Source organism: Photobacterium sp. TY1-4 (assembly GCF_025398175.1).
Lineage (GTDB): Bacteria > Pseudomonadota > Gammaproteobacteria > Enterobacterales > Vibrionaceae > Photobacterium.
On the sequence record NZ_CP099734.1, the window covers coordinates 2,415,487 to 2,472,183 of the forward strand.

The following is a 56,697-nucleotide window of genomic DNA, read 5'->3' on the forward strand; positions in this document are numbered from 1 at the left end:
TCACGGCAAAACTCGATTTACCGATCCAACTGGCCCTCTACATCGGCTGGTTTGTCATTATGGCACTCGGCATCAAGCTGGGACATGACTACAAATCTCTGGAGCAGGCTGCGACCAAAGGGATCTCAAACGGCTTGGGGGCCGTCCTGATCCTGCTGGCTGTCGGTGCCCTGGTCGGTACCTGGATTGCCGGCGGTATTGTCCCAACCATCATTTACTATGGCCTCAAAGCCATTCACCCTTCAATCTTCCTGCTGGCAACCATGATCATCTGTTCGCTGACGGCACTGGCAACCGGGACTTCCTGGGGCGCCGCGGGTACCGCCGGGATCGCGATGATGGGCATTGGCCAGGGATTAGGGATCCCGGCGCCGATGACGGCCGGTGCCGTGCTGTCGGGCTGTTACTTCGGGGATAAGATGTCACCACTCTCTGATTCGGTGATCCTGGCTTCTTCCATGTCAAACGTCGAAATCATGGAGCACATCAAAGGCATGCTGCCGATTGCGCTGATCAGTTATGTGATCACCGGGATCATGTTCACCGGTGTGGGCTTCCACTATGCCGGCAATGTTGATATGTCCCAGGTTGAAAGCGTGATTGCCGCCATGGATCAGCAATTTGTCATTTCGCCGTTCTCTTTTGCCCCTGTGGTCATTGTGCTGGCACTGCTGGCCATGCGCCTGCCATCGTTCCCGGTGATTTCCCTCGGTTCGCTGCTGGGGATCGTCTGGGCGGTCATGATCCAGGATATGGACCCGCTGATGGCATTCAACACCGCCTGGGCGCCGTTCTCCATCAGCTCCGGAGTCGACTTCATTGACGCGATCCTCAACCGTGGCGGCATGTCATCAATGCTGGGCTCCGTGGCTGTGATCGTGTTTGGTTTGGGCTTTGGTGGCTTACTCGATAAAGTGGGTGTGCTGCAAACTATCGCCAAGCTATTCGAAAAACGCGTCAACTCGGCAGGTAGCCTGTCGGTCTCGACCATTGCCACCGCTTTCCTCGGCAACGTGTTCGGCTCGGCGATGTACGTCTCCCTGATCCTGACACCAAAAATCTGTGCCAAGAACTATGACCGTCTGGGGTTCCAACGCAAGAACCTGTCGCGTAACGCCGAGTTCGGCGGCACCCTGACATCCGGCATGGTGCCGTGGAGTGATAACGGGATCTACATGGCCAGTATTCTGGGTGTGGCGACGTTCTCTTACGCCCCGTTCATGTGGTTGAGCTTCGTCTGTATTCTGGTCACGATCATCTCATCTTACATGGGCTGGTTCGTCGACCGCTGCCCGCCGTCCGTGGTGGAAGCATCTGAAGAGTCCGACCCAACGCAGCCAGGTACAGCGCAACAGACCGCGTAAGCGACTTGGCCTCGGTCTTCTATCGGATCAAGTCGACTGACAGCAGTCACTCTGACAAAAAAAGCGCCTTCGGGCGCTTTTTTATGCTTTAGTCTTCATGGTTAGGTTCGACAGGCAGACAAACCCAGAACACCCCCCGAACACAATCTGATCGCTATTCACGCTTATCGGTATTCGTTGTCCACAAGACCGATCACCTGGGCGGTCATCGCCTGTTGGGCTGGCTTGGGCTGCTCTCTTTGATACTGCTTGATAAATTTCGCCCGCACCGTATCCAGATGCCGTTGTGTTTCGTGATTCACGACTTTTCTGTACTGCCTTTCTGTTTTACACACGCTCATAGCCAACCTTGATCGATGTCCTTATAAGTGCAGCTCACGCTTATCACGCGCCGCTCTATCACTTTACCCACAATTGCATAATCAAACTGTATGATCGCCTCTGCCGACGGTTAAGCGGCAGCGCCAAAACGAGAGAAGCATATCTTTGCTTTTAAGGTGACTCAACTCCTTTGACAGGATTCTGACAATCCAAAAAGCATATCTTATAAAGGTCGGAGCTGTGGTCAGCGATGTGTTCTGCAAACAGAACTGTCGGAAGCAGTATCCTTTGACGCCCTAACGGCTCGTTTTCAATGGATTATTCCCTGACCGGACCATCGACGACAAAGGGTGAAGCCGGTAGCGCAGGGCCCGAAAGGGATGGCGCCAGAAAAAACGCGGCATGGACCAGCGCAGCACATGGCTGAACTGCAAACGTCTGGCCGAAGAGAAACACTGCCGCTGGCAGTGCAGACAATGTGGCTTGCCGGACGCTGACGGGCAACGGGACATACGCGCCGTCACATAAACAGCAAGTTCCTGACACGCCGGACAGGTTACTGCACCACGATGCAGGATCTGGCAATACCAGCGGATCAGGACTTTCACGGTGTTCAGTTCACGCTGCTTTTGAACTGCGCCGGGATTTGAAACGTTCATAGGGGCGGTATTATCCTGATCCGCCCCGGCAAACATTTGATAAAGATCAAACCGGGCTCATCAAATGCCGCAGCTTGCCCTGACCAATCCGTCAATCACATCAATCATTATCGGTCGATAACCGGCGCTGCAGCTGATCTTTCAGGTTTGGCGGCGTGCCTTTAATGGTCAGCGTATCAGTGTCTGCATCATAGAAAATCCGCTCTCCCAGCAACATACTGTCGAAGTTAATCGTCAAACCGCCACCTGAACCAACGAACTTGGTCAGTTTACGCATGGTAGTTCGATCCGCCGGAAAGCTCTCTTCCAGTGCATATCCCTGGTTCGAAGCAAACTGATAGAAGTCTGTGCCATCCTCGGCCGCAGGCAGCTCACCGGACAGCTCTTTGACCGTCACTTCATCCCCGGCCTGAAGCTGGCTGTTGCAGTAGTCGTATACTTGCTTGCGGTACTGTTGCTTTTCTTCTTTGTCGAGCCGCGAGTCGGCGCAGAAATCTTCCACCGCTTGCATGAGTACCTGGTTCTGGACTTTGGCATCCATGCCCACTTCGGCCTGTAGGAAATCGAGGAAGAAATCCGCAATTTTTCGACCAACCCGGCCTTTGATGAACGTCAGATAACGGTTCGATTCGGCATCCGTCTCCCAGGACGACAGGTCAATCCGCGCCACAATATCCATCTTGCTGACATCGAGATAATCCGTGGCACTGATATCCAGCTGCTCAGTCACTTTCATGCTGTGACAAGTCGGTAGCAAGCCAATCAACAGGTAGTCTGTCGCCAGTGACTGATACTCCGCCAGCACCAGCGTTCCGGCTTCGGCAAACGGGTATTTACTCAACTCTGCCTGCAGTTTGTTGGCCGACTGGTTCGAAAACGTCAGGAAATCCAGCTCGCCGCTGCGCACCTGTTTCAGCCAGTGGCAGAATTCACTGTCTTCGGCGAAATGGGCAAAGCCCTTCGCCCCTTTACTGCTGTATACCCGATGCAGCTCGGCAACCAACTCTTCTGTAGAAGTGTCGTTATTAAGCGGTTGTTTTCTGAGATGAACGTCAAGCTCATCCTGCTCATTTTTTGTCAACTGGTGAAGAATGACATTGGAAAGCGTTAGGCTCATAATGGAAATATTTCAGTAAATCTAAAGTGTAGGTTATTATAAGTCGCTTTCTTTATAACTTTAAACAAGACTTCCTATGCCAATTACTTCAAAATACTCGAATAAAAAAGTTGAACAAATCATTGATGACGTGTTCGATGTACTAGAGAAGCATGAAGCTTCTGCCGAGCTGGCACTGATGATCATGGGCAACATTTCGACCAACATCATCAATGCCGACGTGCCGGCTGCCCAACGGAAAGCCATTGCTGAGAAATTCTCGCAAGCGCTGCTTTCCTCCATCAAGGAAGATTAAGCTTGTTGTTCGGCATCGCACATCAGACTGGGAATTTCTGACATCTATGGTCACCAGCGGTAACAATTATAAAGACAAAGTGTCCCAGCTGATTGGCTGGGGTCATTGGTTCAGCTTTTTCAATATCATCGCCGCCATGCTGCTCGGCACCCGGTATATTGAACACTCTGAATGGCCGGAAACCCTTCTCGGACAACTGTATCTCGGACTGAGCTGGGTTGGCCATTTCGGGTTCCTGGTCTTTGGCTTTTACATTCTGATCCTGTTTCCGGCCAGTTTTCTGATCCCGTCTCAGCGCCTGATGCGGCTGTTTGCCGTGTTGGTCGGTACCGTTGGCCTCACCGCCCTGCTGCTGGATACCCATGCCTACGAGACGCTTGAGCTGCACTTAAGCCCGCTCGTCTGGGATCTGCTGCTCAGTGGTGAAAAAACGGAACTGAATGCCCGTTGGCAATACCTGTTTATTGCGGTGCCAGCCATTTTCCTGATGCAACTGGTGCTGGCAGAGTGGATTTGGCGCAAACTCAGAAAGCTGACCCGAAAGCATGTCGGGGTACCGATTGCCATGGTTTTCGGTCTGTGCTTCCTGAGCAGCCACCTGATTTATATCTGGGCCGATGCTAACCTCTATCGCCCGGTGACGGCACAGCGCTCCAATTTCCCACTCTCCTATCCGATGACAGCCAAAAGCTTCATGGAGAAACATGGCTGGCTGGATCGCCAGGAATACACCCGCCGTCAGGCAGCACAGGGCATCGAGGAAAGCGCGCATATTCGCTATCCGATGAGTGTGCTGAAGTTTGATGATCTGGGGACCCGGCAAAATGTCCTGCTGATCATGGTCGACAGCCTGCGTAGCGATATGGTTGCGCCGGAAACCATGCCGTATTTATCGGCATTTGCCCGGCAAAACCTGAATTTCAGCAATCACTATAGTGCCGACAACACCAATGACGGCGGCGTATTCGGCCTGTTCTACGGGCTGCCGGGCAGTTACATCAACAGCATCCGTTCGGAGCAAACCTCACCGGTCCTGCTCGATACCCTGCAAAAGCGGGGCTATCAGTTCGGCCTGTTCAGCGGCAGCGGCTTTGAAGAAACCATCTATCCGGATGCCGTATTCAGTAACCGGCTCATGCCTGATGGCGCAACGGCGGTTCATAGCGACGAACAGGCGATTACAGCGTGGAAAGGCTGGCTTGCACAGCAGCAGCGCAGAACCCCTTGGTTCAGCTACCTTGAGCTGACTTCGGTGGAAAGTTTTGAAGAGGGGGGGGACTATATTCCGAAGTTTACCCCGTCACTCGGCAATATGCAGATGAACCCGGCGGATGCCGATACCAATGTGCTGCTGAAGAACAGCTATCGCAATGCGGCCTACCATATTGACGAGCTGCTGATGGATATTTTCAGCCAGTTGGTTGAGCAGAATGTGCTGGGCGACACCATCGTGATCGTAACCGCCAACCATGGCAGTGAGTTCAACGAAACCGGTAGCAACACTTGGGGGGCCGGCAGCAACTACAGCCAGTTCCAGCTGAAAGTGCCGATGATTATTCACTGGCCGGGGATAGTCCCGGAGAGCGTGACCCGAGCGACCAGCCATCTGGATCTGGTGCCAACCCTGATGGAATCGTTGCTGAATACGACCACGCCTTCCGCCCAATACAGCAGCGGCATCAGCCTGTTTGATCAGGATGCCAGCCGACGCTGGGTACTGGCCGGAGATGACCGCAGCATTGTGGTCCTGCAAAAAAACACCACCACCGTGGTCGATAAATACGGGAATTACCGGGTTTATAACCAGGACTACCAACTGCAAAGTGAAGGCAAGCCGAAGCTGTCGACCCTGATGCAGGTCATGCATGAGCTCAAACGCTTCTATCAGCCGGAGCCCTAATCAATCCGCTCAAGGCAACCCTCGGGTTGCCTTTATTTTGTCGACGCTTAATTGCTGCTCAAAAATACGACGAATTGTCAGCGTAGCACTGCTCAAAACCATCCTGCCAGCCATGAGCATACTTGGGATCGCCAGCCAGGCGTTCCGGATCCTGCCGGAAACCGTCAAGATAGGTTTTTGCCTCCAGTTTCCGGCTGCTGCACCCATCCTGATACCCATCCAAGTAGTTCCGGGTAAACCCGAGCTCCACTAAACGTTCATGTCGCGTTTCGGCACAACCAGCCAGGAGAACCACCAGGATCAACCGTAAAACCACCGGGAACCTCCCCCGGCACTGACGCACATCCCCCTCCATTTCAGCCTCCGGCAATCACAAAATCCCACCACATAAAATTAGCCTTCCCTATCCGGCAGCCCTGTCTTACTTATGAAACTTTTGCGTCAATCATCCCGCATCTCCTCAGCCAGGATCCCGGCCCGGCGACTTGCTATACTGAGAGCCGCGACAAAACAGACAAGCAATCGCTATTCATTAACGATACCTTTATGGCAAACGACAGATTTATGCCAAACGACAGATTTATGGCAAAACATGTCCTCATTACCGGTGCCAACCGCGGCGTCGGGCTGGCGCTGGTCGATGTCTACCTGGCCGATGGCTGGCAGGTCTATGCCTGCTGTCGACTGCCGGGGCAGGCAGCTGCGCTGCAACAACGCCGACAAGCCCATCCGGCCCTGACCCTGTTGGCGCTGGATGTCACCGATCACGCAGCAATCACGGCGCTGAGCCGCCAACTGGCCGATGTTTCGCTGGATTTGCTGATTAACAATGCCGGTTACTACGGGCCGAAGGGATACGGGTTCGGCAATACGGATGCGGATGAATGGCGTCAGGTCCTGGAGGTCAACACAATCGCGCCGCTCAAGTTGGCCGAGGCTTTCTATCCTCAGCTCAGCCGCTCGCAACCCGGGAACATTGCCTGCATCTCATCGAAAGTCGGCAGTATGACGGAAAACACCAGCGGTGGCGGTTATATTTATCGCTCGTCAAAAGCGGCGCTGAACTCGGTGGTCAAGAGCCTGTCCAACGACTTGCTGCCGCAGGGGATCAAGACGGTTGCGCTGCACCCCGGCTGGGTGCAAACAGAAATGGGCGGGCCGAATGCGATAATATCTGCACCTGAATCGGCGCTGGGGCTGAAAAATGTCATTGATCACCTAAGCCCGGAGCAAAGCGGCGGTTTTTATAATTACGATGGCTCGGTGATCCCGTGGTAATTGCCGGCATCGAACAGAAGGCGTGATGTACCGGCTCAATTGAGGCTTTGCAGGTCTCTGGCGCACATCAAAAACGTAGTGAAATTGACGCGAATTTAAGCACAATAAACGAACCTCGGAAATTGTATTCAATTTACCGACATCACCAGCCCTGTCAGATATAACCCCACGCCAAATGAAGCATGTGCCATCAGGCTGCGCACTCTGGCAGTATTGGGCTGGGGTGTTTTTGAGGCCGCAATTCCCGCCCCCATGCAAGGCTGCATCAGGAAAAACGGTGCGACGACCGTTGCGACACCAATCATCAATGCCGGAAGCAAGGTGGGAGATGCTAACCAGATCTCCCCCCAACCCAGCAACAAAATCCCCGCGAAGGCGATACCAATCAGATAGTGAGCTGTCCAACCGATGATCGCTTCACCTTTAACCACAGGTGCCTGCACAATACTGTCGTGGGCGAATTGCCCCGTCTGAAAATGCCCAATCCAGCGGCCAACCATGGCGTAATTCAGAGATGGGATCTGGAAACAGACTTTCAGAAACAAGGCCCATAAATCCATGACCAGGGTTGCACCAATGCCCAGTGCGACGACGCGTAATATAAAATCGGGTTCCATGTTGGGTTCTCTCCTTACTGTTGGTGTGTCGCCCATGATGTGATTCACTCAATAAATGCAGTGAATGCGGCAGCGAGGGTATCAATAAATCGATGATACTCTATAATTCAATAAATTAATTGAATGATGAGGCAGTTAAACTTCTATGTCAACAATAAACAAACAGTATCATATGCATTCCGAATTGGCTGAGCTTGCACGGCCGTTGGGTAATGCTCATCGACTCATCTTGTTGGAGCACATCGCTCAAGGGGAAAAGCCCGTTGAGAAACTGGCTGAGCTTGCAGATCTGACTGTAGCCAATACTTCTCAACATCTGCAGCAGTTAAAAAGGAATGGCTATGTTCAGACACGCCGTGAAGGGAAACATGTGTTTTATCGTCTTAGTGATGGACCTGTCGTGGAACTCCTGATAGCACTGCGTCAATTTGCGGAGTTTCATCATTCAGAGATCAGGATGCTGGTTCAAGGCACCTTACATCATCAGCAGGGTGTGGAAGCGATTTCGCGGGAAGAGCTGTTAGTGCGTATACAGGAAAACAGTGTGACCTTGCTGGATGTTCGCCCCGAAGAAGAATTTGAGCAGGGCCATCTACCCGGGGCAATCAACATACCGTTTGGTGAGCTTGAGGCGCGTCTCTCTGAGCTGCCGAAAGAGCAAGAAATTGTCGCTTATTGTCGCGGCCCCTATTGTTCTTTATCCATTACAGCCGTCACTACGCTTCAGGAAAAAGGTTTATCGGCCCGCCGTTTAAACATTGGTGTCCCAGAATGGAAAGCTGCAGGTTACCCGGTTCGATGAGTGTATCAGTCTTTCGATTGGCGTGACTTTGCATAAAGCCATCGCCCCGCTCAGGGCGATGGGCTGCCACGGTTCTGAATTGTCCGAGCTTTCCTGTTAAGGCCTGTGACTCCATCATTTGATCCATTTTCATGTTGACAGTTATGAAATCACACCCATACACTATACATCATTCAATAAATCAATTGAATGATGTATTGATATATACACATGTTGATGGAGCAATGCCAACAGACTTTTGTTGGCGCTGATCATGGCCGTTATTAAGGAATAGAAAGTGCAGACAAGAACGAACGATACAAAGCCAAATTTTAAGCTTGCATTCACCTTGCTTGCAGTGGTGCAGGCAACACTGATTTTCACCATTGTGATGATAGGTATTCCTTTACCGACAATTGGTGTGGCGTTTGGGATCAACGAAGCTGATTTACTTCTGGTCAGTACCGCATACGGTTTATCTTTCAGCGGACTCCTGCTATTTGGCGGGCGCTTAACAGACAAGTTTGGCGGCAGAGTTCTCTTGATTATCGGATTATGTGTATTCGGTTTAGCGTCTGTCGGTGCAGCCTTGTCTTTCCATTTTTCAGGGATGGTCATGATGCGATTTCTGCAAGGTGCAGGGGCCGCGATGACAGCACCGGCAGCAATCGCTGTCCTCCGGAGTTTGTTTCCTCAGCCTGATGATTTCTCACGTGCCATGGCAACTTGGGGAGGCGTCTCCGTTTTAGGGGGCGGGGTTGGTTTTCTCGCATCCGGTGTGGTGACGACATGGGTTTCATGGCGTTGGATGTTTATCGTCCCAGTGCTGGTTTCATTGATTGGTTTGGCTGCAGTCGCATGGTTATTACCGAAAGGGGATAAGCCAATGATGTCGAACCAACCTGGACTTGATCCGCTCGGTGCCTTGCTTGCAACATTGGGGATTGCCCTTTGCAGTTATGGACTGATTGCCAGCGGTGATTTTGCTTGGTCATCTCCAAGGGTGTATGGGCCTTTGTGCGTTGGTATTAGCCTGCTCAGCATTTTTTTATTGGTGGAAAGACATGCCAAAGCGCCTTTATTGCCACCTGGTTTTGTTCGAGAGCCAAACCGCATCGTCGGCTTGATCGGCATCCTATTGGCCTCGGCCAGTATGGGATTGGTCACTTTCTTGCTGTCTTTGTTCCTTCAAGTCCAGCAAAACTGGACGCCACTTGAAACTGCGGGGGCATTCATTCCCTACACCTTGACGCTGCTACTCATGAATCGTGCTGCCGGCGGTATTGTCAGCCGTTTGGGGCCGTTGAAAGTGACCATTTTGGGTTTATTGATCGGTTCTATTGGGCTGGCCTTGTTATCAGGCATTCACCTTCAGGTCACATACATTTCAGGATTGCTGCCTGGGATCGTTGCACTGACAATCGGCACATCAATGATGTTTGCGGGCTCAGCGGTCTTGTCGACAATGAATGTGCCTCAGCAACAAGCTGGCTTAGCTGGTGGAGTGATGAATACAGCCATGGAGTTGGGCCCGACATTTGGTTTGGCGTCACTCATGGCTGTTGCCGGTTTTGCACCGAGTGTTGTCAGTGGCTATAGCCTGGCTTTCGGGACAGCAGCAGGGGTTTATCTGTTTGCTGCGGGGCTGGCATGGTTTCTGACATGCCACAAACCTCACCAAATGGAAACAGTCGGGGCCGGTAACACGGAGTCATAGACACGGCACATCCATTTTTAAGTTTCCCCACGAGCAATTTTGCAGCGCTGATTCAACAAGGTGATTAAAGGCATCTGTATCCACCAGTTGCCTTTTCATCGCATTCCTCGACTGTATTTATCTCCTGTTAGCATACCACCGCTTTCCCGTCCCCTGGTGATGCCCCACCGCCCACCCAGCAGGCATTTTTCGTGTCTGTATTTGACGCAACTGATTGAAAATTCGGTTATCTGTTGTGTATTGAGTCGCAAATCGGTGAACACGGCCAGCCAGATCCCCAGATTCACCGGCGAACATCTGGCTTTCTGTCATCAAATGACAACAATAGAGTCTGAATGTTTTTTAACCGGACGATCAGCCTTGACCACCCGCACGCAGCTCGACAGCTTTTACCAACGGATCCTGATCCAGTGGGGCAAAGCCCACGGGTTACGTCCGCGATGCGAGCTGACCTGCCGCAATCTCCATGACAGCTTTGGGGCGATCCGAGTCCGGCTGATGATTTGGGCCCCCTCCGGTTGGCAACTGCTGCTGGAAATGATTGAAGGCGATATTCAGTACCATTTCCCCCCCATCCCCCTCAGTGATGATCAACCAAAGCCTGGAGGACAGCCCCTCTATCACGCGCACGGCACATCCGGGCCCTCTTTGATCACACCAGATGAACACGGGCAATCCTTTCACCTAACAATTCCGCTGGAGCGGCAAGGACGCCAGATCGGAACCTTGACCATTGATTTTCCTGAACGGCCCCAAACGGAGGACCAGGTCTTTTTGGGGCTTGCCACACTGCTGGCCGCAGAAGTTGATTCCGGATTACTCAGTGAAGATGTTCAGCATGAACACGATAGTCGAAAAACGGCGGAGAAAGAGCTGGAAATCAGCCAGCAAGAAACCTTACAGCTGCAAGCACAGCTACAGGCACTGCATGATATTTCCTTTAAACTCTGGCGGGCAACATCCAGCGACGACTTGCTGTTTACCGCGGTTGATGAAGCAAAAAAACACCTGCATGTGGATCGCATGGCGATTTTTCTGTTCCGGGAGCACAACCGCATGCAAGGCACCTACGGCACCGACCTTCACGGCCGCACCGTGAATGAGAGCTACTTTGAGTGCGAAATTCCGGATCTGTGGTTTACCAACATGACCCAGGATCGCACCAAAAGCGAATACCTGGCCTTTGAAAACAACACACCGCTCTACCATGACTTAAAGCAGGTCGGATACGGCTGGAGCGGGTTTATATCCCTATGGGACGGTGATACGCCCATCGGCTGGATTGCCTGTGATAACCTGCTCACCGGGATGCCGCTACGCAGCTACCACCAGCAAATCCTAAAACAGTTCGGTTTTATTGTGTCCCAGCACCTGGTCCGACGGCAGGCCGAAGAAAAACTCACCCTACTGAACAAAGAACTCGAACGCCGGGTCTCAGAACGGACGGCCGAGCTGGAGCGGGTCAACCGAAAGCTCAAAACCATGTCCCGGCTGGATCCGCTCACCTCAGTTTACAACCGGCGGGTCTTTGACGAAAGGTTCCATGAAGAATGGCGCCGGGCCGAACGCCATCAGCTGCCACTGTCCCTGTTGATCGTCGATGTGGATCACTTTAAAGCCTACAACGACAGCTACGGCCATGCCGCCGGAGATCAATGCCTGAAAATGATTGCCAATACCCTGGCCGGACTGGAAAAACGCGCCGGGGCGCTGTTCGCCCGCTACGGCGGTGAAGAGTTTGTTCTCCTGTTACCCGGCCAGGACTGTGCGGCAGCCCGGTTCGCGGCAAAACGGGCGATTAAGGCCATTCAGAAACTACAATTGCCCCGCACTGACCTGAACCCCGAGCAGTTTGGAATTGTGACCGTCAGCATCGGCGGCAGCACGCTGGTGCCCACCCTGGACAGCTCGCCGGAAACCCTGTTTAAGCAGGCCGATGTCGCACTCTATGAAGCGAAATCCTGCGGCCGGAACCAATATATGGCGTACGCATCAAGCTGAACCGCTTTGCTGCCAACCCGTGCTATGACGATTTCGGCTTGCGCGCACGTCCCCGCGCAGCAGAGGGCGCCCCGGCTTTGCGACGGCCGCCACTTTTACCGAATCCTTTTCTCTTTCCGCCTTTGGCCGGTTCCGGCGATTTCAACGCACGCAGGCTCGGAGGGACATCACTGTCACGCACTTGTGCCATCATGTGCAGCAACCGCTCCTGCAGCGCGGTCATAAAGGGCTGATAAGCACATTTCTTGTCAGCCATATCCTGCAGCTGGTGCTCCCAATGAGCGGTCATATCCGGATATGTCGCCTCATCCGGCAAAGCATAGATCAGCCCCCGCCCTGCTTCGGTGGCATGAATACTCTTGCCCTGACGAACCAGGAGCTGGCGCTTAAACAGAATATCCAAGATCCCGGCCCGGGTTGCTTCCGTTCCCAGCCCGTCTGTGTCGCGCAAGATTTTCTTCAGTGACGGGTCTGACACAAACCGCGCGATCCCGGTCATCGCCTGCAGCAGCGTCGCCTCGGTAAACGGCTTCGGTGGCTCAGTCATCTTGTCTTTGATCTCCCCTTCCCGGCAGGTCAGGACCGTCCCTTGCTCTAACGGCGGTACTTTATCGGCCAGCGCCTGCTCATCCTCGGCGTCCTCACGGCCCAGCAACGCCCGCCAGCCGGCACTTTTCAGCTGCCGCCCTTTGGCAATGAATACCCCGCCGGCAATCGCAAACACCAGCTTGGCTTCACTGTAAATCGCCGCCGGATAGAACTGCATCAGGTACTGGCGGGCGATCAATTGATAGATGTCTTGCTCACGTCCACTGAGCGCCGCGCTGTTGACTGATTTCGGCGTTGGGATAATCGCGTGGTGCGCATCGACTTTTTTATCATTCCACGCCTTGGATTTCAGGGACAGATCCGCACCGGTGACCGCTTCCGCCAGCTTGGGCGCACTGTTGCTGATCGCCTGGCAGACCTCCCCGGCCTGGGCAAAATGCTCCTTGGGCAAATAACGACAGTCGGAGCGGGGATACGTGATCGCTTTGTGCTTTTCATACAACGACTGGCAAGTGGCGAGCACATCCGCGGCGCTCATCCCGAATCGCTTGGCCGCGTCAATTTGCAGCGCCGACAACGAATACGGCAGGGGTGCTGACTGGCGGGACTCTTTGCGCTCCGCCTCCGTCACTTGGGCGGGTTGGCCCTGGATCCGATTCGCGACGTTCTCACATAACTTGCGGTTCAGGACCCGTCCGTCTTCATCCTGCCAGGGTTTGCAGGCTTCGCTGGGCTGCCAGCGCGCCCGAATATCACTGCCCTGATATGGGATCAGGGCAGTCACTTCGTAATAGGGTTTGGGGACAAAATTGGCAATGTCATCATCACGCCGGGTCACTAAGCCAAGCACCGGGGTCTGCACGCGACCAACCGACAGCACACCGCGATACCCCCCTTGCTGCCCCAGCAGGGTATACGCCCGGGTCATGTTCATCCCATATAGCCAATCGGCACGAGAGCGTGCCAGGGCCGAAACCGACAGCGGAATAAAGTCCCGGTTCTCGCGCATTTTTCCCAGCGCCCGCTTGACTGCGGCCGGGTTCAGGTCGGAGATCAACAGCCGCTTCATCCCGGCCTTTTTCGCCGCCGACAGTTTGACATGATCGATCACTTCATCCACCAGCAACTGACCTTCCCGATCCGGGTCGCCGGCGTGCACGACTTCACTGGCTTGCTTGACCAACTTCCGCACCACACTGAGCTGCTGCCGGGCAGATTTCCGCGGGGTCAGCTGCCATTGCTGCGGAATAATCGGCAAATCGGCCAGATTCCACTTCTTGTATTTTTCATCGTAGGCATCCGGTTCGACCTGCTCCAGAAGATGGCCGATACACCAAGTCACGATGTCACCATTGCCGACTTCAATATAGCCGTTATTGTTTTTATGAGGGCGAGGTAAGACAGCCGCGATAGCGCGGCCCAGGCTTGGTTTTTCAGCAATATAAAGACGAGTCATAGCAATCGTAAGTTCATTGGCTCTGACCCGCACTATAGAGAAAACCGGTTTTTATCACAAGAAAACACTGGATATAAATACAGATATCGGGATCGACAATCAGAGGCAAACGGCATTACCCGGGAAATTCACCCATCAGTGCCCCAATAAAAAAGGAAGCCGCATAATGCAGCTTCCCTGAGTATTTTCTTACGGCTGATCCGTTGAATCGGCTCGCCACTGTCGTTTACAGATACTCAACGAAATCGTTCAGCTCACGCTCGACCATTTTGGCTTCACGGCAACCCGGGGTACCGAGATACAGGAAACCGACAATCAAGTCATCACCCGTCACCCCCAGCGCTTCGCGAACCACTGCATGATAAGCCCATTTCCCGGTACGCCAGAATCCGGAGAAACCTTGCGCCACCGCGGCCATCTGCATCGCCTGGACCGCACATCCGGCTGACAAATGCTGCTCCACCACCGGCACTTTTTCATGTTCGGTCACTTTTGCAACCACAGTGATCACCATCGGCGCCCGGAACGGGGCTTTACCGGCTTTTTCAATCACCGCGTCATCGGCGCCGTCTGCTTTCGCCGCCTCAACCAGAATATCTGCCAGCTTTTGCAAGCCTTCGCCTTCAGAGACAATAAAACGCCAGGGCGTGAGTGCCGCATGATCCGGCGCGCGCAAACCGGAACGGAAAATATTCTCCAGCGCTTCGCCCTGCGGTGCCGGCTCCATCAGCTTTGGCAGTGAACGACGGTTTAACAGTAACGAGAGAGCATCCATAACAATACCTTGTGAAAAATATCTTGATGAAAATAGTTATTGTTCTAACAGTACCATAAAACCGTGCCGAGAAAACCACAGGGGCGCCAAGATCGGCGCCCCTGTGTTTCCCAACGATTGCTGTGTTCGTTACAACTGAGCGACCAGCTCAACGCCCTGACGGATCACCCGCTTGGCGTCCACTTCACCAGCCACATCCGCACCGCCGATCACATGGACCGGGATCGCCATCGCTTTGAGTTGTGTTGACAATTCCTCAACCGAGTGCTGACCGGCACAAATCACAATATGATCGACATCCAGCACCCGTTGCTGGCCCTCGACCGTGATGTGCAGACCCTGATCATCAATCTTGTCATAACTGACCCCGGCCAGCAGCTCTACGCCCCGTTTCTCCAACACCCGGCGGTGGATCCACCCTGTGGTTCTGCCCGGCCCTTTGCCGACTTTCCCCGGACGACGCTGCATCAGCCACACCTGGCGCTGACTGACGTACGCATCATGAGGATATAACCCACCCGCGTGATCAATCGACTTGTCGACCCCCCAGTCTTTCAGCCAGCTATCGAGATCCTGATGCTCCGGCTCGGTCAGCATCGTCGATACATCGACGCCGATCCCCCCGGCCCCAATCACGGCCACTTTCTGCCCCAGCGGCACCTGCTCGCGGATCAGGGTCTGGTAGTCAATCACTTTTTCATGCTCGATGCCCGGAATATCCGGCAGCCGCGGTGCTACCCCGGTAGCGACAATCACTTCGTCATAGCCTTTCAGTTCTTCCGCCGTAATGCGGTGACCCAGCTTCACATTGACCCCGGTTTGCTCCAGGCGCCGGGAGAAATAGCGAATTGTTTCCTTAAACTCTTCTTTCCCCGGGATTTGCATCGCCAGATTAAACTGTCCGCCGACATGATCGTTTTTCTCGAACAAATCCACCTGGAACCCCCGCTCTGCCGCCGCGACGGCACTGGCCATGCCGGCCGGACCGGCGCCGACAATCGCCAATCGGCGGGATGTCGCAGCCGGCGTCAGGACCAGTTCGGTCTCATAACACGCCTGAGGATTCACCAGACAACTGGCCCGTTTATTGATAAATACATGATCCAGGCACGCCTGGTTACAGCCGATACAGGTATTGATATCCGCGGCCCGGTTCTGCTGCGCTTTGACGACAAATTCCGGGTCAGCCAGAAACGGCCGCGCCATCGATACCATGTCAGCCTGGTTGGACGCCAGGATCCCTTCCGCCACATCCGGGGTGTTGATCCGGTTACAGGTCACCAGCGGAATGTTCACTTCATTTTTCAGCTTTTCAGTCACCCAGGCAAACGCGGCGCGTGGCACTTGGGTGGCAATGGTCGGGATCCGGGCTTCATGCCAGCCAATCCCGGTATTGAGAATGGTCACCCCGGCCGCTTCTAAAGCTTTGGCCAACTGCACCACTTCTTCGTGGGTGCTGCCCTGTTCGACCAGATCCAGCATCGACAGGCGGAAAATAATGATGAAATCCCGCCCGACCCGTTGGCGTACGGCTTTGGTCAGTTCAATCGGAAACCGGATCCGGTTCTCATAGCTGCCGCCCCACTCATCATAGCGGTGGTTGCTACGCTTACAGATGAACTGGTTGATCAGATAGCCTTCTGAGCCCATCAATTCCACACCGTCATAGCCGGCTTCGCGTGCCAGCTCGGCACTGCGGGCAAATGCGTCGATTGTCTTGTGGATCTGACGGGGGCTCATTTTACTGGGCGTGAATTTGGAAATCGGCGCGCGGATCGCCGAGGCGCTCACGGCAAAAGGGTGCATGGCATAGCGACCGGCGTGCAGCAGTTGCAGGGCAATTTTACCGCCTTCATCATGCACGGCATCAGTAATAACCCGGTGCGCCCGAGCGGCACGGCCCGAGCTGAATTCAGCACTGAATGGATGCAAACGACCCCGGAAGTTGGGTGAGAAGCCACCGGTGACAATCAGCCCGACACCGCCCTTGGCCCGTGCGGCATAGAATGCAGAAAGTTTCTTGAAGCCGTCACGTGACTCTTCAAGGCCAGTGTGCATTGACCCCATCAATACACGGTTACGCAGCTGGGTAAATCCCAGATCCAGCGGCGCCAACAAATGCGGGTAAGATTTATCGTCCATGGCTTCCATTCTTTTGTTGTTATGGTCTGACCAGTATATTCAGCGATTGAACGATTTTCAAACACTTGTTTTACAAATTCTCAACATGTCACACTTTCGATGCTGCATCGACTGCACCACTGATTGCCCGTCGCTTTTTCTTCCGCCCGGATTGCTCAATCCTTATACACTTATGAGAGGCACCTATCTCAGGGATAAATACTGTAATTCCTTGTTTACTAAGTTAGGATAGACAGATCACCGTTTGCATCATCAGGAATCTTCATGAAAGTGATATTCAAAGGAATCGGAAAACTGTTCCGCGCCCTGTGGCGGCTGATCAGTTTCACCCGCCAACTGATCCTCAATCTGCTGTTTTTGGCCTTTGCCGGCCTGCTGATCTTCGCGTTCTACCCAAGCGAAGAAAAACCGACGCTGCCTGAAAAAGCAGCCCTGGTGCTGGATCTCTCCGGGCCGATCGTCGAACACCGGGCTCACACCAGTCCAATTGACGAATTTGCCGGCAGCGCCCTGGGTCAGCCGCCGGTTCAGGAAAACGTACTGTTTGATATTGTCGACAGCATCCGGGCGGCCTCGACCGACAACCACATTACCGGCCTGGTCCTCAATCTTCAGGACATGTCAGAGACCAACCTGACGAAACTGCGTTACATTGCCAAAGCGATCCAGGAGTTCAAACAGGCCGGGAAACCGGTGTATGCCGTGGGTGACAGCTATAAACAGAGCCAGTATTACCTGTCGAGCTATGCTGACAAGGTGTTTATGTCTCCCGATGGCGCCGTGTTGCTGACCGGTTACGGCAGTTACTCGCTGTACTACAAAAGCCTGCTGGAAAAGCTGGACGTGAATACCCATGTGTTCCGGGTCGGCACTTACAAATCTTTTGTTGAACCCTATACCCGCGACAGCATGTCTGATGAAGCCCGGGAAGCCAATACCGCCTGGCTCAACCAACTCTGGGATGCTTACACCCGCGATGTGGCCAACAACCGCAATATCGACCCATCGATGCTCACCCCTGAGCTGGACGATCTGATCACCCGTCTGGAAGCCGTCGGCGGCGACTTTGCCAAACTGAGCCTGGAGATGGGCTTGATTGATGAGCTGGTCAACCGGCCGGTGCTGAACCAGAAACTGATTGATCAGTTCGGCAAGGATGACGATGATCACTTTAACCAGATCAGCTATTACGACTATCTGGGCACCGTCGATAACCGCGATCTGCCGAGCAAAAACAAAGTGGCCGTGGTCGTCGCCAGTGGCGCCATTGTTGACGGCCAGCAGCATCAAGGCACCATCGGTGGTGATTCAACGGCTGCTCTGCTGCGGGAAGCGCGCCTGGATGACAACATTAAAGCGGTGATCCTGCGGGTGGACAGCCCGGGCGGCAGCGCCTTTGCCTCGGAAGTGATCCGCAGCGAAGTCGATGCACTCAAACTGGCCGGCAAGCCGGTCGTGGCTTCCATGTCCAGCCTGGCAGCTTCCGGCGGATACTGGATCTCGTCCAGCGCCAGCAAGATCCTGGCCCAGCCGACCACGATCACCGGCTCAATCGGTATTTTTGCAATTCTGACCACCTTTGAAGACGGCCTCAAGAATATGGGGATCCACAGCGACGGTGTCGGCACCACCCCATTCTCCGGGGTCGGTATCACCCGCGAGCTGCCGGAAGGCGTGGCCAAAATATTCCAACTGGGCATTGAGCACGGTTATCAGCGCTTTATTGGTCTGGTCAGCAAGTACCGTGATATGTCGCTGGCCGAAGCCGATCACATTGCCCAAGGCCGGGTCTGGACCGGACAAGACGCCCTGCGCCTGGGTCTGGTCGATCAGCTCGGGGATTTTGATGACGCTGTACTCACGGCAGCAGAGCTGGCCAAACTCGACAGCTATGAGCTGCGTTGGATGGAAGAGCCGCTGAGCCCGGCCGAGCAACTGCTGAAGGAGTTCACCTCGGAAGCACAGTCGCACATGGCTCAGGCCGTGTTCGGTCAGTTACCAGCCGCACTACAGCCGGTCACCCGGCAGGTGGTGTCGGATTTCACCGCGCTGAACAACTTTAACGACCCGAAAGGCCATTACGCCTTCTGTCTGAACTGTACCAATATTCAATAGTACACACAGCCCGGCACCCGCCGGGCTTTTTTCTTTATGTTCAAGGCCTATAACCGTATATAATGCGGCCACCAATACGCTATGTCTGTACCTGAATTATGGAAAGAAAACACATTTACATTGCTTACACCGGCGGCACTATCGGTATGCAGAAGTCTGATCACGGTTACATCCCGGTCGCAGGCTTTATGCAAAAGCAACTGGAAAGCATGCCAGAGTTCCATCGTCCGGAAATGCCGAAGTTCACGATCCACGAGTACGCGCCTCTGATTGACTCGTCGGACATGACGCCATCGGACTGGCAGCGCATCGCAGACGATATCAAAGCAAACTACGACGACTACGACGGTTTCGTCATTCTTCATGGTACGGACACCATGGCGTATACCGCATCAGCGCTGTCGTTTATGTTTGAGAACCTGGACAAGCCCGTCATCGTGACCGGTTCACAGATCCCACTGGCTGAGCTACGCTCGGACGGTCAGAGCAACCTGCTCAATGCCCTGCACATCGCGGCCAACTACCCGATCAATGAAGTGACGGTCTTTTTCAATAACCAGCTGATCCGCGGTAACCGCAGCACCAAAGCACATGCTGACGGTTTCGGCGCGTTCATCTCCCCAAACCTGCCGCCGCTGCTGGAAGCCGGGATCAATATTCAGCTCAACAATGTAGAACTGAATAAACAGCCGGAAGGACCGTTCAAAGTCCACAACATCACGCCGCAACCGATCGGGGTGATCACCATGTATCCGGGGATCTCTCCGGAAGTGATCCGCAATACCCTACGCCAGCCGGTCAATGCGATGATCCTGCTGACCTTCGGCGTCGGTAACGCACCGCAGAATGCGGATCTGCTGGCCCAGTTGAAAGAAGCCAGCGATCGTGGCGTGGTTGTGGTCAACCTGACCCAGTGCCTGTCCGGCAAGGTCAACATGGGCGGGTATGCCACTGGTTGTGCATTGGCGGATGCCGGTGTACTCAGCGGCTACGATATGACCCCGGAAGCGGCACTGGCCAAACTACACTTCCTGCTAAGCCAGGATCTGCCGAATGAAACTGTTCGCAACCTGATGCAAGAGGATCTGCGTGGCGAGCTGAGCCACTAAGCAGCTTAACCACTTAGCTAACGCATCTGGCAAGCGCCAGTCGACAGATACAAAAAAGCAGCGAGAGCCAATCCCGCTGCTTTTTTTCAATCTCGATTCCAGCACTGAAACCCGGGATCAGTCCCGAATTTGTCGCACCCGGAATGTCCGGCCTTTCATCTTCCCTTTTTCCAGTTTTTTCAGGGCCCGCCGGGCAACATCCCGCTGCACAGCAACATAAGCACACTGATCAAAGACATTGATTTTTCCGACCTCGCTGCCCTGGATCCCCTGCTCGCCGGTCAACGCCCCCAGAATATCGCCCGGTCGAACTTTCTGCTTCTTCCCGCCCGCGATTTGCAAAGTGATCATCGCTGGCTGCACACTCGGCTCCGTCAACAAGTGGGATGATGGCAACGCCTCGCCTTCAATCGGCTGCTCCAGGTAGTCTTCCAGCAAAGCAACTTTGTAGTGCTCTTTATCACTGAACAGTGAACAGGCAATGCCCTTGCTGCCCGCACGGCCGGTCCGGCCAATGCGGTGGACATGAACCTCAACATCCCGCGCCAGATGATAGTTGATCACCGCATCCAAGGCATCAATATCTAACCCACGGGCTGCAACGTCGGTCGCCACCAGCACCGAGGCGCTCTTGTTGGCAAAACGCACCAGGGTCTGATCACGCTCACGCTGCTCCAGATCCCCGTGCAGCGCCAGTGCGCTGAAACCATAAGCATTCAGCTCATCGGCCACATCCTGTACTTCGCGCTTGGTATTACAGAATATCACCGCCGATTCGGGGCGATGGCACGCCAGCAACAGCCGCACGGCCATCATCCGGTCATCATTGCTGTCGACCTTGAAGAAGTGCTGCCGGATGCTGTGCTGATCATGGGTCGAAGCCACTTTGACCGTCACCGGATTCTCAAGAATCCGGCTGGCAATGGCCTGGATCTGAGCCGGGTAAGTCGCGCTAAACAGCAAGCCCTGACGACGCGCAGGAGCAGCATCGATAATCACATCCAAGCTGTCCTGGAACCCCATTTCCAGCATCCGGTCCGCCTCATCCAGCACCAGCAGATTCAGATGATCCAGATTGAGATAGCCTTTGCGGACATGCTCTTCCACCCGGCCCGGTGTTCCGACAATAATATGCGCGCCATGCTCCAAAGAGCCAATCTGCGGACCAAATGGCATCCCGCCGCACAGCGTCAGCACTTTGATATTATGAATCGCCCGCGCTAACCGGCGGATTTCCTTGGCCACCTGATCGGCCAGCTCACGGGTCGGACACAGCACCAGCGATTGTACCCGAAAGCGTTTAACATCCAGATGCTCCAACACCCCAAGCCCAAACGCCGCGGTTTTACCGGAGCCGGTTTTCCCCTGAGCAATCACATCTTTGCCCGCCAGAATATGCGGCAGGCTTTGCGCCTGAATCGGGGTCATGGTGTCATACCCCAACGAAGCGAGGTTGCTCAGCAGATCCGGTTTCAGATCCAAGGTGGAAAAATCAGTCTGGCTCACAGGCAGTATCCTTTATGGCGCCGCGCTCGATGGCGGAAAACAAGCTTTGCGCTTTTACGCAAATTGAAGGGCAGCGACACTACCAGCCTTTGGTGAAAAAAGATACATCTTCGAGGGTGACCCACCCTCTTTTTGTCCATTCACATGGTGAAAACACCAAGACAGCGACAACTGCGTCACGACTGTCCAATAGCATCCGCAAATCTCTTTCCCCGGCATCCTCCCTCAATACATCCGTCCCGATGGCGGCACTTACATCGCGAAGCGGCACCCATTGTTGCCAGAGCCAACTACACTTTCACTATTCATGGTCACAACAGGCACGCAAGCTTTATGATTCTTCACGGCTCTTCCATCTCTCCCTTTGTCCGAAAAATTATGCTCGCGCTCGCCTATAAAGGGCTCCCTTATGAGCTCCAACCCCTGAATCCGTACCTGGAGAAAGAACTGGCGCTCAAACGCCACCCCCTCGGGAAGGTCCCGGTACTGGAGCACGACGGGGTTTCCGTCATCGACTCCACCGTGATTGCCCACTATCTGGATGATCTCTGCCCGGTGCCGCCCCTCTATCCCGGCTCCGCTCAGGCCCGGGCGAAAATACGCTGGCTCGAAGAATATGCCGATACCCGGCTGACCTCACTGATCGGCGGTGTACTGTTTTACCAAAAAATCATGCGGGGCAAGATGCTGAATAAGGAAGTCGATGAGGACGCCATCGAACAGTGTCTGACCCACCACCTGCCGCAGGCACTGCGCTATCTGGAAGAGCAATTGCCCGAATCCGGCTATGTGACGCCGCAGCTTTCCATGGCGGAAATCAGTTTATGGAGTGTTTGTCGCAGTGGTTGGATGGCGGGGCTGAGGCTGAGCCAGTACCCGCGGTTGCAGGTATATCTGGCAGCCATTGAACAAGAGCCATGGGTGGCAAATTTGATGGGCGAGGAAGACCATGAGCTCCGCAGCTTTTATTGCGAGCCCATGATTTATCACAATCACCTCAGCTGATCAGAGCTGATCGTGCTCAAAGCGGGCAATGTCATTCGGCGCCGGGGTCTCATCAATCCCGAAATCGCGCTTCAGCTCCGCCTTCGACTTAAACATAATATCGCCACCGGCAGCGACTGACATATGCTCCGCCTCAGTGTTATGACGGGACTGGTAAATCATCATCGCCTGCATCGCCGCATCCCGCTGCTCCGGGGTCAGCGGTGTGCCGTCAGGCCATTTACCAATTTCAACTGCGGTCGAAATCCGTTGAAAGACTTCCGGGGTCATTGCTTGTAGTAATTGTTCGAGTTCCATTTGCAGGCTTCCTGTCCAATGGCTAAAATGCCACCAGACTCTTGCTGATTCGATAAGACAGGCAGGCAGTAATACCAATTTCGCCCCTTGGCGCCAACTAACAATCGCGAATTTGTTTCTTCGATCACAATGTAGACGCTCCGACGACGGGCATGACGTGCTAAGGCACGTATGCAATCGGGTAAGATTAATCGCAGCCCGGATCCGGTCGCCTTTTCATTGAACATGGTGCATCTGGTGATACGCGTCGGATGCCGAGAGAAACCAATATTGTATGCTCTTCACCGAGCAACATGGAACCCTGACGCAATCAATTTCTTATGATGAAGAACCGAGTCTTGACGACAACGCAACGACTATACCTTTCAGTCGCCTGCCTGACCCTGCTGGGCGGGTGTTTTGATCGACATCGCTCAACCGACAGTTTGTGTCAGGATCATCCTGAAATTTGCGCCAATACCAATCTCAACGATGGCCAGTGCCGGCTACAACGGACCCAGTTGATCTGGCAGCGCTATGATGTGCTGCAAAATCCAACCGATGAAGAGCAGTTTAAAGAGCTGAAATTTACTTACGCTTATCAGAAATGCCTGGAATACGCCGCCCGAATTGAACCGACCGAGCTGAAAGAGCGCAAGACAATGCGAACCCGGGCGCTGATCCACAGCTATGAGGATATTCGTCGGCTGTCCGAAGCCCTGGCTGACTCGACCGATCCGCAAATCATTTATTACCGCTGGAGCCAGGGTGACAAGCGTGCCCTGCGTCAATTCCTACAACTGGAAGGAACCCCAGCACTTGAAACGCCGGAGTTACAACTGGCGCTGGCCACCTTCTATACCGAAGTCGATAAAGAAAAAACCATTCAGCTACTGAAGCACGCCCTGGAGCTCCATACCGGTGAGCAGCCGATTCAACCGGAGATCATCCAATCGCTCGCGACATTATCCCACCAGACCGAGTCCGCCACGGAAGCTTATTTATGGGCCAAAATCGGCACTGATCTCGGCGCATCCGTCGCCAGCCAGGAAAAGCTGAACAACTTCTATCCGATGACTGACGAAGAGCGCCAACGTTTGGACGAGAAAGCGCTGCAAGTCGCCAAATCAATTCGTCGCGGCAAGTTCCGCGCCGAACTGGTCCAGTAAATAAGCCAAACGGGTCCAATTAACAGGCTCTGCCTGATCCGAAGTCCCAATCAGGGGCTTATTCCCCCTCAGATGATTCACCGTTAAAAATGAGGGACACGGAGTTCACACAGTAACGCTCACCTGTCGTCGGCGGCCCGTCGGGAAACACATGCCCGAGGTGGCTGTCGCATTCGGCACAACGAATTTCAATCCGGTGCATGCCATGGCTGTGATCTTCCAGATAACGGATCGCCTCAGGGCGGATCGGCGCATCAAAACTCGGCCAGCCGCAACCCGAATCAAATTTGTGCTCAGAACTGAACAAGGCCGCTTCACAGCAGGTGCAGTGGTATCGCCCGGTTTCACGGTTATGGAGCAACGTTCCGGAGAACGGTGGTTCGGTCCCACGCTCCCGACAAATATGGTACTGCTCAGCAGTTAGCTTATCACGCCAATAAGTGTCTGATTTATCTGACATCTAACGTCTTACCTTTTTTATTTCTGTCTGTCATCCCAGCAAATGAAGTTGCCAATGTCCGAAACTGTGGCACATACTTTTTGCTCGAAAGGTTTTTACATTTATTCACCTCATTTAAGCATATTTTCGTGCGTGGAGGGGGTGATATTAAAAGTTAGCAACAGCAATGGTGGATATTTATACATACCTTGTATGAATATTCATCGTTGTAGAAGGAATGTAAAAAAAATCCGAACTTTTTTTTGACCTCACGCAATTTAAGTTCGTTTTTGGCTTGCAGGGTCTCTCAAGATTCTGTAATTTTACTACCAGTTATCTTTCATTAGAAATTAAGTTGTGGAGCAACTGTAATGACTATCAAAGTAGGTATTAACGGTTTTGGCCGTATTGGACGTTTCGTATTCCGCGCTGCTCAAGAGCGTAACGACATCGAAGTTGTGGGCATCAACGACCTGATCGACGTTGAATACATGGCTTATATGCTGAAATACGATTCAACGCACGGTCGCTTCAACGGCACTGTTGAAGTTGAAGGTGGTAACCTGATCGTCAACGGTAAAACTGTACGTGTAACCGCTGAGCGTAACCCGACTGAACTGAAGTGGGACGAAATCGGTGTTGACGTTGTCGCTGAAGCAACTGGTATCTTCCTGACTGACGAAACTGCACGTCAGCACATCACTGCTGGTGCGAAGAAAGTTGTTCTGACTGGCCCATCTAAAGACGCAACACCAATGTTCGTGATGGGTGTAAACCATCAGTCTTACGCTGGCCAAGACATCGTTTCTAACGCGTCTTGTACCACTAACTGTCTGGCACCAATCGCTAAAGTCCTGAACGACAAGTTCGGCATTGAGTCTGGTCTGATGACAACTGTTCACGCAACGACTGCAACTCAGAAAACTGTTGACGGTCCTTCTGCGAAAGACTGGCGTGGTGGCCGTGGTGCTTCTCAGAACATCATCCCATCTTCAACTGGTGCAGCGAAAGCTGTCGGCGTTGTGCTTCCAGAACTGAACGGCAAGCTGACTGGTATGGCTTTCCGCGTCCCAACTGCGAACGTTTCTGTGGTTGACCTGACTGTAAACCTGAAAGAAGGCGCATCTTACGAAGCTATCTGTGCAGCGATGAAAGAAGCTTCTGAAGGCGAGCTGAAAGGCGTTCTGGGTTACACTGAAGATGCAGTTGTTTCTCAAGACTTCATCGGTGAAGTTCAAACTTCTGTATTCGATGCTAAAGCGGGTATCGCCCTGACCGACAAATTCGTGAAAGTTGTATCTTGGTACGACAACGAAATCGGTTACTCAAACAAGGTCCTGGACCTGATTGCACACATCTCTAAGTAATTCTGATTGAGATAGTGAATAAAAGGCAGCGTAAAGCTGCCTTTTTTGTATCTGATTCGCCCATTCGGTGACCAATCCAAACTAAAATTTGCGTCCAAGATGTCAAACACAGCAATAAAATTAACAAATATTTTTGAAATATTACTGATATTTTTTAATTAAAATTAAGTTTGTCATTTATTGGTGCTAACTTTCAAAACGTTCAATAACCCGTCAATAAGCTGCGACTTTGCTTCTGATCACGAGTAAGGAAGAATTCGATGGATTTACGTAACCTTTCAACAATTTCAGTATTATCCGATGCAATCACCGTGTGCGACTACCAAGGCATAAAGCTCCTGCGAATCCAACATCCGCAGGCTGAAGCCGGCATTTCCCTGCACGGTGGTCATTTGGTTTGGTACAAACCGGCTGGGGAATCCGCTGTGATCTGGCTGAGCGAGAAAGCGGAATTTGATCCTCAAAAAGCCATTCGCGGGGGGATCCCTGTGTGCTGGCCCTGGTTCGGTAAAGCGGCCACACCATCCCACGGCTTTGCCCGGCTCAGCGACTGGGCTCTCAAAGAACATCGCGAAAACGACCATGGGGTGATCATCAGTCTGACCCTCAAAGCCGACGAAACCACCCAGGCGCTCTGGCCACACCAATTCTGCACTGAACTGACATTTGAAATCGGCCGTGAATTGCACGTTAGCCTGACCTCGACCAATACCGATACCCATGCCTGGTCGTTCAGCGGCGCCCTGCATACCTATTTCACGGTGGGTGATATCCGGGAAACAAGCATCACCGGCATGGGTCAGACCTACCTCGACAGCACCCAAGACGACATTACTTGTGACGGTGAAGCCGTTTTGCAATTCAGCGGAGAGACCGATCGCGTCTATACCTCACCGGAAAGCCCGGTGGTGATCCACGACGCCCGTAACCAGCGCCAGATCCAGGTCAGAAATCAGGGACATGATTGCGCCGTTATTTGGAACCCATGGCAGGCGCTCTCCACCAGCATGGCTGACATGGCGGATAACAGCTTCGAAACTATGGTCTGCGTCGAATCCACAATCCATGAATCCCCGATTGAACTGGTACCAGGTGCCTGCCATACCCTCAGTACGCACATCAAAGTTCATCGCGATTAACCCCGATACCACTGACATTGTCATCCATGGCCTGCTGTTTGCACGTCCGTCTGCGATGTAACCAAGCGGCTGGCTGGGGCCGTCATCCGGGCAACCAGCAGCTCAAGCCTGCATCTGCACGTTGGCTTCAATCAGGACCCAACCATTCCCATCGGGATCATTAAAGGTTGCAAACCGCCCTCCGACGAGGGTGACAATATCAGACAGCGTCACCCCCCGACGGCTTAGCTCTTGGTGTGTTTTCTGGATGTCATCAGTCTGAACCACTAAGCCCTGGACCGAGCCTGCCGCCATCCCGCCAAAGGGTTTGACCAGGCTGATCGTCGTTTCTGCCCCTTTCGGCGCCAGTTGGATCCAGCGCTGATGGTTTTCGCCGTGGTGATCTCGGATCAGCTCAAATCCCAAGGCATCCCGATAAAACCACAGGGCCTGTCGCTGATCCGAAACCGGAATCGATACCGTATCCACCCGTGAAATCGCCATTGAATTGCTCCCCCAGCACTGCTTACAGATCTAGCTTAATCCAGCACAGCTGACTTGTGCCCGAAATCCTCCCGGGATCGCATTTTTTTGACATCCTAACCCCACGGCACCACGCACAATTTATTCGACACGCTTGGCAAAATACCCGGCAATTTGAAGAGATATCGCCCTATTCGCCACAGGTTCCGGCAAAAAGCGATCTCCAACCAAAGAAAATCCAAGTAATGAGATTTTCACACGATGCAACCCATTACACTCAGCGAATCAGCCTGTCACCTCAAGTTTAAAACTGATCTTGCGCTAATAATTCCACCCCCACCAAACAGTTACATTTAAGCAACAATACCACCCCCTTTTTTTCAAGAATTCCCCTTGCGCATCCCGATTTATAGGAGGATAGTAGAAGTGTGTTCAATAATTGACCGCCGCGTCAGCTCAACATGAAAGGGAAATTTAGTTTATAAACCAACAACTCAGTGAAGCAATTTGATCAGTTAGGACTAGTCTTAACATTGAGGGATGTGAAAGTTATTTGTTTTCGTCCTTTCTAATTGATTGAAGAACGATTCAGGGGGCATACCATGAGTATTTTTGACCACTATCGTCAACGCTATGAAGAAAGCAAGGATGAAGAGCTTTCATTGCAGGAATTCCTTGAGATCTGTCGGAACGACCGCAGTGCCTATGTCAATGCTGCTGAACGTTTGCTGATGGCTATCGGCGAACCCGAAATGATTGACACCGCTCAGGACCCGCGCTTGAGCCGAATTTTCTCTAACCGCGTAATTTCTCGCTATAAAACCTTCGAAGATTTCTATGGCATGGAAGATGCAATTGAACAAATCGTCTCCTACCTGAAACACGCCGCGCAAGGTCTGGAAGAGCGGAAACAAATCCTCTACCTGCTGGGTCCAGTCGGTGGTGGTAAATCCTCTCTGGCCGAGAAACTAAAAAGCCTGATGCAAAAAGTACCGGTCTATGTCCTCACGGCGAATGGCGAGCGCAGCCCGGTGAACGATCACCCGTTCTGTCTGTTTGACAAACACGAAGACGGGGATCTGCTGAGCAAAGAATACGGTATTCCACAGCGCTATCTGAACAACATTATGTCGCCTTGGGCTGCCAAACGCCTGCATGAATTCGGCGGCGATATTACCAAGTTCAAAGTGGTCAAAGTCCGCCCATCAATTCTTGACCAGGTCGGGATTGCCAAAACCGAACCGGGCGATGAAAACAACCAGGACATCTCTTCGCTGGTTGGTAAAGTCGACATCCGCCAACTGGAGCATTTTGCCCAGGATGACCCGGATGCCTACAGCTACTCCGGTGCCTTGTGTAAAGCCAACCAGGGCCTGATGGAGTTCGTCGAGATGTTCAAGGCACCGCTGAAAGTACTGCACCCCTTACTGACGGCGACCCAGGAAGGCAACTATAACGGGACCGAAGGCCTGTCTGCTCTGCCTTTCGACGGCATTATTCTGGCCCACTCCAATGAATCGGAATGGCAGACCTTCCGCAACAACAAGAACAACGAGGCCTTCCTCGACCGGGTTTATATCGTCAAAGTGCCTTACTGTCTGCGGGTGTCCGAAGAGATTAAAATCTACGAGAAGCTGCTGCAAAACAGTGAACTGTCTGCGGCACCATGCTCCCCGAGCACCTTGGGTATCCTGGCTCGGTTCACGGTGCTGTCACGTCTGAAAGAGCCTGAAAACTCAAGCATTTATTCGAAAATGCGGGTGTATGACGGTGAAACGCTGAAAGATACCGATCCGAAAGCCAAATCGTACCAGGAATACCGCGATTATGCCGGTGTGGACGAAGGGATGGCCGGTCTGTCAACCCGATTCGCCTTCAAGATCCTGTCCCGGGTCTTCAACTTCGATCACTCCGAAGTGGCGGCTAACCCGGTGCACCTGTTCTATGTGCTGGAGCAGCAAATTGAACGTGAGCAGTTCCCGCAGGATTTGGCCGAGAAGTACCTGGAGCACCTGAAAGGCTATCTGATCCCGAAATACGTCGAGTTTATCGGCAAAGAGATCCAAACCGCATATCTCGAGTCGTACTCTGAGTACGGTCAGAATATCTTTGACCGCTACGTCAGCTATGCGGACTTCTGGATCCAGGATCAGGAATACCGTGATCCGGAAACCGGGCAACTGTTTGACCGGTCCGCCCTGAACAACGAGCTGGAAAAAATCGAGAAACCAGCCGGGATCAGCAACCCGAAAGACTTCCGAAACGAGATTGTCAACTTCGTACTGCGTGCCCGTGCCAGCAATGCGGGTAAAAATCCGAACTGGACCAGCTACGAGAAGCTGCGCACTGTGATCGAGAAGAAAATGTTCTCCAACACAGAAGAGCTGCTGCCAGTGATCTCCTTTAATGCCAAAACGTCCACCGAAGAGCAGAAGAAACATGACGACTTCGTGGCTCGGATGATGGAAAAAGGCTATACCCGCAAGCAGGTTCGCCTGCTGTCCGAATGGTATCTGCGTGTCCGTAAATCATCATAACGGCCACAGCAGAATGGGATGAAGAAGGGGGGAGCTTATGGGGCACTTTATCGACCGAAGGCTCAACGGTAAGAACAAAAGCACAGTGAACCGCCAACGTTTCCTGCGCCGCCATAAACAGCAAATCAAAGAGTCGATTGCTGATGCGGTCAACAAGCGCTCGATCACTGATGTGGAAAGCGGGGAAGATATTACCATTCCTTCCCGGGATATCCGCGAGCCCAGCTTTCACCAAGGACGGGGTGGACAACGGGAAGTTGTCCACCCGGGGAATGACCAGTTCAGTCCCGGCGATCGTATTGAGCGCCCCCAAGGCGGGGCGGGTCAAGGCGGGGCCGGTGAAGGACAGGCCAGTCCCGACGGTGAAGGACAGGATGAGTTTGTGTTTCAAATCTCCAAAGACGAATACCTGGATCTGCTGTTTGAAGATCTGGAGTTGCCGAATTTGGAGAAAAACCAGCTCAATAAAATTGTGGAGTGGAAAACTTTCCGCTCCGGGTTCAAATCGACCGGTGTTCCGGCCAATATTGCCATTATCAAATCACTTCAGAACTCGTTGGCCCGGCGTACGGCGATGACCGCCGCCAAGCGACGCCAGTTACGGGAGCTGGAGCAAGCGCTTGACCACCTGATGACCACCGAGCCGGCGCAGCCGCTTGAAGAAGATCGGGTGAAAAAAGAAATCCTGGTATTGCGCGAGAAAATCAGTCGTGTGCCGTTCATCGATACCTTCGATTTACGGTACAAAAACTACGAGCGCCGGCCGCAACCAACCAGCCAGGCAGTAATGTTTTGTCTGATGGACGTCTCCGGCTCAATGGATCAGGCCACCAAAGATATGGCCAAACGCTTTTATATTTTGTTGTACCTGTTCCTCAACCGGACCTATAAAAACGTGGACGTGGTGTTTATTCGTCACCACACCCAGGCCAAAGAGGTTGATGAGCATGAGTTCTTCTACTCGCAGGAAACCGGGGGCACCATTGTTTCCAGCGCCTTGCGACTGATGGACGAGATCATCAAGAAACGCTATTCACCGGCTGAGTGGAACATCTATGCCGCGCAGGCCTCAGACGGCGATAACTGGGCTGATGATTCTCCGGGTTGCCGTGAGCTGCTGGACAAGCATATTCTGCCGCTCAGCCGCTACTACGCCTACATCGAGATCACCCGCCGGGCGCATCAGACCCTGTGGCGGGAGTACGAAGCCCTGCAGGCCGGCCATGGCAACTTTGCGATGCAGAACATAAGGAGTGTGGAAGACATCTTCCCGGTATTCCGGGAGCTATTTAAAAAGCAAGTTAGTTAGATGTCAGCAAGCGCTATAGGGGAGTGTGTTATGGTTACAACCACTAAGTCAAAAACACTCAGTGACGGTCCGGATTGGACGTTTGACCTGCTTGAGCAGTATCACACGGAAATTAAACGCGTCGCCGATTTTTATCGTCTCGACGCTTATCCAAACCAAATCGAGATCATCACTGCCGAGCAAATGATGGATGCCTATTCCAGTATCGGGATGCCCATCAACTACCATCACTGGTCTTTCGGTAAACGCTTTATTGAAACCGAGCGCGGATACAAGCACGGCCAAATGGGTCTGGCCTATGAGATTGTGATCAACTCCGACCCCTGTATCGCTTACCTGATGGAAGAAAATACCATCACCATGCAGGCATTGGTCATGGCCCATGCCTGCTATGGCCATAACTCGTTTTTCAAAGGCAACTACCTGTTTAAAGCCTGGACCGATGCCAGCTCCATCATTGATTACCTGCTGTTTGCCCGCAAATACATCACCGAGTGCGAGGAAAAGTACGGGGTGGATGATGTCGAGAAGCTGCTGGACTCCTGCCACGCCCTGATGAACTACGGGGTCGACCGCTACAAACGACCGCAAAAAATCTCACTGGTTGAGGAGAAAGCCCGCCAGAAAGCCCGTGAAGATTATTTGCAGACCCAGGTAAATGCGCTGTGGCGCACGATTCCGGTTCATGAAGAGAAAGAAAACAAAACGGAAGAGTACCGCTTCCCGGAAGAGCCGCAGGAAAATATCCTGTACTTTATTGAAAAGCACGCTCCGTTACTGGAGCCCTGGCAGCGGGAGCTGGTCCGGATCGTGCGGAAGATCAGCCAGTACTTCTATCCGCAGAAACAAACCCAGGTGATGAACGAAGGCTGGGCTACCTTCTGGCACTACACCATTCTCAACCACCTGTACGATGAGGGCCTGGTCACCGATCGCTTCATCATTGAGTTTTTACACAGCCACACCAATGTGGTGGCGCAACCGGACTATAACAGCCCCTACTACAGCGGCATCAACCCGTATGCGCTGGGCTTTGCCATGTTCCAGGATATTCGCCGGATCTGCGAAAACCCAACGGAGGAAGATAAATACTGGTTCCCGGATATTGCCGGCTCCGGCTGGCTGGAGACCGTGCACTTTGCGATGGAGAACTTCAAGGACGAGAGCTTTATCAGCCAGTACCTGTCGCCGAAAGTGATGCGGGACTTTAAGTTTTTCGCGGTCGAAGATGATGATCGACACAACTATGTCGAAGTCAGCGCGATCCATAATGAGGAAGGCTACCGGGCTATTCGGGAAAAATTGTCATCTCAGTACAACCTGAGCAACAACGAACCCAATATCCAGGTGTGGAATGTGGCACTGAAGGGGGATCGCTCCCTGACGTTGCGCTATGTGCCGCACAATCGGATCCCGCTGGCCGACAGCCATGCAGAAGTGCTCAAGCATTTATACCGCTTGTGGGGATTTGATGTGGTCCTGGAGGAAGAATTGCCGGACGGCAGAACCCAGATCCTCAGTACCTGCCCGAACCGCAGCAGCCAGTACAGCGCCGATATCTGATCCCGGACCATCTGGTGCCGGATAAACTAAAGGAGATGCCTCGGCATCTCCTTTCTTCTACACGTCCTATCAGGTTATCTGCGGCAATTATTGCTCTTCTTCAACCAGATAGCGAGCAATTTCAAGGCGGTTGCTGTACCAAATCGCCCCACTCTCACGACCGTACTTCTTGATTCGCTCGCCCACCAGCTCAGGCTGGTTGTTATCGCACAGCGCCTTCATATCCCGGTAGAAAGCCAAAGCCAATTCGCAGGCTTCTTTCGACATGAAGTAGTAACCACCAACACGGGTATAGATTTTTCGCAAGCCGTTAATCGTCAACACGTACAACGTGTTGCCAGACTTCGCCGCCATCCCCTGGAACATCCGGTAATCATAGTAGTTAAACGCCCGGGCACGGCAAATTGCTTCGCACAGCTCCGGCTGCTCTTTGCCATACTTGTCGGTGATTTTCTTCACTTCCTGCATCAGCTGCTCTTGCTCTTCGCTTGCTTCAGCGTACGCAGCAAAGCTGTCGACCGCCAGCAAAGATTCACAAGCGTTAATCACTTTGTCCAACAGCTGACTGGCTTCTTCCCGGTTCCCTTTCACCGCATAGCGCATATAAACGCTGCTGATGTCGGTTCGGGCTGACAGCAGATCTTCCAAAACGCCCTGCACATCCTGACCATCCAACGTGATCAGGGTATCCAGAATGCTCAGGCCCGAAGTATCCATATAGTTATTCACACGGGTTGGTTTCCCGTGCTGAATAGTCAGCCAACCATCACGGGCGAGGCGTTGCAGCACCTCACGCAGCGTGGTCCGCGTGACACCGATCAACTCCGACAATTCACGCTCTGCCGGTAAAATGGAACCTTGCGGGAAGTGATTATTCCAGATACTTTCAATGATATATTTCTCAGCAAACGTTGCTGGGCTATCCGCCTTTATAACCATCTGATTATTTATCCAATTGCTTCTTGCTTAATATTTATTAACTCATCATACCACTAGTTAAGCCAATGAAGAAACTTTGAGGCACTTGTAAACGCGATGTTTGACGTTGCTCTGATAAATTTGACTATGCTCAATGTTTCCTTTGAATTGTAAGAAAATATTTCAGTTCATGGTAATCTAGCCACGTTTTGCTGTCGTTTAGTGACGAGTTTTCAATTAATACAAGATGCCCACTTTTCGCCCCTTGACTGATCTAGATCAAAAGGTAGAGTGAGCACGATTTTAACGGGAGCTGAACGGATGCTGCTGCCTGCTTTAAGTGAAACACTCTGATCGTCAAGGCTTTTCACTTAAAGGGTCTCTAAAGAACAATCGCCGATGATATGGCCGACTTTCAGACAGCAAGGGCAAGATAGCGTCCGGTTCAATCTAATGTCGCACATATTTATGCATTTATAATAAGAGACCGACCACCATGGCTATTTCGTTAGGGAACGCCTTTATCAAGAATTTTTTGGGTAAGGCCCCCGACTGGTACAAACTGGCAATCGTTGCCTTTCTGATCATCAACCCGATCGTCTTTTTCCTCATCGATCCCTTTGTCGCCGGCTGGCTGTTGGTAGTCGAGTTTATCTTTACCCTGGCCATGGCTCTCAAGTGCTATCCCCTGCAACCTGGTGGATTGCTGGCCATTGAAGCCGTTGCCATCGGGATGACCAGCCCGGAGCAGGTCAAACACGAATTGGTCGCGAACATTGAGGTGCTGTTGCTGCTGATCTTCATGGTCGCCGGCATCTACTTCATGAAGCAGCTGCTGCTGTTCATGTTCACCAAAATCCTGATCAGCATTCGCTCGAAGACCTTGCTTTCGCTGTCCTTTGTTGTCATGGCCGCGTTTCTGTCCGCTTTCCTGGATGCCTTGACCGTCATCGCGGTGGTGATCAGCGTCACCATTGGTTTCTACAGCATTTACCACAAGGTTGCTTCCGGCCGTGAACCCCATGCCAGCCACGACCACACGACCGACCAGCATATCCGCGAAGTCAGTCGGAACGACCTGGAAAACTACCGGGCCTTCCTGCGCAGCCTGCTGATGCATGCCGGGATCGGGACCGCGCTGGGTGGCGTCATGACCATGGTCGGCGAACCACAGAACCTGATCATTGCCGATCAGGCCGGCTGGCTGTTCGGCGAATTTATCCTTCGCATGGCTCCTATCACCGTACCAGTCTTTATCTGTGGTGTGATCACCACAGTACTGGTCGAGAAATTCCAAATCTGCGGCTATGGCGCCAAACTGCCGGAAAACGTTCGTAAAATCCTGGTTGATTTCGATAACGAAGAGCGTAAAAACCGGACCAATCTGGATTATGCCAAGCTGGCGATTCAGGTCGTGATTGCGGTCTGGCTGATTGTCGGACTGGCCATGCACCTGGCCGCGGTTGGTTTGATCGGCCTGACGGTCATCATCCTGGCAACCTCATTTACCGGGATCACCGAAGAGCATGCCCTGGGTAAGGCATTCGAAGAAGCCCTACCGTTTACAGCCCTGTTGGCGGTGTTCTTCTCCATCGTCGCAGTAATCATTGACCAGAAGCTGTTTGCGCCCATCATTCATATGGTGCTGAGCCTGGAAGGCAACGCACAGATGACCATGTTCTACATTGCCAACGGCCTGCTGTCGATGGTGTCTGACAACGTGTTTGTCGGTACGGTTTACATCAACGAAGTAAAATCAGCCCTGCTCGAAGGTGCCATCACCCGCGACCAGTTCGATATGCTGGCGGTTGCCATCAACACCGGTACCAACCTGCCTTCGGTTGCGACCCCGAATGGTCAGGCTGCTTTCCTGTTCGCCTTGACCTCGGCGCTGGCGCCGTTGATCCGTCTCTCTTACGGCCGGATGGTCTACATGGCGCTGCCGTATACGCTGGTCCTGTCCATGGTCGGCCTGGCCGGAATTGAGTTTATGCTGGTGCCAATGACCGACTGGTTCTATGACATGGGTTGGCTGACACAACACGCCGCGGAAGCTGTATCACATATTGCTCCGGTCTCTGGACATTAAGGGAATCTTTCGTAAAGATAAGTGTCGGATTAAACGATTCAAGGCCCTGATTCATCAGGGCCTTCTTTTAATACCTTCGCGTGAATCAGGCCACCCGCCAATCGGTGTGCAACACGCGGGTATAACCTTGAGCGAGAATATTCGATGCAATTTCTGAATTCATTTTCCAAAAGTCGCCTCTCCTGGGGACTACTGCTGCTGTTTGTCATCTTCTTTGAAGCCTGCGCACTGTTCTTTCAGCATGTCATGAAGCTTGATCCGTGCGTCATGTGCATTTATGAACGGGTTGCCATGCTAGGTGTCGGACTCGCTGCCCTGATCGGTTTGATCGCCCCGCAGAACCTCGTCTTCCGTTGGCTCGGACTGGCTGGCTGGGGCGCCAGTGCCTACTGGGGTTTATCGCTGGCCAATGAACATGTCGGTTACCAGTTCAACCCGTCCCCATTTGCCACCTGCGATCTGTTCGTCCGTTTTCCGGAATGGGCGCCGCTGAACCAATGGGTGCCGTGGATGTTTGAAGCCACCGGGGATTGCAGCAAAGTTGTCTGGACGTTTCTGGGCCAGTCGATGCCGCAGTGGCTGGTGATTATTTTCGCCGCCAATCTGATCGCCCTGGCGGTGATTGTGCTTGCCCAGTTTTTCAACAAGAAAACCGCTTAATCATCCCAACAAATCCGGTCGACGAGATTTTGTCGCGACCCAAGATCAAAACGGCGCCCCTGAGTTCAGGGGCGCCGTTTTTCATCCTCGCGGGATCCATCACAACAAACATCAACGCTTAGCGATGCAGCAGCGCTTCAACAATCGGTAAATCAGCCGGACACAAGGCGTATTCGGCCATCTCACCGGCCTGAACCCAAACCGCATCCTGATGGCTGTGCAGCTTGAGCTCTCCGGCCTGCCAGTGGCTTAAATAGCCTTTCAGGTGGATCACCTTGTCGCCATAATCAAACACGCTGTCAGCCAGCCAACACCCCGTTCGGGTGGTAATGGCCAGCTCTTCAAACAACTCCCGTTCCAAGGCCTGCTCCGGCGTCTCACCCTGTTCGACTTTCCCACCCGGAAACTCCCACAGATTCGCCTGGCTTGCATCAACCGGGCGCTGAGCCAGTAGGTACTGCCCGGCTTTTTCAATCACCCCGGCCACAACCAGGATCTCGGTTTTTCCGTCCGCTCGGCTCATGACTGGCCGCAGCACTGTTTGAATTTTTTACCGCTCCCGCACGGGCAGGCATCATTCCGGCCGACGCTTTTATACGGGTTGACGGCCTGCGCACCACCGCCTTGTTGCAACTCATCGGCGGCCATCACGACCTCATTGAGCATCAAGCCGAGTTGCGGGTACAGGGCCTGCGGCGCCGGCATTCCTTCGACGCCCGCTTCCTGCATTTGTGCCAGGGTCGCTTCTTCGTCGACCAGCAGCATGCAAGTGGTCAGCAGTGCCGACAACATCCGCATCGTCCCGTCAGAAACCGGCTGCTCGGCCCAGTTTGGTTCAATAGAGGGCCATACCGACAGAAAACCCTCGGCAAAATAGCGCAGTTCGTCCGTCACCCCGGTATCCGCCTGCCAACATACGGCTTGCGGCAATTGATACTCACCCGCTTTCATTCGGCAATACTGTAACTCGAAATGGGCCAGCAGCGCTTTCTTCTGTGCTTCCGGCAACAACACCGGTGCTTCTTCGACCACGCCTCCGGTGATCAGCACCGGCAGCCAGACATCCGGCTCCGTCGGCTTTGGGTTCGCGTTCGCGGCAAGTAGTGCGCCTTCAATAAAGGAAGCCGGCATGCCTTCCCAGTCCGCAGGTAATGTTACTAATTCTGTCATCATCATCCGATTCATTCGGCTATCTTGAGTAAGCACAAATTATACACGGAAGCGCCAGTAGCAACAGCCTTGCTCCCCTTCGCCGCGGCACTGGCAGCAAGAGGCAAAAACGTGAGGCAGCGCGACATATTCCCTGTTGAATTTTCATGCAGTTATCGGCAAAAATGAAGCAGTTATCCGCATCAGGACGCTGCTATGCCGTACGAAACCATACCACATGGAGCAAAGCCACATAGAGCAATGCCACATGGAGCAACACCACACGGAGTGATTCCTTACGGACAAGCCAACGCGATGATTGCCGGTGCCAGCGGACTCGTTGGCGATGAGCTGTTGCATCAACTGCTGGCCAATGACCAGTTCAGGAAAATCTACGCCCTTTCCCGGCGTCAGTTGCCATTTCACAGTAAAAAACTGACCCAGATAATCCACCCCGAACTTCGGGTCACCGAATGGGACGCTGCCGATCCGGTGCCAACTGTCGGGTTTATCTGCCTCGGGACCACCAAAAAACAAGCCGGCAGTCGCCAGGCACTGGAGGCTGTCGATGTTGACTTAGTGAAGGCCGTCGCGACCACAATGCAAATGCTCGGCGTCAAGCACCTGGTGGTGATCTCCAGCTTATTTGCCTGCCCATGGTCGCCGTCACACTATTTACGCTGCAAAGGAAAGATGGAAAAAGCTCTGCGGCGTATGGGGTTCCAGCACTGTGTATTTGTCCGTCCCGGCCCGCTGCAAGGGGAGCGGCCTGTGCCGCGTCAAGACGAGCAACTGGTACAATGGCTGTTCAACGCAATTCAACCGCTCGCTATCGGACCGCTCGCCCATCTGCGCCCGATCCCCGCTGAGCAGGTCGCTGCAGCCATGATGAATTTATCCCTGCTGGTGCTGGACAACCGGACCTTGCCCCCCGTCACGATCACAGGCGGTAAACACCTGGTCACTGCGGCCCAGCCTCTCCGTGCGGACTAGGTGACAAGCCCGGGTTTACGCACTACAATCTCGCCCCTTATCCCAGACGATACGGTGCGACAAGCAATGCGAGTAATTTTAGGCCCGATGGAAGGTGTACTGGATCACCTGATGCGGGAGATGCTGACGGAAATCAATGACTACGACCTCTGCGTCACCGAATTCGTCCGGGTGATCGATCAACTGTTACCGGATCGGGTCTTTTACCGTTTATGTCCCGAGCTGAAGCAAGGCGGTAAAACGGCGTCCGGGACCCCGGTGCGCGTCCAGTTACTCGGCCAGGATCCGCACTGGATGGCTGAAAACGCCCGCCGCGCGATTGAACTGGGCTCCCCCGGGATTGATATTAACTTCGGCTGCCCGGCAAAATCCGTCAACAAGAGCCGGGGCGGCGCTGTATTGCTGCAAGACCCGGCGCTGATGCATCAGATCGTCAAGGCCGTTCGCGAGGCCGTCGATCCCCGCTTCCCGGTGACCGCCAAAGTGCGTCTCGGCTGGGACTGTCCAAGCCATTGCTTTGAAATTGCCGATGCCGTGATCCAGGCCCGTGCTGATGAACTCACCGTTCATGCCCGCACCAAAACCGACGGCTACAAGGCCGATGCCATCAAATGGGATTACATCCGCCAACTCAAAGCCAAAACCCCGATTTCCATCGTCGCCAACGGCGAAGTCTGGAACCATCAAAACGGTCAGGACTGCATGGCCGTCACTCAGGCCGATGCCCTGATGCTGTGTCGCGGCGCCCTGAATCTGCCGAACTTGTGCAACGTCGTGAAACACAATGCCCCGCATATGTCTTGGGCCGAAGTACTTACCATGCTGCTGCGCTATTCAGAATACGAAATCAAAGGTGACAAAGGTCTGTATTACCCGAACCGGGTCAAACAGTGGTTCGCCTATCTGCGCCATGAGTACCCGCAAGCCAAAGCGCTGTTTGCCGATATCCGCCGCCATAATAAAGCCGCGCCGATTGTCGACATCTTACTGGCGGCACAACGCCAGTTAGCAGCCTGATAACGGGCACTTTCCCAGACAATACATTTCGTTGAATACGAAAAGCCCCAGCTTGGCTGGGGCTCAGAACCGGAATTATCGGCCGGGGTGATTCAGAATGTGGTCTTATCATTACATCTGATTAAGACCCATTATAATCAATAAGTTAGAATAACCCACTTAGCTAAGTGGCGACAAAGTGTCTACACTCCATCGCCTTTTTCACTTACCCCCACAAACCATGTGACAGCAAGGCGCGATTGTTGCGGCTGATTTTCATCGCCTCATCAATGAATTTCTCCAGCATCTCCTGTTGGATTTGCAGCCGGCCCCGGAGCGCCAGATACTCGTTTTCATCGACCAGCATCAGCCCCCGCTCTTTTGCCTCGGCGACCAGATTGATCACATCCGGGCTCGCTTTGGCGCGCTCGGCTTCGAGATCTCGTCGTAATACGGAACGGGCCAATGCGGCGACGAACTCATTCTCGCGGGTCCAGTTCTGGGAGTTGAATACGTGGCTATAGTGGATGCGGACTTGTTCGGTGCTGACGCCCCGGAGCTGGGCAATTTCGTAAATCAGATCGTTGAGTGGGATGTTGTGGTTGGGTTTGTAATCTAAGGCTGGGGCTTGTTGCATGGGTCGCGGATGGTTCTGCTGAAACTGATTATCGAAAGCCCGGATCACTTGAAGGTGGAATTTGGCGCTAATCCACATGGCGTAAGCATAGACAAGTTCTTTGCAGACCCATGTGCCTTGATTTTTTCCACCTTGATACTTGGCAAAGTGCGAATTCGCACTTTGGGTCATATCACCGTTCCTCAGATCTGAGGAACGGTGAATTTCTTCAATTAATTCTTTGGTGGTGTTTAGTCGAATAAAGTTGGCTGGCTGATGGCATTTCTTGCCACCACTAGCTTTGTGTAAGTCATTAAGTGAGTAAAGCCCGTCAAGAATACGAACTTCTTTGGATAGGATAGTGAGATTAGCCATGATGGCCTCCTTACATTTTTTTCGAAAAGACCCACAAGCCGAGTGGGTGTCGGGAGGTTCGAAACGGCTGTAAGCACCGCGGACTTATTTCCCCGAAGGGTCTTGTATTCGTCGCCCTCCCGACGTCATTCTGACTAAAAACCCGGCAGGGCCGAATTTCAGATATACGAAGGGTACGCACTACGCCAAATTACAGGCATAAAAAATCCAACGCTAACGGGGTTGGTGTATTCCGCTTACAAGAGGTTTCGACGCCTCATACGCTAGGCTAAGCATATCAACTACCTTTGTCAATACTTATCAATAAGACTCTATACGCCTTTTTCTTTATCTTAGGTGTGGTGCTTTAACCCACCATGTCGTATTATCGATAGGGAAGTATCAATACAATCGTGTAACTAAGAAGAGAGAATCATGCCTCGCAACTATACCGACCAATCAAAAATTGACTATGATTTCGGCTGGTTGAACGAAGAAGCGAAAAACCGTGCCAAATACAATGAGATCTGCCGTGCAGAATCTCAGGATATTACACAGCAGGTGAAAATTCCATTTCCACCGACGTATCGCTTGGTTCGTGTTGCTCTGGAAGGTGATGGATTTCAAGTAGCCCTTCTTTGCGATGCAACGGAAGAGATAGTCTACTACATTAAGTGCCGAGTATGGGGTGATGTTGTACTTGACGCCAAGCCTGTGACTCAAGTGTTGCTATGGCGTTCCCCTTTGATTCAACACATTGCAGCAACGCAAGGTATAGCTGCAAATATTTTCCGCAATTATTTGTTGGAAGAGTACAACATTATTGCAAGCGATAGCTGTCAAACTCGTGAAGGCCGCGACTTTTGGGTTCGTCAACTAGGCTATGCTATTGCTTTCGAAGAGTTTGTTTATCGTTTCCACCGCATTGAATGCACGCTTGAGAGGATTACTGACGCTCGGGCTATTGCTAGCAATTCGTGTAACCTGTGGGGAGATGACGAAGACTACCAAAATGTTCTCGCTATCATTTCTAAAACAGAGATCACGTTAGACTAATAACCGAAAAACCGGTTTTCCTTACAAGCAAGTTCTCTACTTCACGCCCACTCAAACTATCGAGTGGGCGTGAAACTAATTGAAATTCTGATCTTTACACCAAATCACCACAACCCAATAAATATCAAATACTTAGACGCTACCACTTCAACCCAATGAGATCATCACGGGATCATTGAGATCGTGACGAAATCTATTCCCGCCCCTGTGATATCAAGCACTTACCTGTACATGCATCCATGTTTTTATGTTAGGAAATTTCAGAAAACCTGAAATAATTTCATTTTTTGAAATTTTGAAAAACGCGCTGTAAGCCATTCTGAGGGGCTTTTAACCTCTGAATACCCCGCGTCAGCTAAGGCTTCTAGCGTTAAACCCTGTGGTTGGCTGGCAGGCGAATTTCGCGAAATAGAATTTCGTAAAAAACCAGATCGCAAAGCTCGCAGGCGGGGAGGAGGAGTGCGGATTTCGTCACCTGGGTGCGTGATTCCGTGGCTGTAGGTACAGGGTTGTAAGTAGGCAACAAAAAAGCGCCCGGTGTGGGCGCTTGGTGGCGATTGCGTGGGTGTTGTTGCTGGTTAGGTGACTTTGTAGCTGCCAGCTGAGCTGCCACCGCTGACATTGACCGCGGCGTTCTGGGTGATTTCATCCACGACGGCATTGGCTATGGCTTCTGCCATTTTACCCGCCATCGCAAACTCTCCTTCAAGCACAAAGCCCTGGGCTTTTAGTTCATTTTCCAACTTCTGTTTCAATGATACTTTGCTTAATGCCATCTTACTTTCCTGCAAATACGGTGGTTGATACATCCACATGCGGCTTACCCATAAACGGGCAAATACTTGCGCCGGTGCAGACGCCCTTGCCGCCATTCATCTTAATGGTGTCGGCGTCTTCGGTGATGTTCTTTGCGGCTATGCTGAGGTCTTTCTTTACGGTCAACTTGGCCTGGCCTTCGATGGTTTCGATTCTGTCTTGCAGAACGGTGATCTCTTCACTCTGCTTCACCATGACTTTGCGCATCTCTTCAATGACTGCGGTGTAGTTATTGGCGTTCACGTTGCGGTCGATACAGTTCAGCGTGGCGTTTTTGTCGGTTGTGCTTTCAAAGTTGCCATCCTGATCGACTAGGTGGTAAACCCCTTTGCGTTGTTGGTATCGGCTTTCGCCTGCTTTGATAGCCGGTAGCTTCCAGCCCAGCGGCAGCACGGTGCGGATGAAGGGCTTGTCTGGCTGGCCGAACATGAACCCCATTTCGACGATACTGCCAATGGCCGGCGGTTCTAACCGCCCTGCATGGTCACCGGCGCCCGGCAGCGGCAAGGGAACGGCTTGCAGTGGCGGCTTGTCTTCATATGGCATGCCCTTTTCGTCGAGCAGCTGCACATCAACGGCATAGTGCGGATAGAACCGATCAGACAAATCGCCTTCTTCCGGCAGCTCGGGTAACGCGGTGACCTTGCCCCAACGCGGCAGGTGCCAGCGTCCGGTCAGCTCCGGGAACAGGCGAAAGATAATGCGCTTGATGGCTTTTACGTCCATGTGATTTTCACCTCCGTTCCTGTGAATTCGACGCCGGACAGGCGGATACCATTCACCACGACGCCCGGCCTGATTTTGGGCACCGCCGGGATGGTGACAGATTTGTTGGCGCTGTGTTTGGTCATGAGCTGGTTTGGGATAATCACCGGCTTATCGGCCCAGTGTGAGTCGGCCCAGCTGCCGACATAAATCTGACCGTTGCCCTGCTGTTGCCAGAACAGATCATCAATACTGAATGCCTGGCCCAGTTCGTCCATCACCCGGTAACCGTTGCCGTCGCTGTAGAAACACGGGATCGCGCTTTTGCTGTAGGCTTTGTCCGGCACCACAAACTGCAGTCCGGTTTTGTTGGTGACTTCGCTGAGCAGCTGCATCAAGGTGGGATGGAGGATGAAAACGTTCAGGGGATAAAACAGCCCGGCGGCCAGCTCCCGGCAAAACAGGGATGACCAACCACTTTCAACTGGGGTCACCCGCTCTACGTAGCCGAGGAACACCCGGTTGATGGCATCGCCCCAACCCAAATCAATGGCGATGAGGGTATTGGGTTCCGGATTGGCTTTGACCTTCACCGTACATCGGCCCGGCGTATTCTCGCTGAACGTGATGCGGTGACTTTCAGATTGGGTTTTGTCTTTGCCGAGGTACACCCGGCAGAGGAATTTCGCGTTTATTGCCATCGCATTACGCCAAGGTGTTTTCGATGTAGGTGAAAAATTTCATCGTCCAGCCCAGCTCCTTCTCTTCTCCAGGCGGCACGTTCTCAGCAACCGCCACCTCAACCGGTGTTTCTACGCCCTGCACTTTTTGCTGAGCGGCAGGTTTATCCGGCTGGCGCTGTTCGACCCGCTCCGGCACCGATAGATGTTCAATCAGCTCGAACGAGACGGCCCACTGGCGTAGTGAATCCTGCTCATCAGACCTAATCGCGCCCTGAAACTTCACCTGACGGATTTTCAGCGCTTCGGCGGTATTGTTACTAATCCGGTAAATCTGGCGGGCACCGTTATCCTGTGCCTCCGCCATGCTGAATAAGTCGGTGAGCAGCGTTTTCTGCGCAAACGGGATCACGCCTTTCACCGTGAGGATTTTGCCTTTGCTGCCCGTTTCCGCTTGGTCAGTCGCCGAAGTCTGGCCGGACATGTCCTTTCCGGCCAGTTGCTGGCGAACGCTAATGCGCAGGGCTTTGAGGGCGAGCTGGGTGCCGTTAAGGGTTAGCATATATCTTTATGCCTCCAACACCGCATCAAATGATCGTGATTGCTCAACAGCTGAACCATCTGACATACATAAGAATGTAATAACTCCTCTATCGGGAACAGTGACATCCTTACTTCCTTTCAAGACCAACAACGATGAATTCTTGAATGTGGTATTCCCGTTATACGCCCGGAAAATAACTAACTTCGATTCTGAATCTGTATTTTCCAAATCATCAATAATTGTTGGTGTAGGCTGCTTTATGTTCACCATACTAAATCGCCTTACATCAACTTTATTGGTTGAATAATCCAAAGTTAGCACTCTTGGCACCGTCTCGCTGACCACACCTGATCCATCTCCATTTATATCCTCGATGTTTTTCAAGTGGGTATTTGATTGACCGATACCACCGGAAAGTAAGAACTTACCGCGACGCACATAGTTATCGTGCGTTTTAACATCAATGGTTCCATCTTCAACCTCAATACCGTACTTGTCACCGTCAGGAATCGGAGTTGTTCCATAATAACGCTCATTACGTCCTGGATAATGGGTTTCAACATCATGTAGTTTTATACGTCCTGAACCCGCTTTAATAATAACCCCGCCTAGACTTGGCCTAATTACATTCTCATCGTGAATAATTGACTGACTAAAATAATCCCCAGCAATTGGTAGACCATCAATAACAACAGCATAGCAAGGCTTTCTCTGCCCTGGCCAAGCGTATTGGTTGTCATGAAGAATCAATCGAGTTCCATCAATAAGCAAAAGAGCTTCTTCACCGGACTCGAAGAACTTATTATCTGCGATATTCGCCCAAGTATATTTTTTGAGGATAATATTGTGCTTTTTAGTCTGATTTCCAATGTGGTGACCAGGGAAGAACTGCACTTGGCTATGGCATGTAAATCCATCAATTGTATCAATATCAACATGCGAGATTAACGCTGTACCTTCAGTGGACGGGATCAGCGTAATATCAGCCATCGTGAACGATATGTTGTTATCTTCTGAGTTTTCACCCTTGATGAAATGGTTCACATTTCGATAAGCACCACCAAATTTTATTCGCCTGACCGGTTGTCCCCAATCTGGCCCCAATTCCGCTGAGTGATGTATAGCATGATGTACAACATTGTATCCATCACCATCAATGACACATTTACCTTTTGAGCAATAGTGATACTTCACAGCTGATTTTGTATTGTCTTCGGTTTTCATTGACAGATGGATATCAAAATCCATATCAAAATCATGCGTTACAAGATAAGCTGAATGGCGGATCAATAACTCACCATCATACGTTCCCGAACCTCGCAAAGTGGCTTTTGTCTTTTCTAAGAGCACCTCACCAAAAGAGTAATCTTTATCACCAAAATCGTAATGCTTGCCGTTGCCACCAAAATTGAGGGCAGCTCTGATTCTAGCTGCATTGTCTTCTGGCATTCGTGTACTATTTACACCCCAAGCTTTAATATGTATTACATCATCAAATTGAAGAACCCACTTTCTTCCAGATTGATCTACAAAATACCCACCATTATCTGTATCACCTGGCGTTCCTGTGCCAGATAGAAAATATTCAAAGCTGACTCCGTCACCTTCTTGATCATAACCAAGCGTCTTCAAACTCTTGGCTGATGAGGGAATATTTAAATTAATCGCCTGAGTGAATGAAGGTACTAGATACTGAGTATTTTTAACTACCCAATCACGACTTGCACTCTCACCCTCTGGCCGCAAATCACTAACACTCCCATCCCCCATCACCTGGGCGATTTTGCAGACGAAATGCGGGGTTGCCGGGGTGGTTGCGGTGTCCTGGTAGTCGTCGAGTTCGTCGGCGGAGACCACGAAGTTGTATTTGGTTTCCCATTGGCCGGTTGGGGTGCCTTCGCGCCAGGCGTCGAGGTAGATGTAGGCAGGCTTTTCGAGCACCTGGATGGAACTGTTGTATTCCATGCTGACGCGGTTGCCGGAGACATAACCGGCACCGGCCTGAATCTTGAAGGATCCCGACTGCGGGGTGACCAGGAAACCGTCGGCGATGAACCAGTCTTTGCCGTTCTGGTCGATAATGGCCTGCGCAGCGTCGTTGTCCATTTTCGCCAGGCGCTGAGTTGAATCGTATTGCCAAGTTGAGGCGTCTACGGTGATATTTGTGATCTCGGCAATGTCCTTATATTCAAGCGACATCGAGCGCACCAGGGTGTTACCAGCAATGCCGGGACGGTTCTCGTTCTTCGGGGTCAGCGTGTGGTGGTCAATGGCGAGCAACACATCATGCTCTTCGTTATAGGCGCCGGTCCAGTTGAATTCAAATGGCCCCTCAGCACTGGTGAGCGTTGTTGAATAGATCACCACGTTCGGCCCGAGGCGGCCCCGGCGCTCTACCGCTTTTTCAAACACCACGTACTCTGTGGGCACACCGTCTTCCGGTTGAGGAAAATCAGCTCGGTTGGGGATATTGGCAAAAATCAGCTTATCCACTTTGAACGGGCTTTCTTCAGCATTCACTTGCGCCAAAAAGTTGCGTCCAGCTGTTGTGAGAATTTTGGTTTCCGTGGTGTTCGCCATGTCTGTTCCTCAGCCTTTAATTTTTGCTACGTAATACTCGCACTCAAGGTTGCTGACTTTCGGCAACCCCGGCACATTGATTCGGGTGGTGATCATGCTTGTTTCGTACTCGCACTCTAAGCTGCTTACCTTCGGCAGCCCGGGCACATTAATTCGGGTGGTAATCTTGCTCGTTTCATAGCTGGCTTCGACGGCCTGGCACTTGGCCGCAATTGGCAGCTCGATATACGTGGTGTACTGGTAACGACGGCAGGTGCGGCCATATTGTCGGATCACCGTATCCAGCAGGTCTGGCACTTCGGTCAGGTCGCCGTCGCGGATTTGCAGGCTGATGACGTCCCAATCAACATCTTTCAGCCGCTCATCCTGCGCGATATGCGGATAGCCCAGTTTGTCGAACATCTCCTCCCAGCCTGCCTTGCTGCCACCTTCACTGGCGAAGCTGTAGGCATGAGCGACCCGGATGCGATAGATGTCTTCCGGCTCCTCGCCTAGCCGCGTGACATCCCGCTGCCATGCCATCAAATCGACAATGCCCAGCGGGGCCGTCAGCGGGTCGTGTTGTTGTAGCGGCATCTTCAGCGCCGCTTCTACGTGGCCCCAGTAGTTGTGCAGCGCCCGGGCGAACTTCGCCAGTTCGCCCCGGCCCATCCAGTACTTGAACTTAATCTCAGGCAACTTCAAGGGTCACCTCAAGCGTGTTCAGGCGCGGGATCGTCAGTTCGTTGATGATATCCGCTTGCCCAAACTCCAGTGATGCGATGCTCGGGAACTGGGCGTGCAGCTCCTGCCCCAGCTTGGAGAAGCTAAACCGGGAAATCGGGTTGGTGCGAGTTGGCTTGTAATCCAGATTTTCGCGGAACGCCGCGCGGATAAAGTGCTCCGTGTCCGCTTTCAGTTGCGCCCGTTCTTCCTGCGTCAGCGACGGCTTCGGCCACAGCTTCATAGTCACGTTGTGGTCAACATCCGGCATTGCCATCACCAGCAGGTCATCACCGTGGCCGTGCTGGCCGTTGTCGCGGATGTGAGCGTTCAACATGTCGATCATCTCAACCGAGGGCTCACCGGTATCAAGCAGGATCAGCGCGTTCGCCGTGCCCGGCCCGCGCGGGGCGTCATGCTGGAAATAGATGTTGTCATCCTGAATACCGGCTTTCTGCATCAGCAGGCTGCGGTAGGCTGCATCGATATGCCATTTCGCCACTGCGCTCCACTGGTTCCGCACCCGAAGGCGCAGCTCGTCGTCGCTTTCTTCGTCTGCCCCGGCTTCGATCAGCCAGTCATCGGTATTGGTTGCCAACGCAATGCCCGGCACTGACTGCGGCAGAATGTGGTAGTAACCACCGCCCAGGTTAAATCCAGCACCGGCCTCCTCTGCTTCTACCGCGGCCAGTACGCTGGTTTCATCTTCCGGCAAGGTGGTGTCTTCGGTGACGCGCACACGGTAGATTTTGCCGTTAATGGCTTCGGTCTGAATCCAGGTGCCCTGCGGGATGATCAGCGCCGGGCCTTTGACCGCCGCACGCTGAAACGCAATCAGCCCCTTTGTCTTACTGGCGGCCTTGCGCTCAACCCGGCATGCCCACGCCAGCAGGTCGAGATACTTATCTTTCGCAGTGGCCAGAAACATGTTCGGCAGGATGTATTTCACCAACAGCACGTTAATCAGCCAGGTGGTGCAGGTGGTCACCGCAGCTTCAATCACTCGCCAGAACGGAGAAAATCGACTGTCGTTGTTAATCACCGAGCCCTCGTTCTCCATTTCCGCTTTCAGTACCGATTTCCAACCGTCTTTGTCCGTCGGGATCCCGGCATCTTTCACAATCTGCTCGTAGTCAGGTTTTGGGATGTCAGCCACGGTTAATCTCCACATCGACGGTCAGGTTCAGTTCGCCAAAATCAATGGTTTTAGCGAGCACGTAAATCACGCCTTCTTTGGGCTCTTCCAGCCGGATGGTGCCCGGCACCAGGCGGGTGTCTTCTTCAACCAGCAGCTCAAGCTGGGTGCGGATGTCGGCTTTTTTCGACGGGCTACGCTCGGCAACCAGCTCGACGGCCAGGTTGCTTTCGATGATGGCGTGCTTGATGTCCTGGGCGATCACGGCCCGGTCCTGAATCATCACCGGGTTTCGGCCTGCATCCAGCACCACGTCGCCGTCTTCGATCAGCATGTCTTGGTAGAGGTAGGTCATCCTGCAGCAAACTCCAGTTCTTCGGCCAAGTCCTGCGGGCTGCTCATACTTGCCGGATAGATAGCAATGCCGCCGTAATGGGTTTGGTTTCCGGCATAATTGGCGATGCTCTTGGCGGCCCCGCCCGGCTGTACCTGTACTGATGGCCGCGCTTTCTGCACCACGTCGATTTTGGTCAGGTTCTCGACCTCATCCCCGCCGAGGCCCGGGATCCAATCAACCAGGCCTTTCACAGTGTCCCAAATGCCGGACAGCATGGAGTGGAACCACTCGAACACACTGCCGAAGATGTTTCTCATTTGGTCGGCCATATCGAAAAGAAATTGAAAACCACTGGTGTCAGTAAAACCGGACATTGCCCATTGCCAGCCGGCACTGATTAACTGGAAAAACTTCTGGAACGGCAACGCGATGATCTGAAGCGCTCCTTCCAGAATCTGGAACCAGGTGGTATCCCCGAAGCTGGCCTTCAAGTCGTCCCAGTAATAAATCAGGGCGCCAACAGCCGTGACCGCTGCGGCCACTCCGGCAACAATCAGGAAGATCGGGTTTGTCAGGAGCGCCGCAGTAAATTTCAGGGCAGCCATGGTGCCTCGCCCCATAGCGCCGATAAACGAAACCATTCCGGTTGCAGCCATATTCAAAAGAGCAACCGTCGCGCTGGCGATGGCTTTGGTTAATCCCCACATTCCGATGACAGCCATGCGCAGCAATGCCCACGTCGCACTAGCTACAGCTTTTGTCAGCCCCCACAACCCAACGGCGGTCATTCGCAACAAGGCCCACGTTGCATTGGCCACTGCTTTCGTTAAACCCCACAACCCGGTTGCGGACATCTTCACCAACCACCATGTCGCCTTAATTGTTGCTGGTATGAGTTTCAGCAAGGCATTGAAGATGAACTTCAAAACACTAAAGGTTGCTTTGGTAATAGCACTAACTAGGCCCCAACAGGACTTAGCGAGCAAAGCCATGGTCGCCCAAGCTACTGAAAGCGCTCCACTCAGCATGGTAATCACGCCGCCTACGGCCACTAAACCGAGTAATCCCATGGCAGCATAGCCAATATGTTTGGTGATGTTTGGAAATAGTTGAGTCCAGGTAACAATCTCTTGCGCCCCATCAGACATCATTTCAACCACAGGCATCAGAGCAGGCAGTAAAGCCGAACCTATCGCAGCCTGGATGGCAAAAATCCCCTGTTCCAGCCTTTCCCACTGGTCCGTCATCGTTTTCGCCATATCATTTGCAGGCCCCAAGCCTTTCACTTTTCCTATCGCTTCATAGCCAGTCTGAAATTGCTCAACATCATCAACCATCTTTCCTAGCATCAACGCGCCATCACCGAGACCGGCCTCATCCAATATTTTTATAGCCTTGGCGTCACCGAACCGATTAAACAAGTGCACAACATTATCCAGGATCTGCTGCATTGGCAGCATCTCCCCGGCAGTATCGGTGAACTGAATCCCCAGCTTCTCTTGGGCTCCGTGCATACCTTCCAAGAAATTAGTCAACTGGGTATTCGCATCCCCCTCGCTCATGTACTGACTAAGAAATCCGAAAGTTGCTAATTGCTCGTGCACGCTCATCCCCATGGATGAAGCAAGCGAATGCTGGCCATCAATCATCCCTTCTAACGCGTCCATTCCGACGCCATAAACGCGCTTCATCTCAGCGGTCATTCCTGCAATTTGAGCTGCCCAAGCATCTTTCCCCATAGCATCGGCCTGCTTCTGATAGTTCCCATACAGGTTTTTCATATACCTGTTCACTGTTTCAGCATCCGACTTCATCGCCATGGCCAAGGTTGCAGAGCTATTTGTCACACTCGCCAATACAGCACCGGGCATATCCCCCATTGCATTCTTGACACCCTCAGCGTGAGCGATCACATCAACTGCCGACTGACCATACTGCGCAGAGAAGTTCAAAGCCGTCTTGGTCAATTCACGTAGCCCCTCATCGGCCACACCCAACGCCTTCACTTCACCCAGTGCCCGGTCCATCTCAATCGCTGGCATCAGCGCTTGCTGCAAAGCAAATCCAGCCCCAGCAACACCCACCGCACCAGCGGCCATCGAATGGGCTCCGGCACGGTAGGTTTGGGTCACATCGTTCAGCTGGCGCTTGATGTTCCCGAGTGGTTTAGAGATTTGGTCGACCAGGCCGACTTGAAATTTCAGGGCATCAGGTAACACGGTATTCCCTATTTGTGGCTAAAGGCTTTGGCAACACCGTTCGCAGTCACGGCGGCCATGTTGTTCCAGTACTCTCTTTCCAGCCAAATGGCACGGGCTAAATCAGCCGGTTCATCAGTCGCGTTCGGTAGCCATTTGCGCCGCCACGCCAGCATTTTGTCTAAATCGTTATGCTCCAGCGCAGCGACCAGGCCATTTATTTTTTTACTTTGATTTCCATTTGCGGCGTGAACTCAGCCAAAACAACCGAGGTAATTTGCACAGCCGCACCAGCGTTTGATTTGGTGATTTCACGCAGGGGCTCTTTGGATTCATCGGTCACCACGCTGAACAAAAAGTTATTCGCTGGCGCAACTTTGTTATCCGGCAACAGCTCGTTCATGTAGTCGTTATAAGCCGCTTCAGTCGGCTCGAATTGCAGCTCTTTGCCAGCGATTTCCAGGGTGATGATTTTTTGCTGTGTCATACCGTTTCTCTCTCTTTTTCAAGTTTGCTTTCCAGGCGATCGAACCGCCCGTTCATTGAATTTTTGATATCGTCTACGGCTTCCCGTAGCTCGTGTTTGGTAGCGTATTTCTCTGCTACATCTGCCCGCTGATTCGCAATCGCTAACTCATTTTTATGGGTGCGCTGCTCCAGCTCCCGGGTGGTTGATGCGGATTTCTCGGCGCGAGTGAACACAAACCCGATCAGCGTTAACAGGAATCCGGCCAGTACCAGCAACACGTGCCAATCTTCCATCTAGCCCCCTTGCAACTTCAGCTGTTTGCCCTTGTCCATGCTGCCCTTGCTGCTGCCGAGCCAAAAGGCAATCGCAGTACCGAAGGCACCCAGCACGGTGCCGGTGATCATAATCAGCACCTGGGCGTATTCTTGCGCCGGCTCACCGAAGAACAAGGCCGCAAACATGCCAGTGACCATCACGCACAACAGCAGCGCCAAAAGGCTGGGCATCCAGTGGTCTTTATGCTGCTCTCGGGCATGCTGGGTGTCTTTCAGCCGGGCTTGTTGTTCCGCCACTTTCAGCTTGCCGTCTTCAATGGCCAGGCGTTTCAATTCAAGCTCATGCTCACTTTCCAACTTGCGGAGCTTGTAGAGTGCTTCGGTGTCGGTCACCAGGGCGTGTTCAATCGCTTCCGGCGTATTCTGCACACCCAGAGCCGACGCCACCATGCTGCCCACAGCACCGCCAGCCGGGCCGCCCAACAGGGTTCCCACCAATGGGGCTGCGTCACCAATCAGAGATTTCACTTGTTCCCACATGTCGTTCAGTCCTTTTGAATTGTCAGTCGCGCAGTCTCGCCGCCCAGCTCAGCCATCAGGTTGTTGAATGCGGCGGTTGAGTTCACCACGGCCCATTCATTACCCACCTGGCCGAAATCCACGCCCGGCGCCAAACATCCCTGCAGCTCAGAAACACGGTTGGCCTTATGGATCAGGATGTGCGTTCGAATGCTTGGTCCGTACCGGGTCACGCCCAGGGTTTCCCCCTCAAGGGCATAGCACTCGCCAAACTTCTGGCTTTTGTGCGGGTACAGGGTATATGTCCCTTCTGGCACGCAAGATTTCCCCGGTCGATTGTTCAGGAACGGACGTTCCACCATGCAACACACCTGGCTGCCATCTGCGCGGTGCAGCGTGGAAAATGTCCCGTGCGGGAAGTAACGGCGTTTCAATAGGTAATGCTTCACAACTTCCCCTTCTCGGCTAGTTGTTGGCAGGGCGTGCAGTACCGGCAGCCCGGTACTTGCTCGCGGCGTTTTTGCGGGATTTCGTCTCCGCATTCAGCGCAGTCTGTTTCGCTGTAAGCCCCGTTCGCCTTCGCTGCGGCCGAGGCTGCCAGCTGGTTAGCCAGCGCCACTTTTCGGAATTGGGCTTCGATACGGCAGCCTTGGTCGATAACATCGCTCATCCAGCCCCCTATTGAACCAAGCCTTCGGTTTCATCCGGGCGGAGATAAGGCGTGCCATTGATGTGCACGAAATCCGGGCTGGTGACATCAAAGCCAATTTTGTGAACCATGGCGCTGCCGCCGTTGGCATCAATATCCAACAGGTCGGAGATTTTCAGCCGACAGCCAAACGCCTCAACTTTCAGCTCATCTTTGTCAGTTTTGCCATAGAACAACCCGTCAAATGCAGGTAGCCCACGCCAGGCGCCAAACTGCTGTGCGGCCTTCGAGATAATATTGAATTGCTGAGTGGTGACTTCGATTTCACCGCTGGCTTCAACGTCACCGTCGACGTAACCATCCGGCACACCCCCGGTTTTATTCACTGCCGAGTTATCAGTAATCGACAATGAAACCTTGTTGGCCTTGAGTTTGAAATCACCCAGGGTGAAATGCATGTTCTTGCCAGATAAGCGCATAGATTAAGCCTCCGAATCCGCTGGGTTTGACAGGTCGAGTGCGATATTCACTTCAATGTGTTTCGGGCAGTTGTGCGGCCGAACCATCAGGGCAATCTGCACTTTCGTTTTGGTCGGCCAGGTGATCAGCACGTCTTCATCACGCGGCGGCATGATTTCACCGGGGAACGTCAGGCCACCGATTTCCGTGGTCTTACTCATGTTCCGCATATCTGTGCGGAAGTAGGTCCGGTTTTGCTCGATACTGGCCGGTGTCGAGTTGAGCAGCCGGTTACCCACGCGCTGAATCGCTTTAATCCGTACCCGGCGGTTGAGCTTATGCACCGGGCGAACGTATTCGAGGACCTGGTAATCGCCGCCTTTGGCTTCGAGCGTGGTGGCGTCGGTCCAGTAGATCCCTTCAAAATCGGCATACCATTGCGGCAGCGAGTAACGGGCGTTCGCCAGGGTTTCAATGGTGGACATTTCCAACGGCTTATCGGTGTTATCAACCGGCATGTCACCCAGCCCCAGCACGTTGCCGGTTGCTACCCGCATCGGGGTGTCGGCCACGGTGACGCTGCGGTCGCACAGGCGGCCGCCCAGCACGCCCACGTTGTTACCGTTCAACTGTGGGACCGGCGTAACCATGTTTGCGGCGACATCTTTCACCAATTCCAGCATGGCCGCTTCATAATCCGCCCAGCTTTGGTTCAGCCCGGCTTCAGTCGGGTCAATGCCCGGGCAAGCGGCAAGGAAGAACACCCAACGGCCCAGCTTGCTGGTTAGCTCGGTGGCTTTGGCCTGCATGGCCGCGAATTGGGCCTTGTCGGTCACCACATCAACGATGGCAATGCCTTCGAATGAGTCGGTGCGGTTGGCGATATCAACCGCCTCTTCCCAGCTGGCGCCATCCGCCAGGCCGAACATCGCCGCCGTCCAGTTCTGTTTCCCGTTCAGCTGTGCGGCGCGAACGTTAATACCCAGAGCATCATCGGCAACCACATCGTCCAGGTCGGTTGCGGCATTGATGCGGGTGACTTTGCCCTGTAACCCGATTTCATCGGTGCGGCCAATGTAGAGCAAATGCCGCTCAATCTCGGGGATACCGCCCTGCCCCAGATTCAAGTTGTTGACGCCTACCTTTCCGGTTGCCATTGGTTATTTCCTTCTTTTCATATGCTGGGCTTTTACTTTCCAGCCGTAATTAATACCCTGGAAGGCTCTTTCCCAAGCTTTTCTGAACCTTGCTTCCGAAGCTCCTAAGAACTCTCTTGCCGGCAGCTTAATTTCCCAACTGTTTTTGCTTGTACCGAGTTGTCCTGACTTTCTCAGTGCGTGAAATGCGTACTGCACCTCTTTTGCTGAGAGGTTTTGCACCATCCATTTAACGGTTGGGACACGCATTTTCCCTTTGGCTGCTTTGGGGTTCATGCGACTAGCATGAACTTTGAACCCAAAAGCCTTGAGCATCTTGGCTTCCTTTCTTGAGCAACCGGCGCTCTTGCTCCGACGGATGTGCAATCGGGATCTTTTATCTACTTTGCGCTTGTGTCCGTCGTTATGGACGCGGGCAACCACACCACCGTGACTTCGGTGATAATTGCCTCTGGCAAAAGCCACAATGGCCCTGTTTTCGTCCGATTCATTGCTCACCACAACCAGATGCTTAAGGCCGCGAAGCATTTTCCCTTTGCCGCGCTTTCTTGGTGCCCAAGGGCGACCTGCAGGTGTTTTCTGCTGAGTAATGTTCCTCTTCGATTCCTGCCGGATACTGGCTGCGACCCGGTACAACAAACGTTTTCGCTTTTGGCGAGGTAGAGCGAGCAGATCCAACGCCTTCATAAGCTTCTTAGCTGAGGACTGCTCTACCTTTACTTCCATTAGTAAGCTTCCATATCCGAACCATTGACCGAAGCGTACTCAGCCACCCAAATTTCATACGGGGCCAACTTAAACCGCTGGCCCTGCCAGAGAATCGGGCCGCTTTCGTCTTCAACCACCATGAGCGACTCCAGAAACTCAATTTCCATTGTCATGATCACGGTATCTTCAGACTCCGGCTCAACATCAAAGCTGGGGTCGTCCAGCTCGTAGTCCGTGCGCGATTCGTCGTTATCCATCAACCAGGCCATCACGCCAGCCATCACGGTTGCCGGATCAACCTGCTTGAAGGGGAAACGTTCAAAGCTGAACTGGGCGGTGTATTCAATTTGCCCAATATCAAACCCCTGTCCTTTATCTTCCGGCACCAGGTGAAGCTGAACATCTTCCATCCATACATCAATGGAGTGATGAATCTGATGTGGCAGCATCGCTTTGATGTACTGGGTGAGTGCCTGAAGCTTGAATCCTGCTTCTGCCTGGCTGCGATTTTCAGTCATATCAAAGTCACCGTTGATCGATTCAATCCGCACATGTTCCGGATAATTCGCTGGCTTTCTGCCAGTAATTCGCTTCTGGTTTCCGCGCTACGTTCTGCCAGATTGTTGCCTGCGTTCCGTTGGTGAACCGTGGCAAAGTCCGGCAGCAAATCAGCTTTCGCCCTGGCAAACACAGCCCTTTCGTACTGAATCACCACCGCGTTTTTACCGCCGATTGAAGGTGATGAAGTCAGCTCACTGGCAGACTGCACACCGCCTTCCTGGTACTTCAGCTTCTGGTCACTCAGCTGTCGATTGACTTCAGCAATGGCAGCAACCAAGGCGTAGGCAATGTTTTCATCATCCTGATCAGCCGGTGTTCCCCGGCGTCGCTCAAAATCTCCGGCGTTAATGTCTGGCCAGAAACCGTCGTTGTTAATCACGGTGTCTTGGTAGCCGGTTGATGCG

General features: G+C 52.9%; 57 protein-coding genes (2 of these 57 cut by a window edge). 21 read left to right on the forward strand and 36 right to left on the reverse strand.

Translation table 11 applies throughout. The annotated features are described in order from the left end of the window. On the forward strand, window positions 1-1,364 hold the 3' portion of the coding sequence (gene nhaC / locus NH461_RS11255; RefSeq protein WP_261600439.1) for a Na+/H+ antiporter NhaC. 82 nt of this gene lie to the left of the window's left edge; 1,364 of the gene's 1,446 nt are visible here — the last part of the coding sequence; its start codon lies beyond the left edge, outside the window; its stop codon occupies window positions 1,362-1,364. A gap of 164 nt (window positions 1,365-1,528) precedes the next feature. Here the strand turns inward: nhaC and NH461_RS11260 are convergent, their stop codons facing one another. From NH461_RS11260 to yejK, 3 genes are all read right to left on the reverse strand, one after another. After that, window positions 1,529-1,666: a hypothetical protein gene (locus tag NH461_RS11260; RefSeq protein WP_261600440.1), complete on the reverse strand. Its 138-nt coding sequence runs from the start codon at window positions 1,664-1,666 to the stop codon at window positions 1,529-1,531. Window positions 1,667-1,981: 315 nt separating this feature from the next. Continuing rightward, complete coding sequence (locus NH461_RS11265; RefSeq protein ID WP_261600441.1) at window positions 1,982-2,344, reverse strand: nitrous oxide-stimulated promoter family protein; 363 nt, start codon at window positions 2,342-2,344, stop codon at window positions 1,982-1,984. Between the two features lie 100 nt (window positions 2,345-2,444). Beyond that, complete coding sequence (yejK, locus tag NH461_RS11270; protein ID WP_261600442.1) at window positions 2,445-3,461, reverse strand: nucleoid-associated protein YejK; 1,017 nt, start codon at window positions 3,459-3,461, stop codon at window positions 2,445-2,447. Window positions 3,462-3,537: 76 nt separating this feature from the next. Between yejK and NH461_RS11275 the strand changes: the two genes are divergently transcribed. Together NH461_RS11275 and NH461_RS11280 are read left to right on the forward strand one after the other, a co-directional pair. Beyond that, window positions 3,538-3,756 (forward strand): YejL family protein, encoded by a 219-nt coding sequence (locus NH461_RS11275; protein ID WP_255388088.1) that lies wholly within the window; start codon window positions 3,538-3,540, stop codon window positions 3,754-3,756. A 46-nt stretch (window positions 3,757-3,802) separates the two neighbouring features. Beyond that, window positions 3,803-5,656 (forward strand): DUF3413 domain-containing protein, encoded by a 1,854-nt coding sequence (locus NH461_RS11280; protein WP_261600443.1) that lies wholly within the window; start codon window positions 3,803-3,805, stop codon window positions 5,654-5,656. Between the two features lie 58 nt (window positions 5,657-5,714). Here NH461_RS11280 and NH461_RS11285 read toward each other — a convergent pair whose 3' ends face one another. Beyond that, window positions 5,715-6,011: a hypothetical protein gene (locus NH461_RS11285; protein WP_261600444.1), complete on the reverse strand. Its 297-nt coding sequence runs from the start codon at window positions 6,009-6,011 to the stop codon at window positions 5,715-5,717. 227 nt (window positions 6,012-6,238) lie between these two features. Here NH461_RS11285 and NH461_RS11290 point away from each other — a divergent pair, with 227 nt between their 5' ends. Next, a complete protein-coding gene (locus NH461_RS11290) occupies window positions 6,239-6,934 on the forward strand; it encodes an SDR family oxidoreductase (protein WP_261600445.1) in 696 nt (231 codons plus the stop codon). Between the two features lie 128 nt (window positions 6,935-7,062). On the opposite strand, the gene NH461_RS11295 is transcribed toward NH461_RS11290, so the two are convergent. Further along, window positions 7,063-7,587, reverse strand: coding sequence for a DUF2938 domain-containing protein (locus tag NH461_RS11295; protein ID WP_261600446.1), 525 nt, complete (start codon window positions 7,585-7,587; stop codon window positions 7,063-7,065). Between the two features lie 109 nt (window positions 7,588-7,696). Between NH461_RS11295 and NH461_RS11300 the strand changes: the two genes are divergently transcribed. The 3 genes from NH461_RS11300 to NH461_RS11310 all read left to right on the forward strand — a co-directional run bounded on the left by NH461_RS11300 (window position 7,697) and on the right by NH461_RS11310 (window position 12,050). Next, on the forward strand, window positions 7,697-8,353 hold the full coding sequence (locus NH461_RS11300) for an ArsR/SmtB family transcription factor (protein ID WP_261600447.1): 657 nt from the start codon (window positions 7,697-7,699) through the stop codon (window positions 8,351-8,353). A 277-nt stretch (window positions 8,354-8,630) separates the two neighbouring features. Then, window positions 8,631-10,049 carry an MFS transporter gene (locus NH461_RS11305; RefSeq protein ID WP_261600448.1) on the forward strand — a complete coding sequence of 473 codons (1,419 nt, stop codon included), beginning with the start codon at window positions 8,631-8,633 and terminating at the stop codon, window positions 10,047-10,049. 360 nt (window positions 10,050-10,409) lie between these two features. Further along, window positions 10,410-12,050 (forward strand): diguanylate cyclase, encoded by a 1,641-nt coding sequence (locus NH461_RS11310; protein WP_261600449.1) that lies wholly within the window; start codon window positions 10,410-10,412, stop codon window positions 12,048-12,050. Between the two features lie 22 nt (window positions 12,051-12,072). Here the strand turns inward: NH461_RS11310 and NH461_RS11315 are convergent, their stop codons facing one another. The 3 genes from NH461_RS11315 to NH461_RS11325 all read right to left on the reverse strand — a co-directional run bounded on the left by NH461_RS11315 (window position 12,073) and on the right by NH461_RS11325 (window position 16,972). Further along, window positions 12,073-14,055 carry a DNA topoisomerase III gene (locus NH461_RS11315; protein WP_261600450.1) on the reverse strand — a complete coding sequence of 661 codons (1,983 nt, stop codon included), beginning with the start codon at window positions 14,053-14,055 and terminating at the stop codon, window positions 12,073-12,075. A gap of 226 nt (window positions 14,056-14,281) precedes the next feature. Further along, a complete protein-coding gene (locus tag NH461_RS11320; protein ID WP_261600451.1) occupies window positions 14,282-14,830 on the reverse strand; it encodes an NAD(P)H nitroreductase in 549 nt (182 codons plus the stop codon). Window positions 14,831-14,959: 129 nt separating this feature from the next. Beyond that, on the reverse strand, window positions 14,960-16,972 hold the full coding sequence (locus tag NH461_RS11325; RefSeq protein ID WP_261600452.1) for an NADPH-dependent 2,4-dienoyl-CoA reductase: 2,013 nt from the start codon (window positions 16,970-16,972) through the stop codon (window positions 14,960-14,962). Window positions 16,973-17,236: 264 nt separating this feature from the next. On the opposite strand from NH461_RS11325, the gene sppA reads away from it, so the two are divergent. Both sppA and ansA read left to right on the forward strand, forming a co-directional pair. Further along, a complete protein-coding gene (gene sppA / locus NH461_RS11330) occupies window positions 17,237-19,087 on the forward strand; it encodes a signal peptide peptidase SppA (protein WP_261600453.1) in 1,851 nt (616 codons plus the stop codon). 98 nt (window positions 19,088-19,185) lie between these two features. Further along, window positions 19,186-20,196 (forward strand): asparaginase, encoded by a 1,011-nt coding sequence (gene ansA / locus NH461_RS11335; protein ID WP_261600454.1) that lies wholly within the window; start codon window positions 19,186-19,188, stop codon window positions 20,194-20,196. A 117-nt stretch (window positions 20,197-20,313) separates the two neighbouring features. Here the strand turns inward: ansA and dbpA are convergent, their stop codons facing one another. Continuing rightward, on the reverse strand, window positions 20,314-21,702 hold the full coding sequence (dbpA, locus tag NH461_RS11340) for an ATP-dependent RNA helicase DbpA (RefSeq protein ID WP_261600455.1): 1,389 nt from the start codon (window positions 21,700-21,702) through the stop codon (window positions 20,314-20,316). Between the two features lie 333 nt (window positions 21,703-22,035). Here dbpA and NH461_RS11345 point away from each other — a divergent pair, with 333 nt between their 5' ends. Beyond that, entirely contained in the window at window positions 22,036-22,707 is a 672-nt protein-coding gene (locus NH461_RS11345) for a glutathione S-transferase family protein (RefSeq protein WP_261600456.1), read from the forward strand. Here the strand turns inward: NH461_RS11345 and NH461_RS11350 are convergent, their stop codons facing one another. Beyond that, window positions 22,708-23,004, reverse strand: coding sequence for a YeaC family protein (locus tag NH461_RS11350; RefSeq protein WP_261600457.1), 297 nt, complete (start codon window positions 23,002-23,004; stop codon window positions 22,708-22,710). Between the two features lie 320 nt (window positions 23,005-23,324). Between NH461_RS11350 and NH461_RS11355 the strand changes: the two genes are divergently transcribed. Next, the gene (locus tag NH461_RS11355; protein WP_315903221.1) at window positions 23,325-24,152 is read left to right on the forward strand and encodes a DUF2989 domain-containing protein; all 828 of its coding nucleotides are present in this window, start codon (window positions 23,325-23,327) and stop codon (window positions 24,150-24,152) included. Between the two features lie 58 nt (window positions 24,153-24,210). On the opposite strand, the gene msrB is transcribed toward NH461_RS11355, so the two are convergent. Then, complete coding sequence (gene msrB, locus NH461_RS11360; RefSeq protein WP_261600458.1) at window positions 24,211-24,612, reverse strand: peptide-methionine (R)-S-oxide reductase MsrB; 402 nt, start codon at window positions 24,610-24,612, stop codon at window positions 24,211-24,213. 350 nt (window positions 24,613-24,962) lie between these two features. Here msrB and gap point away from each other — a divergent pair, with 350 nt between their 5' ends. Together gap and NH461_RS11370 are read left to right on the forward strand one after the other, a co-directional pair. Beyond that, window positions 24,963-25,958, forward strand: coding sequence for a type I glyceraldehyde-3-phosphate dehydrogenase (gap, locus tag NH461_RS11365; protein WP_261600459.1), 996 nt, complete (start codon window positions 24,963-24,965; stop codon window positions 25,956-25,958). Between the two features lie 260 nt (window positions 25,959-26,218). Further along, window positions 26,219-27,097, forward strand: coding sequence for a D-hexose-6-phosphate mutarotase (locus NH461_RS11370; RefSeq protein WP_261600460.1), 879 nt, complete (start codon window positions 26,219-26,221; stop codon window positions 27,095-27,097). Between the two features lie 102 nt (window positions 27,098-27,199). Here the strand turns inward: NH461_RS11370 and NH461_RS11375 are convergent, their stop codons facing one another. Continuing rightward, on the reverse strand, window positions 27,200-27,580 hold the full coding sequence (locus tag NH461_RS11375; protein ID WP_261600461.1) for a VOC family protein: 381 nt from the start codon (window positions 27,578-27,580) through the stop codon (window positions 27,200-27,202). Window positions 27,581-28,161: 581 nt separating this feature from the next. On the opposite strand from NH461_RS11375, the gene NH461_RS11380 reads away from it, so the two are divergent. Genes NH461_RS11380 through NH461_RS11390 form a run of 3 tightly spaced genes read left to right on the forward strand, consistent with a single transcriptional unit; the run spans window position 28,162 to window position 32,968 of the window. Next, window positions 28,162-30,096 (forward strand): PrkA family serine protein kinase, encoded by a 1,935-nt coding sequence (locus NH461_RS11380; protein ID WP_261600462.1) that lies wholly within the window; start codon window positions 28,162-28,164, stop codon window positions 30,094-30,096. A 37-nt stretch (window positions 30,097-30,133) separates the two neighbouring features. Next, window positions 30,134-31,405, forward strand: a complete 1,272-nt coding sequence (locus NH461_RS11385; protein ID WP_261600463.1) for a YeaH/YhbH family protein — start codon at window positions 30,134-30,136, stop codon at window positions 31,403-31,405. Between the two features lie 30 nt (window positions 31,406-31,435). Then, window positions 31,436-32,968, forward strand: a complete 1,533-nt coding sequence (locus NH461_RS11390; protein ID WP_261600464.1) for a SpoVR family protein — start codon at window positions 31,436-31,438, stop codon at window positions 32,966-32,968. 87 nt (window positions 32,969-33,055) lie between these two features. On the opposite strand, the gene fadR is transcribed toward NH461_RS11390, so the two are convergent. Then, a complete protein-coding gene (fadR, locus tag NH461_RS11395; RefSeq protein ID WP_261600465.1) occupies window positions 33,056-33,907 on the reverse strand; it encodes a fatty acid metabolism transcriptional regulator FadR in 852 nt (283 codons plus the stop codon). A gap of 475 nt (window positions 33,908-34,382) precedes the next feature. Here fadR and nhaB point away from each other — a divergent pair, with 475 nt between their 5' ends. Then, window positions 34,383-35,975 carry a Na(+)/H(+) antiporter NhaB gene (nhaB, locus tag NH461_RS11400; RefSeq protein ID WP_261600466.1) on the forward strand — a complete coding sequence of 531 codons (1,593 nt, stop codon included), beginning with the start codon at window positions 34,383-34,385 and terminating at the stop codon, window positions 35,973-35,975. Window positions 35,976-36,119: 144 nt separating this feature from the next. After that, window positions 36,120-36,635 (forward strand): disulfide bond formation protein DsbB, encoded by a 516-nt coding sequence (gene dsbB, locus NH461_RS11405; protein ID WP_261600467.1) that lies wholly within the window; start codon window positions 36,120-36,122, stop codon window positions 36,633-36,635. A 118-nt stretch (window positions 36,636-36,753) separates the two neighbouring features. On the opposite strand, the gene NH461_RS11410 is transcribed toward dsbB, so the two are convergent. Together NH461_RS11410 and NH461_RS11415 are read right to left on the reverse strand one after the other, a co-directional pair. Continuing rightward, a complete protein-coding gene (locus NH461_RS11410; protein WP_261600468.1) occupies window positions 36,754-37,158 on the reverse strand; it encodes a (deoxy)nucleoside triphosphate pyrophosphohydrolase in 405 nt (134 codons plus the stop codon). Beyond that, complete coding sequence (locus NH461_RS11415) at window positions 37,155-37,805, reverse strand: YecA family protein (RefSeq protein ID WP_261602893.1); 651 nt, start codon at window positions 37,803-37,805, stop codon at window positions 37,155-37,157. The genes NH461_RS11410 and NH461_RS11415 overlap by 4 nt, the downstream gene beginning before the upstream one ends. Before the next feature lie 294 nt (window positions 37,806-38,099). Here NH461_RS11415 and NH461_RS11420 point away from each other — a divergent pair, with 294 nt between their 5' ends. Both NH461_RS11420 and dusC read left to right on the forward strand, forming a co-directional pair. After that, complete coding sequence (locus NH461_RS11420) at window positions 38,100-38,777, forward strand: NAD(P)H-binding protein (RefSeq protein ID WP_410000109.1); 678 nt, start codon at window positions 38,100-38,102, stop codon at window positions 38,775-38,777. Between the two features lie 66 nt (window positions 38,778-38,843). Continuing rightward, window positions 38,844-39,794 (forward strand): tRNA dihydrouridine(16) synthase DusC, encoded by a 951-nt coding sequence (dusC, locus tag NH461_RS11425; protein ID WP_261600470.1) that lies wholly within the window; start codon window positions 38,844-38,846, stop codon window positions 39,792-39,794. A 205-nt stretch (window positions 39,795-39,999) separates the two neighbouring features. Here dusC and NH461_RS11430 read toward each other — a convergent pair whose 3' ends face one another. Further along, on the reverse strand, window positions 40,000-40,764 hold the full coding sequence (locus NH461_RS11430; protein ID WP_261600471.1) for a KilA-N domain-containing protein: 765 nt from the start codon (window positions 40,762-40,764) through the stop codon (window positions 40,000-40,002). Between the two features lie 414 nt (window positions 40,765-41,178). On the opposite strand from NH461_RS11430, the gene NH461_RS11435 reads away from it, so the two are divergent. Then, window positions 41,179-41,799, forward strand: a complete 621-nt coding sequence (locus NH461_RS11435; RefSeq protein WP_261600472.1) for a hypothetical protein — start codon at window positions 41,179-41,181, stop codon at window positions 41,797-41,799. Window positions 41,800-42,377: 578 nt separating this feature from the next. Here NH461_RS11435 and NH461_RS11440 read toward each other — a convergent pair. The 20 genes in view from NH461_RS11440 to NH461_RS11535 are tightly spaced (at most 41 nt apart) and all read right to left on the reverse strand, a layout consistent with a single transcriptional unit that may run on beyond the window. Then, a complete protein-coding gene (locus NH461_RS11440; RefSeq protein ID WP_261600473.1) occupies window positions 42,378-42,575 on the reverse strand; it encodes a hypothetical protein in 198 nt (65 codons plus the stop codon). 1 nt (window position 42,576) lies between these two features. After that, the gene (locus NH461_RS11445) at window positions 42,577-43,341 is read right to left on the reverse strand and encodes a hypothetical protein (protein ID WP_261600474.1); all 765 of its coding nucleotides are present in this window, start codon (window positions 43,339-43,341) and stop codon (window positions 42,577-42,579) included. Then, window positions 43,332-44,021: a hypothetical protein gene (locus NH461_RS11450; protein ID WP_261600475.1), complete on the reverse strand. Its 690-nt coding sequence runs from the start codon at window positions 44,019-44,021 to the stop codon at window positions 43,332-43,334. The genes NH461_RS11445 and NH461_RS11450 overlap by 10 nt, the downstream gene beginning before the upstream one ends. A 4-nt stretch (window positions 44,022-44,025) precedes the next feature. Continuing rightward, complete coding sequence (locus tag NH461_RS11455; protein WP_261600476.1) at window positions 44,026-44,562, reverse strand: adenine glycosylase; 537 nt, start codon at window positions 44,560-44,562, stop codon at window positions 44,026-44,028. 6 nt (window positions 44,563-44,568) lie between these two features. Next, window positions 44,569-47,124 carry a phage tail protein gene (locus NH461_RS11460; protein ID WP_261600477.1) on the reverse strand — a complete coding sequence of 852 codons (2,556 nt, stop codon included), beginning with the start codon at window positions 47,122-47,124 and terminating at the stop codon, window positions 44,569-44,571. A 9-nt stretch (window positions 47,125-47,133) separates the two neighbouring features. Further along, window positions 47,134-47,808 carry a hemolysin gene (locus tag NH461_RS11465; RefSeq protein WP_261600478.1) on the reverse strand — a complete coding sequence of 225 codons (675 nt, stop codon included), beginning with the start codon at window positions 47,806-47,808 and terminating at the stop codon, window positions 47,134-47,136. Further along, entirely contained in the window at window positions 47,795-48,982 is a 1,188-nt protein-coding gene (locus NH461_RS11470) for a baseplate J/gp47 family protein (RefSeq protein WP_261600479.1), read from the reverse strand. The genes NH461_RS11465 and NH461_RS11470 overlap by 14 nt, the downstream gene beginning before the upstream one ends. Further along, window positions 48,975-49,316, reverse strand: a complete 342-nt coding sequence (locus NH461_RS11475; protein ID WP_261600480.1) for a DUF2590 family protein — start codon at window positions 49,314-49,316, stop codon at window positions 48,975-48,977. Before NH461_RS11475 ends, NH461_RS11470 begins: the two co-directional genes overlap by 8 nt. Next, complete coding sequence (locus NH461_RS11480; RefSeq protein ID WP_261600481.1) at window positions 49,313-51,517, reverse strand: phage tail tape measure protein; 2,205 nt, start codon at window positions 51,515-51,517, stop codon at window positions 49,313-49,315. The genes NH461_RS11475 and NH461_RS11480 overlap by 4 nt, the downstream gene beginning before the upstream one ends. Window positions 51,518-51,525: 8 nt before the next feature. Continuing rightward, on the reverse strand, window positions 51,526-51,672 hold the full coding sequence (locus tag NH461_RS11485; protein WP_261600482.1) for a DUF6890 family protein: 147 nt from the start codon (window positions 51,670-51,672) through the stop codon (window positions 51,526-51,528). Between the two features lie 41 nt (window positions 51,673-51,713). Next, entirely contained in the window at window positions 51,714-51,983 is a 270-nt protein-coding gene (locus NH461_RS11490; RefSeq protein WP_261600483.1) for a putative phage tail assembly chaperone, read from the reverse strand. Then, the gene (locus NH461_RS11495) at window positions 51,980-52,258 is read right to left on the reverse strand and encodes a hypothetical protein (protein ID WP_261600484.1); all 279 of its coding nucleotides are present in this window, start codon (window positions 52,256-52,258) and stop codon (window positions 51,980-51,982) included. The genes NH461_RS11490 and NH461_RS11495 overlap by 4 nt, the downstream gene beginning before the upstream one ends. After that, window positions 52,259-52,780: a hypothetical protein gene (locus NH461_RS11500; protein ID WP_261600485.1), complete on the reverse strand. Its 522-nt coding sequence runs from the start codon at window positions 52,778-52,780 to the stop codon at window positions 52,259-52,261. A gap of 5 nt (window positions 52,781-52,785) precedes the next feature. Further along, the gene (locus tag NH461_RS11505) at window positions 52,786-53,208 is read right to left on the reverse strand and encodes a DUF5675 family protein (RefSeq protein WP_261600486.1); all 423 of its coding nucleotides are present in this window, start codon (window positions 53,206-53,208) and stop codon (window positions 52,786-52,788) included. Then, complete coding sequence (locus tag NH461_RS11510) at window positions 53,205-53,429, reverse strand: TraR/DksA C4-type zinc finger protein (protein ID WP_261600487.1); 225 nt, start codon at window positions 53,427-53,429, stop codon at window positions 53,205-53,207. Before NH461_RS11510 ends, NH461_RS11505 begins: the two co-directional genes overlap by 4 nt. Before the next feature lie 8 nt (window positions 53,430-53,437). Further along, window positions 53,438-53,887, reverse strand: coding sequence for a DUF2597 family protein (locus tag NH461_RS11515; protein ID WP_261600488.1), 450 nt, complete (start codon window positions 53,885-53,887; stop codon window positions 53,438-53,440). 3 nt (window positions 53,888-53,890) lie between these two features. Beyond that, window positions 53,891-55,024 carry a DUF2586 domain-containing protein gene (locus NH461_RS11520; protein WP_261600489.1) on the reverse strand — a complete coding sequence of 378 codons (1,134 nt, stop codon included), beginning with the start codon at window positions 55,022-55,024 and terminating at the stop codon, window positions 53,891-53,893. A 3-nt stretch (window positions 55,025-55,027) separates the two neighbouring features. Further along, on the reverse strand, window positions 55,028-55,750 hold the full coding sequence (locus NH461_RS11525; protein ID WP_261600490.1) for a phage virion morphogenesis protein: 723 nt from the start codon (window positions 55,748-55,750) through the stop codon (window positions 55,028-55,030). Then, window positions 55,750-56,250 carry a phage tail protein gene (locus tag NH461_RS11530; protein WP_261600491.1) on the reverse strand — a complete coding sequence of 167 codons (501 nt, stop codon included), beginning with the start codon at window positions 56,248-56,250 and terminating at the stop codon, window positions 55,750-55,752. Before NH461_RS11530 ends, NH461_RS11525 begins: the two co-directional genes overlap by 1 nt. Continuing rightward, window positions 56,247-56,697: the 3' portion of a head completion/stabilization protein gene (locus NH461_RS11535; protein ID WP_261600492.1), read on the reverse strand. The gene runs 14 nt beyond the window's last position; the window shows 451 of its 465 coding nt (coding positions 15-465); its start codon lies off the right edge, out of view; its stop codon occupies window positions 56,247-56,249. Before NH461_RS11535 ends, NH461_RS11530 begins: the two co-directional genes overlap by 4 nt.

What these genes read in the sequence shown, in the direction of transcription:
- nhaB (WP_261600466.1), top strand. Translation starts at nt 34,383, where the DNA reads ATGGCTATTTCGTTAGGGAACGCCTTTATCAAGAATTTTTTGGGTAAG.
- NH461_RS11315 (WP_261600450.1), bottom strand. Translation starts at nt 14,055, where the DNA reads ATGACTCGTCTTTATATTGCTGAAAAACCAAGCCTGGGCCGCGCTATC.
- NH461_RS11490 (WP_261600483.1), bottom strand. Translation starts at nt 51,983, where the DNA reads ATGACACAGCAAAAAATCATCACCCTGGAAATCGCTGGCAAAGAGCTG.
- NH461_RS11320 (WP_261600451.1), bottom strand. Translation starts at nt 14,830, where the DNA reads ATGGATGCTCTCTCGTTACTGTTAAACCGTCGTTCACTGCCAAAGCTG.
- NH461_RS11445 (WP_261600474.1), bottom strand. Translation starts at nt 43,341, where the DNA reads ATGGACGTAAAAGCCATCAAGCGCATTATCTTTCGCCTGTTCCCGGAG.
- NH461_RS11265 (WP_261600441.1), bottom strand. Translation starts at nt 2,344, where the DNA reads ATGAACGTTTCAAATCCCGGCGCAGTTCAAAAGCAGCGTGAACTGAAC.
- NH461_RS11380 (WP_261600462.1), top strand. Translation starts at nt 28,162, where the DNA reads ATGAGTATTTTTGACCACTATCGTCAACGCTATGAAGAAAGCAAGGAT.
- dsbB (WP_261600467.1), top strand. Translation starts at nt 36,120, where the DNA reads ATGCAATTTCTGAATTCATTTTCCAAAAGTCGCCTCTCCTGGGGACTA.
- ansA (WP_261600454.1), top strand. Translation starts at nt 19,186, where the DNA reads ATGGAAAGAAAACACATTTACATTGCTTACACCGGCGGCACTATCGGT.
- NH461_RS11450 (WP_261600475.1), bottom strand. Translation starts at nt 44,021, where the DNA reads ATGGCAATAAACGCGAAATTCCTCTGCCGGGTGTACCTCGGCAAAGAC.
- NH461_RS11300 (WP_261600447.1), top strand. Translation starts at nt 7,697, where the DNA reads ATGTCAACAATAAACAAACAGTATCATATGCATTCCGAATTGGCTGAG.
- NH461_RS11355 (WP_315903221.1), top strand. Translation starts at nt 23,325, where the DNA reads ATGATGAAGAACCGAGTCTTGACGACAACGCAACGACTATACCTTTCA.
- NH461_RS11500 (WP_261600485.1), bottom strand. Translation starts at nt 52,780, where the DNA reads ATGTGGGAACAAGTGAAATCTCTGATTGGTGACGCAGCCCCATTGGTG.
- NH461_RS11520 (WP_261600489.1), bottom strand. Translation starts at nt 55,024, where the DNA reads ATGGCAACCGGAAAGGTAGGCGTCAACAACTTGAATCTGGGGCAGGGC.
- NH461_RS11285 (WP_261600444.1), bottom strand. Translation starts at nt 6,011, where the DNA reads ATGGAGGGGGATGTGCGTCAGTGCCGGGGGAGGTTCCCGGTGGTTTTA.
- NH461_RS11280 (WP_261600443.1), top strand. Translation starts at nt 3,803, where the DNA reads ATGGTCACCAGCGGTAACAATTATAAAGACAAAGTGTCCCAGCTGATT.
- NH461_RS11345 (WP_261600456.1), top strand. Translation starts at nt 22,036, where the DNA reads ATGATTCTTCACGGCTCTTCCATCTCTCCCTTTGTCCGAAAAATTATG.
- NH461_RS11495 (WP_261600484.1), bottom strand. Translation starts at nt 52,258, where the DNA reads ATGGAAGATTGGCACGTGTTGCTGGTACTGGCCGGATTCCTGTTAACG.
- NH461_RS11530 (WP_261600491.1), bottom strand. Translation starts at nt 56,250, where the DNA reads ATGACTGAAAATCGCAGCCAGGCAGAAGCAGGATTCAAGCTTCAGGCA.
- sppA (WP_261600453.1), top strand. Translation starts at nt 17,237, where the DNA reads ATGAAAGTGATATTCAAAGGAATCGGAAAACTGTTCCGCGCCCTGTGG.
- NH461_RS11350 (WP_261600457.1), bottom strand. Translation starts at nt 23,004, where the DNA reads ATGGAACTCGAACAATTACTACAAGCAATGACCCCGGAAGTCTTTCAA.
- NH461_RS11420 (WP_410000109.1), top strand. Translation starts at nt 38,100, where the DNA reads ATGATTGCCGGTGCCAGCGGACTCGTTGGCGATGAGCTGTTGCATCAA.
- NH461_RS11515 (WP_261600488.1), bottom strand. Translation starts at nt 53,887, where the DNA reads ATGCGCTTATCTGGCAAGAACATGCATTTCACCCTGGGTGATTTCAAA.
- NH461_RS11525 (WP_261600490.1), bottom strand. Translation starts at nt 55,750, where the DNA reads ATGGAAGTAAAGGTAGAGCAGTCCTCAGCTAAGAAGCTTATGAAGGCG.
- NH461_RS11370 (WP_261600460.1), top strand. Translation starts at nt 26,219, where the DNA reads ATGGATTTACGTAACCTTTCAACAATTTCAGTATTATCCGATGCAATC.
- NH461_RS11430 (WP_261600471.1), bottom strand. Translation starts at nt 40,764, where the DNA reads ATGGCTAATCTCACTATCCTATCCAAAGAAGTTCGTATTCTTGACGGG.
- yejK (WP_261600442.1), bottom strand. Translation starts at nt 3,461, where the DNA reads ATGAGCCTAACGCTTTCCAATGTCATTCTTCACCAGTTGACAAAAAAT.
- NH461_RS11510 (WP_261600487.1), bottom strand. Translation starts at nt 53,429, where the DNA reads ATGAGCGATGTTATCGACCAAGGCTGCCGTATCGAAGCCCAATTCCGA.
- NH461_RS11375 (WP_261600461.1), bottom strand. Translation starts at nt 27,580, where the DNA reads ATGGCGATTTCACGGGTGGATACGGTATCGATTCCGGTTTCGGATCAG.
- NH461_RS11390 (WP_261600464.1), top strand. Translation starts at nt 31,436, where the DNA reads ATGGTTACAACCACTAAGTCAAAAACACTCAGTGACGGTCCGGATTGG.
- NH461_RS11440 (WP_261600473.1), bottom strand. Translation starts at nt 42,575, where the DNA reads ATGGCATTAAGCAAAGTATCATTGAAACAGAAGTTGGAAAATGAACTA.
- NH461_RS11455 (WP_261600476.1), bottom strand. Translation starts at nt 44,562, where the DNA reads ATGCTAACCCTTAACGGCACCCAGCTCGCCCTCAAAGCCCTGCGCATT.
- NH461_RS11410 (WP_261600468.1), bottom strand. Translation starts at nt 37,158, where the DNA reads ATGAGCCGAGCGGACGGAAAAACCGAGATCCTGGTTGTGGCCGGGGTG.
- NH461_RS11275 (WP_255388088.1), top strand. Translation starts at nt 3,538, where the DNA reads ATGCCAATTACTTCAAAATACTCGAATAAAAAAGTTGAACAAATCATT.
- NH461_RS11385 (WP_261600463.1), top strand. Translation starts at nt 30,134, where the DNA reads ATGGGGCACTTTATCGACCGAAGGCTCAACGGTAAGAACAAAAGCACA.
- NH461_RS11435 (WP_261600472.1), top strand. Translation starts at nt 41,179, where the DNA reads ATGCCTCGCAACTATACCGACCAATCAAAAATTGACTATGATTTCGGC.
- msrB (WP_261600458.1), bottom strand. Translation starts at nt 24,612, where the DNA reads ATGTCAGATAAATCAGACACTTATTGGCGTGATAAGCTAACTGCTGAG.
- NH461_RS11415 (WP_261602893.1), bottom strand. Translation starts at nt 37,805, where the DNA reads ATGACAGAATTAGTAACATTACCTGCGGACTGGGAAGGCATGCCGGCT.
- NH461_RS11290 (WP_261600445.1), top strand. Translation starts at nt 6,239, where the DNA reads ATGGCAAAACATGTCCTCATTACCGGTGCCAACCGCGGCGTCGGGCTG.
- dusC (WP_261600470.1), top strand. Translation starts at nt 38,844, where the DNA reads ATGCGAGTAATTTTAGGCCCGATGGAAGGTGTACTGGATCACCTGATG.
- fadR (WP_261600465.1), bottom strand. Translation starts at nt 33,907, where the DNA reads ATGGTTATAAAGGCGGATAGCCCAGCAACGTTTGCTGAGAAATATATC.
- NH461_RS11475 (WP_261600480.1), bottom strand. Translation starts at nt 49,316, where the DNA reads ATGACCTACCTCTACCAAGACATGCTGATCGAAGACGGCGACGTGGTG.
- NH461_RS11295 (WP_261600446.1), bottom strand. Translation starts at nt 7,587, where the DNA reads ATGGGCGACACACCAACAGTAAGGAGAGAACCCAACATGGAACCCGAT.
- NH461_RS11325 (WP_261600452.1), bottom strand. Translation starts at nt 16,972, where the DNA reads ATGGACGATAAATCTTACCCGCATTTGTTGGCGCCGCTGGATCTGGGA.
- gap (WP_261600459.1), top strand. Translation starts at nt 24,963, where the DNA reads ATGACTATCAAAGTAGGTATTAACGGTTTTGGCCGTATTGGACGTTTC.
- NH461_RS11460 (WP_261600477.1), bottom strand. Translation starts at nt 47,124, where the DNA reads ATGGCGAACACCACGGAAACCAAAATTCTCACAACAGCTGGACGCAAC.
- NH461_RS11485 (WP_261600482.1), bottom strand. Translation starts at nt 51,672, where the DNA reads ATGCTGGCGTGGCGGCGCAAATGGCTACCGAACGCGACTGATGAACCG.